This is a genomic window from Pseudomonas sp. FG36, assembly GCF_057809275.1.
The window spans coordinates 1-42,224 of the sequence record NZ_JBMDJQ010000043.1; the positions used below are offsets into that span (position 1 = coordinate 1).

At 64.6% G+C, this 42,224-nt stretch carries 37 protein-coding genes; 18 read left to right on the plus strand and 19 right to left on the minus strand.

Features of this window, described 5'->3' with window-relative positions; translation table 11 throughout:
• Window positions 1-273 precede the first annotated feature (273 nt).
• Window positions 274-1,149 carry a formate/nitrite transporter family protein gene (locus ACODS9_RS23650; RefSeq protein ID WP_489094896.1) on the plus strand — a complete coding sequence of 292 codons (876 nt, stop codon included), beginning with the start codon at window positions 274-276 and terminating at the stop codon, window positions 1,147-1,149.
• Here ACODS9_RS23650 and ACODS9_RS23655 read toward each other — a convergent pair.
• Window positions 1,146-2,240, minus strand: coding sequence for an MBL fold metallo-hydrolase (locus ACODS9_RS23655; protein WP_489094897.1), 1,095 nt, complete (start codon window positions 2,238-2,240; stop codon window positions 1,146-1,148). The genes ACODS9_RS23650 and ACODS9_RS23655 overlap by 4 nt on opposite strands.
• 125 nt (window positions 2,241-2,365) lie before the next feature.
• On the opposite strand from ACODS9_RS23655, the gene ACODS9_RS23660 reads away from it, so the two are divergent.
• A complete protein-coding gene (locus tag ACODS9_RS23660; RefSeq protein ID WP_489094898.1) occupies window positions 2,366-3,442 on the plus strand; it encodes a diguanylate cyclase in 1,077 nt (358 codons plus the stop codon).
• A 51-nt stretch (window positions 3,443-3,493) separates the two neighbouring features.
• Window positions 3,494-6,076: a bifunctional diguanylate cyclase/phosphodiesterase gene (locus ACODS9_RS23665; protein WP_489094899.1), complete on the plus strand. Its 2,583-nt coding sequence runs from the start codon at window positions 3,494-3,496 to the stop codon at window positions 6,074-6,076.
• 17 nt (window positions 6,077-6,093) lie between these two features.
• Here ACODS9_RS23665 and ACODS9_RS23670 read toward each other — a convergent pair whose 3' ends face one another.
• Window positions 6,094-6,414, minus strand: coding sequence for a DUF2025 family protein (locus tag ACODS9_RS23670; protein ID WP_102684698.1), 321 nt, complete (start codon window positions 6,412-6,414; stop codon window positions 6,094-6,096).
• A gap of 183 nt (window positions 6,415-6,597) precedes the next feature.
• On the opposite strand from ACODS9_RS23670, the gene ACODS9_RS23675 reads away from it, so the two are divergent.
• A complete protein-coding gene (locus ACODS9_RS23675; protein ID WP_401112286.1) occupies window positions 6,598-7,812 on the plus strand; it encodes a GAF domain-containing sensor histidine kinase in 1,215 nt (404 codons plus the stop codon).
• Here ACODS9_RS23675 and ACODS9_RS23680 read toward each other — a convergent pair.
• Window positions 7,751-8,668 carry a LysR family transcriptional regulator gene (locus tag ACODS9_RS23680; RefSeq protein WP_489094900.1) on the minus strand — a complete coding sequence of 306 codons (918 nt, stop codon included), beginning with the start codon at window positions 8,666-8,668 and terminating at the stop codon, window positions 7,751-7,753. The genes ACODS9_RS23675 and ACODS9_RS23680 overlap by 62 nt on opposite strands.
• 114 nt (window positions 8,669-8,782) lie before the next feature.
• Between ACODS9_RS23680 and ACODS9_RS23685 the strand changes: the two genes are divergently transcribed.
• Window positions 8,783-9,541, plus strand: coding sequence for an SDR family NAD(P)-dependent oxidoreductase (locus tag ACODS9_RS23685; protein WP_489094901.1), 759 nt, complete (start codon window positions 8,783-8,785; stop codon window positions 9,539-9,541).
• 21 nt (window positions 9,542-9,562) lie between these two features.
• Here the strand turns inward: ACODS9_RS23685 and ACODS9_RS23690 are convergent, their stop codons facing one another.
• Window positions 9,563-10,342: a LysR family transcriptional regulator gene (locus tag ACODS9_RS23690; RefSeq protein ID WP_401112293.1), complete on the minus strand. Its 780-nt coding sequence runs from the start codon at window positions 10,340-10,342 to the stop codon at window positions 9,563-9,565.
• A gap of 101 nt (window positions 10,343-10,443) precedes the next feature.
• Between ACODS9_RS23690 and ACODS9_RS23695 the strand changes: the two genes are divergently transcribed.
• On the plus strand, window positions 10,444-11,172 hold the full coding sequence (locus ACODS9_RS23695; RefSeq protein ID WP_401112295.1) for an SDR family oxidoreductase: 729 nt from the start codon (window positions 10,444-10,446) through the stop codon (window positions 11,170-11,172).
• Between the two features lie 124 nt (window positions 11,173-11,296).
• Here ACODS9_RS23695 and ACODS9_RS23700 read toward each other — a convergent pair whose 3' ends face one another.
• The 7 genes from ACODS9_RS23700 to ACODS9_RS23730 all read right to left on the minus strand — a co-directional run bounded on the left by ACODS9_RS23700 (window position 11,297) and on the right by ACODS9_RS23730 (window position 16,132).
• Window positions 11,297-12,157, minus strand: coding sequence for an efflux RND transporter periplasmic adaptor subunit (locus ACODS9_RS23700; protein WP_401112298.1), 861 nt, complete (start codon window positions 12,155-12,157; stop codon window positions 11,297-11,299).
• An 11-nt stretch (window positions 12,158-12,168) separates the two neighbouring features.
• Window positions 12,169-12,375, minus strand: coding sequence for a DUF1656 domain-containing protein (locus ACODS9_RS23705; RefSeq protein ID WP_046854496.1), 207 nt, complete (start codon window positions 12,373-12,375; stop codon window positions 12,169-12,171).
• Window positions 12,362-14,350 carry an FUSC family protein gene (locus ACODS9_RS23710; RefSeq protein WP_489094902.1) on the minus strand — a complete coding sequence of 663 codons (1,989 nt, stop codon included), beginning with the start codon at window positions 14,348-14,350 and terminating at the stop codon, window positions 12,362-12,364. The genes ACODS9_RS23705 and ACODS9_RS23710 overlap by 14 nt, the downstream gene beginning before the upstream one ends.
• 177 nt (window positions 14,351-14,527) lie before the next feature.
• Window positions 14,528-14,644 (minus strand): cytochrome c oxidase subunit CcoM, encoded by a 117-nt coding sequence (ccoM, locus tag ACODS9_RS23715; protein WP_023629476.1) that lies wholly within the window; start codon window positions 14,642-14,644, stop codon window positions 14,528-14,530.
• Between the two features lie 135 nt (window positions 14,645-14,779).
• On the minus strand, window positions 14,780-14,941 hold the full coding sequence (locus tag ACODS9_RS23720; protein ID WP_172670873.1) for a hypothetical protein: 162 nt from the start codon (window positions 14,939-14,941) through the stop codon (window positions 14,780-14,782).
• Window positions 14,942-15,000: 59 nt separating this feature from the next.
• On the minus strand, window positions 15,001-15,327 hold the full coding sequence (locus ACODS9_RS23725) for an aspartate-semialdehyde dehydrogenase (protein WP_476260460.1): 327 nt from the start codon (window positions 15,325-15,327) through the stop codon (window positions 15,001-15,003).
• Window positions 15,328-15,439: 112 nt separating this feature from the next.
• The gene (locus ACODS9_RS23730; RefSeq protein WP_489094903.1) at window positions 15,440-16,132 is read right to left on the minus strand and encodes a M949_RS01915 family surface polysaccharide biosynthesis protein; all 693 of its coding nucleotides are present in this window, start codon (window positions 16,130-16,132) and stop codon (window positions 15,440-15,442) included.
• Between the two features lie 124 nt (window positions 16,133-16,256).
• On the opposite strand from ACODS9_RS23730, the gene rapA reads away from it, so the two are divergent.
• Window positions 16,257-19,103, plus strand: a complete 2,847-nt coding sequence (gene rapA / locus ACODS9_RS23735) for an RNA polymerase-associated protein RapA (RefSeq protein WP_401112306.1) — start codon at window positions 16,257-16,259, stop codon at window positions 19,101-19,103.
• A gap of 257 nt (window positions 19,104-19,360) precedes the next feature.
• The gene (locus ACODS9_RS23740) at window positions 19,361-21,625 is read left to right on the plus strand and encodes a putative bifunctional diguanylate cyclase/phosphodiesterase (protein ID WP_489094904.1); all 2,265 of its coding nucleotides are present in this window, start codon (window positions 19,361-19,363) and stop codon (window positions 21,623-21,625) included.
• On the opposite strand, the gene ACODS9_RS23745 is transcribed toward ACODS9_RS23740, so the two are convergent.
• Window positions 21,525-22,412: an NAD(P)-dependent oxidoreductase gene (locus ACODS9_RS23745; protein ID WP_489094905.1), complete on the minus strand. Its 888-nt coding sequence runs from the start codon at window positions 22,410-22,412 to the stop codon at window positions 21,525-21,527. The genes ACODS9_RS23740 and ACODS9_RS23745 overlap by 101 nt on opposite strands.
• Window positions 22,413-22,707: 295 nt before the next feature.
• On the opposite strand from ACODS9_RS23745, the gene ACODS9_RS23750 reads away from it, so the two are divergent.
• On the plus strand, window positions 22,708-24,789 hold the full coding sequence (locus ACODS9_RS23750) for a hypothetical protein (protein ID WP_371918144.1): 2,082 nt from the start codon (window positions 22,708-22,710) through the stop codon (window positions 24,787-24,789).
• Between the two features lie 160 nt (window positions 24,790-24,949).
• On the opposite strand, the gene ACODS9_RS23755 is transcribed toward ACODS9_RS23750, so the two are convergent.
• Entirely contained in the window at window positions 24,950-25,255 is a 306-nt protein-coding gene (locus ACODS9_RS23755; RefSeq protein WP_046854488.1) for a DUF2288 domain-containing protein, read from the minus strand.
• A gap of 360 nt (window positions 25,256-25,615) precedes the next feature.
• Here ACODS9_RS23755 and ACODS9_RS23760 point away from each other — a divergent pair, with 360 nt between their 5' ends.
• The 7 genes from ACODS9_RS23760 (at window position 25,616) to ACODS9_RS23790 (ending at window position 33,127) form a co-directional block, all read left to right on the plus strand.
• Entirely contained in the window at window positions 25,616-26,731 is a 1,116-nt protein-coding gene (locus tag ACODS9_RS23760; protein ID WP_489094906.1) for a branched-chain amino acid ABC transporter substrate-binding protein, read from the plus strand.
• 237 nt (window positions 26,732-26,968) lie between these two features.
• The gene (gene livH, locus ACODS9_RS23765) at window positions 26,969-27,892 is read left to right on the plus strand and encodes a high-affinity branched-chain amino acid ABC transporter permease LivH (protein WP_046854487.1); all 924 of its coding nucleotides are present in this window, start codon (window positions 26,969-26,971) and stop codon (window positions 27,890-27,892) included.
• On the plus strand, window positions 27,889-29,145 hold the full coding sequence (locus ACODS9_RS23770) for a high-affinity branched-chain amino acid ABC transporter permease LivM (RefSeq protein WP_046854486.1): 1,257 nt from the start codon (window positions 27,889-27,891) through the stop codon (window positions 29,143-29,145). The genes livH and ACODS9_RS23770 overlap by 4 nt, the downstream gene beginning before the upstream one ends.
• Entirely contained in the window at window positions 29,142-29,909 is a 768-nt protein-coding gene (livG, locus tag ACODS9_RS23775; RefSeq protein WP_023631159.1) for a high-affinity branched-chain amino acid ABC transporter ATP-binding protein LivG, read from the plus strand. The genes ACODS9_RS23770 and livG overlap by 4 nt, the downstream gene beginning before the upstream one ends.
• Window positions 29,910-30,611, plus strand: a complete 702-nt coding sequence (locus ACODS9_RS23780) for an ABC transporter ATP-binding protein (protein ID WP_023631160.1) — start codon at window positions 29,910-29,912, stop codon at window positions 30,609-30,611.
• Window positions 30,612-30,732: 121 nt separating this feature from the next.
• The gene (locus tag ACODS9_RS23785; protein ID WP_094012561.1) at window positions 30,733-31,410 is read left to right on the plus strand and encodes a COG3650 family protein; all 678 of its coding nucleotides are present in this window, start codon (window positions 30,733-30,735) and stop codon (window positions 31,408-31,410) included.
• A gap of 103 nt (window positions 31,411-31,513) precedes the next feature.
• Window positions 31,514-33,127: an NAD(P)/FAD-dependent oxidoreductase gene (locus ACODS9_RS23790; RefSeq protein WP_046854483.1), complete on the plus strand. Its 1,614-nt coding sequence runs from the start codon at window positions 31,514-31,516 to the stop codon at window positions 33,125-33,127.
• 75 nt (window positions 33,128-33,202) lie between these two features.
• On the opposite strand, the gene ACODS9_RS23795 is transcribed toward ACODS9_RS23790, so the two are convergent.
• Window positions 33,203-33,667: an outer membrane lipoprotein gene (locus ACODS9_RS23795; RefSeq protein ID WP_023632818.1), complete on the minus strand. Its 465-nt coding sequence runs from the start codon at window positions 33,665-33,667 to the stop codon at window positions 33,203-33,205.
• Between the two features lie 147 nt (window positions 33,668-33,814).
• Here ACODS9_RS23795 and ACODS9_RS23800 point away from each other — a divergent pair, with 147 nt between their 5' ends.
• Entirely contained in the window at window positions 33,815-34,045 is a 231-nt protein-coding gene (locus ACODS9_RS23800; RefSeq protein WP_031316816.1) for a hypothetical protein, read from the plus strand.
• 30 nt (window positions 34,046-34,075) lie between these two features.
• On the opposite strand, the gene pdxH is transcribed toward ACODS9_RS23800, so the two are convergent.
• The 5 genes from pdxH to dinG form a co-directional block, all read right to left on the minus strand.
• Window positions 34,076-34,723 (minus strand): pyridoxamine 5'-phosphate oxidase, encoded by a 648-nt coding sequence (gene pdxH / locus ACODS9_RS23805; RefSeq protein ID WP_489094907.1) that lies wholly within the window; start codon window positions 34,721-34,723, stop codon window positions 34,076-34,078.
• 18 nt (window positions 34,724-34,741) lie between these two features.
• A complete protein-coding gene (locus ACODS9_RS23810; RefSeq protein ID WP_401110800.1) occupies window positions 34,742-35,719 on the minus strand; it encodes an OmpA family protein in 978 nt (325 codons plus the stop codon).
• Between the two features lie 99 nt (window positions 35,720-35,818).
• Window positions 35,819-36,964, minus strand: coding sequence for a serine hydrolase domain-containing protein (locus ACODS9_RS23815; protein ID WP_489094908.1), 1,146 nt, complete (start codon window positions 36,962-36,964; stop codon window positions 35,819-35,821).
• A 97-nt stretch (window positions 36,965-37,061) separates the two neighbouring features.
• Window positions 37,062-39,278, minus strand: a complete 2,217-nt coding sequence (locus tag ACODS9_RS23820) for a beta-galactosidase (RefSeq protein WP_489094909.1) — start codon at window positions 39,276-39,278, stop codon at window positions 37,062-37,064.
• 81 nt (window positions 39,279-39,359) lie between these two features.
• Window positions 39,360-41,504 (minus strand): ATP-dependent DNA helicase DinG, encoded by a 2,145-nt coding sequence (dinG, locus tag ACODS9_RS23825; protein ID WP_046854477.1) that lies wholly within the window; start codon window positions 41,502-41,504, stop codon window positions 39,360-39,362.
• Between the two features lie 98 nt (window positions 41,505-41,602).
• Here dinG and ACODS9_RS23830 point away from each other — a divergent pair, with 98 nt between their 5' ends.
• Entirely contained in the window at window positions 41,603-42,067 is a 465-nt protein-coding gene (locus tag ACODS9_RS23830) for a CopD family protein (RefSeq protein ID WP_139669320.1), read from the plus strand.
• Window positions 42,068-42,224 lie beyond the last annotated feature (157 nt).

The following is a 42,224-nucleotide window of genomic DNA, read 5'->3' on the forward strand; positions in this document are numbered from 1 at the left end:
CCGAGGCGCGCATTCTACGCTTTCCTCATTTGCTGTCAAGCGTTTATTTTGAAGTTTTCCAGAAGTCGCTTCTTGCAAAACACCTTCTACCTCAACAACTTACCGCTTGCCTCGTGGCGTTCAACGCTGCGAGGAGGCGAATAATACGCTGTTTGATTTCAGAGTCAACACCTTGATCTGAAAAAACTTTCGATCACCATCCGGCGGCACGTCGGCAACTATTCGCCACGGTTGCCGCTCTGTAGAGAAACACGCAAGCGGAGCGGCTTTGCCATGAGCGATGCACAGAATGAGAAGACCCCGGGGCTATCGGCGGACGAAGAGCAGGAAGTCAGCCACAACCAGCCGCCGCGGGCGGCTGTCTTGCACGAGATCATCCGTTCCCAGGGCGACCAGGAACTTGAGCGCACCCTCGTCGCCTTATGGTGGTCGGCGCTGGCGGCAGGTCTGACCATGGGCCTGTCGTTGATGGCCATGGGGCTGTTCTATGCCCGCCTGCCCGAAGGCGACAGCGCCCAGGTAGTCGCCAGCCTGGGCTACAGCGCAGGCTTCCTGGCGGTGATCCTCGCCCGCCAGCAACTGTTCACCGAGAACACCCTGACCGCCGTGCTCCCGGTGATGACCGCGCCCACCCTGAGCAATCTCGGTCGGCTGCTGCGCCTGTGGAGCGTCGTCCTGCTCGGCAACCTGGCCGGCACGCTGCTGGTGGCCTGGGTGATGCTCGAACTGCCGATATTCGACAGCAAGACCGACGTCGCCTTCCTTGAGGTGGGCCGCAAGGTGATGACCAACGACATCAGCCAGATGTTCGCCAAAGGCATCGTCTCCGGGTGGATGATCGCCACCATGGTCTGGATGATCCCGTCCATGGAGCACGCCAAGATCTGGATCATCCTGGTGATCACCTACCTGATGGCTCTGGGCGACTTCACCCACATTGTCGTGGGCTCGGTGGAAGTGTCGTACCTGGTCTGGGCCGGCGATGAAACCTGGCAAGCGTTCTGGCTCGACTTCGCATTGCCCACCCTGGCGGGCAACATCATCGGCGGCAGCTTCATCTTTGCCCTGATCAGCCACGCCCAGGTACGCAGCGACAGCGGCAAGCCTCCCTCGAAGCTATTGAAGGACGACAAACAGACCAAGGACTAGCGCGCAGCAACCGCCCGCTCGGCTCCCCTGCCTCGCTGCGGCAATGGCCGTGGCCGCCACCAGTTCTGCCCGGGATGCGGCGAGTCGAGGCTGACCCGCTCGCCCATCTGCGGCGTGCTTAGTTGCACCTGGGCGGCGTTGGCCAGGGCCAGGATACGCTCGAAGGGCTCCTGCCAACCGTGGATGGACAGGTCGAAGGTGCCGTTGTGAATCGGCAACAGCCAGCGGCCTCGCAAGTCCAGGTGTGCCTGCAGGGTCTGCTCCGGCTGCATGTGCACATTCGGCCAGGCAACGTTATAGGCGCCAGTCTCCATCAGGGTCAGGTCGAACGGCCCATACTGCTCGCCGATTTCACAGAAACCGTCGAAATAGCCGGTGTCACCGCTGAAGAACAGCCGCAGCCCTTCGTCGATCATCACCCAGGACGCCCAGAGCCTGCGGTTGCTGTCGAACAGCCCGCGCCCGGAAAAATGCTGGGCAGGCGTGGCAACGAAGCGCACGCCTTCGACTTCGGTTTCCTGCCACCAGTCCAGTTGCCGCACCTTGGCCGGCGGCACGCCCCACTCGACCAGCAGGTCCCCTACGCCCACCGGTGCGAGGAAATGCTCGGTGCGCGGTGCCAGTTGGCGGATGGCCTGCTCATCCAGATGGTCGTAATGGTCGTGGGAGAGAATCACCGCGGTCAGTGGCGGCAGGTCGCTCAGCGCCAGCGGCGGCGCATGGAAGCGCAACGGCCCGGCCCATTGCACCGGCGAGGCGCGCTCGGCGAACACCGGGTCGGTAATGAAGAAGCGCCCGCGCAACTTGAGCAGCACAGTGGAATGGCCTAGGCGCCACAGGCTGTGATCCGGTGCGTCAGCCACCTGCTGGCGGGTCATCGGCTGCAGGTTCAGCGTCGCATCCGGTCGGGTTTGCGGCGGCTTGCGCAGCAACAGGTACTTGACGCCGATGCGCAGCTTCTTGAGCACGCCATCCTTGGGCAGTTCGACCTGGTTGTGAAAGCGTCCGTCACGCTGCGGTGCCGGCTCGCCAGCGGGGATAGCCATGGGGACCATGAGCAGCAGCACTCCGCAAAAGAGGAAAGCCTTCATATTACTCCACAGGGTCGGATCAACCGTGAAATGGCTTGTAAGGTCATTTTTCGCCGATGAACGATTGTTCAACAATATTCACATTACTTATGCGATAAACGGCGCTCCACAGAAGAACGATAACCATGATCGACAACCGCAGCGGCAAGGGGCTCTCTTTCGTCAGGCGCATCTACCTGCCGCGCATCATCGGCCTGGGAATCGGCCTGTTCAGCGTGATGGCCTCCATCGCCCCGCTGAACCCACCGACCTGGGCCTGGGCCTTGCTGTTGCTCAATGGCCTGGTCTGGCCACACGTGGCCTACCAGTGGGCCCTGCGCTCGGCCACTCCCTACCAGGCCGAGCAGCGCAACATCCTGCTGGATTCGCTGATGGGCGGTTTCTGGACCGCGGCTATCCACTTCAACCCGCTACCCAGCGTCACCATCCTGTCGATGATGACCATGAACAACGTCGCCGCCGGTGGCAAACGCGTGCTGCTGCGCGGCCTGCTGGCCCAGCTGTGCGGCATGCTCCTGGCCACCACGCTGCTCGGCACCGGCCTGCAGACACAGGCCACGCAGTTGCAGGTCCTCGCCTGCCTGCCGATGCTGACCTTCTACCCCCTGGCCCTGGGCTGGGTGTGCTACCAGCTGGCGATCAAGCTGACCGAACACAAGCGCCGCCTCAGCGCCCTGAGCCGTACTGACAGCCTCACCGGCCTGCTCAACCATGGCTCGTGGAAAGACCTGCTGCTGCTCAAGTTCCAGATCTGCCAGCAGCAACGGCTGCCGGCGGTCATTGCGCTGATCGACATCGACCACTTCAAGACCATCAATGATACCTACGGCCATGTGGTCGGCGACTGCGTGTTGCGCCAGCTCAGCCAGGAGCTCAAGCGCACCCTGCGCGAGGACGACCTGGCCGGGCGCTATGGCGGCGACGAGTTCTGCGTGATCCTCCCCGGCACCCACGAAGCCCAGGCCTGCCAGGCCATGGAGCGCCTGCGCGAACGCGTGGCCGCCTACCGCAACCCGCATTTGCCGGGCTTGCGCATCAGCCTGAGCATCGGCCTGGCCGACTTTCGCCCCGACCTCGCCTCGCCCGAGCATTGGCTGGAACAGGCCGACAAGGCCCTTTATGCCGCCAAGCACCAGGGTCGCGACCAGGTCAATTTCGCTCGCGGCGAGGCCGCCACGCTCAGGCTGGCCTATCCTGACTGAACCTTCGCCCAGGCCTCGGGCGCAGACAGCAGTTGAAGGAGTCGCCCGTACATGGACAGGAACGTCGACCTTTCACCCTCCAGCCCCACCTCGCGCCTGCAGGTGCGCCGCCTGGTCGGCGGCTTCTGCGCGCTGTTCGGGCTCGCTTGCGTGTTCACCCTGGTGGCATTGTTCAACATCGCCGCCACGCTGGACCGCCAGGCGCTGGAGCAAAGCACCTTCCAGGCCTCCCAGGCGCTGGAACAACGGTTGGTGGCCTCGCGCCAGTTTCTCTCCAGCTACGCCGTCTGGGACGCCGCCTACGAACATCTGGTAGGCAAGGTCGACTGGCAGTGGGCGTATGACGAGAAGAACGTCGGTGAGTCGCTGTACAACGCCAGCGGCTACGAAGGTGTGTTCGTGGTCGAGGATGACCGCACCACCTACGCCCTGTTCAAGGGCAAACCCACCGACTCGCCGGCTAGCGCCCATATCGACACCCCCCTGGCGGCAATTATCGACGCGGCGCGCAAGGCGGCCCCGGCCCGCGAGCAGGTAACCCATTTCGTACGCTTCAACGGCTGGCCCGCCGTGCTCAGCGCCGCTGCGGTACGCCCGGACAAGGAAGTGACCGAGGCTGATGTAAAACAGGCGCCGGTGATGGTGTTCGTCGACCAGCTGACCGAAGCCAAGCTCGCAGTGCTGGGCAAAGGCGCGGGTTTGACCGGCATGCGCCTGGAGAAAAACGCAATTGCCCAAGCTGGACAACCGCATATCGCCCTCGGCGAAACCGGTTATCACCTGGTCTGGAACACACCGTTGCCGGGCCGCCAACTGCTTCACGCCTTCCTGCCACCGCTGCTGGCAGTGTTCCTGGTGCTTGGCCTGGTGCTGCTCTACCTGTTCCGCCACGCCCTGCGCAGTTCCCGGGCAATAGACGAAAGCCTGCTGCGATTGCAGCAGAGCAACCGCGCCCTGGAAGCCAGCGAGCAGCGCTTTCGCGCAGTGGCCGAAGCCGCCTCCGACTGGATCTGGGAAACCGACCGCCATCACCGCCTGACCTACCTGTCGCAGCGCTTCGTCAGCGTTACCGGCTACCGCATCGAGGACTGGCTCGGCCAGCCGCTCAACCAGTTGCTGGCCTGCGACACCACGCCCCTGCTGCCCTGGCTCGACAACGAGGCCGACAGCGACACGCAGCAACTGGCCAACCTGCGTTGCAACTACGATGACGCCACCGGGCAGAACCGTTACTGCCGCGTGTCGGCGCGCTCGATCATCTATGAAGGCAAGCTCGCCGGGTTTCGCGGCACCGCCAGCGACATCACCGACGAGGTTGCCGCCCATGCCCGCATCCAGCACCTGTCGATGCACGACGCCCTCACGGGCCTGGCAAATCGCAATAAACTGTCGCGCCACCTCGAACAAGCCCTGCTGCGCGGCAGCGACTCGCCGCCCCTCACGCTGTTGCTGCTCGACCTGGACAGCTTCAAGCCGATCAACGACTCCCTCGGCCACCCTGCCGGCGACGCGGTGTTGCAGGAAGTGGCCAGCCGCCTGCGCGATACCACCCGCGACGATGACCTGGTCGCCCGCCTGGGCGGCGACGAATTCGTTCTGGTCCTGCATGGCCTGGACAACCGCAGCGAGATCGACCGCTTCTGCGCGCGCCTGCTCGACCTGCTGCAACAACCCATCGGTTTCGAGGAACACCAGTTGCACATCGGTGCCAGCATCGGCATCGCCCAGACCCGGGCCCAGGGCTACGACGCCGGCGAACTGATCCGTTGCGCCGACATTGCCCTGTACCAGGCCAAGGCCGACGGCAAGAACACCTGGCGTTACTTCTCGCCGGAAATGAACCAGCAGATCCAGTACCGCCGCCAGCTGGAAAACGACCTGCGCCGGGCGATCAAGCAGCACGAGTTCGTGCTGCACTACCAGCCACGCTACCGCCTGGACGATCTGCGCATCGTTTCGGTGGAAGCCCTTTTGCGCTGGGAGCATCCCCAGGAAGGGCTGATCGGGCCAGACACTTTCATTCCCTTGGCCGAACAGAGCGACCTGATCGTCCCGCTGGGCCGCTGGGTGCTCGAAGAAGCCTGCCGCAATGCCCGTGACTGGCCCGAAGAGCTGCTGGTCTCGGTCAACCTGTCGCCCGCGCAGTTCTCCCGCAGCGATGTGGTCGCCGATGTGCGCCAGGTGTTGCTGGACACCGGCTTCCCGGCCCAGCGCCTGGAGCTGGAAATCACCGAGAACGTGATGCTCAACGACATCGAAGGCGCCCTTGGCACCATGCTCGCGCTCAAGGAACTGGGCGTGCGCCTGAACATGGACGACTTCGGCACCGGCTACTCGTCACTGGGCTACCTGCGCACCTACCCCTTCGACAGCATCAAGATCGACAAGCGCTTCATCGCCGGGTTGAGCAGCCAGAGCGGCAACGACCGGGCCGTGGTCCAGGCGATCATCAACCTGGGCAAGGCCATGGGGCTGACGGTGACCGCCGAGGGCGTGGAGACCGAGCAGCAATTGAAGGCGCTGGACAAGGAGCAGTGCCATGAGGTGCAGGGCTACTACCTGAGCAAGCCCGTGGACCGGGCAGGGTTCGAGGCGCTGCTGGCGAACCGCGAAGTTCGCCAGGATGCGACCTGAACGCGCTGCCACGGGACTCAGCGCAGGCTGCGCTCGGCGACGATCTCGGGCAGGTCGGTACGGTTGAGGTAGATGCGCAATGGCTCGCCGATGTTCAACCGATCGTCCACATGCTGCTCCAGCAGCAACGCCAGGCGCTCCCGGCACAGCGCCATGCGTGCATCGGCCTCGGGCCGCCAGACGAACTCGCTGCAGGGGGTGATGCTGTCGTCGGCCACGTCCATGCCGAACGCGTCCTCTGAAAACCGCACGATATGGGTGCCGCGTTTGCCGTGAAAGCCGACGAAGCCCTTGAGCTGGTCGGCGGCGATGCAGATGTCCTGGGATGTGATGGCCATGGCGTAACCTCGCAAAGAATTCGGAAGTGACGCACGCAGAGGGGGCGGTCGCCTCTGGCGGGCAACGCGCAAGTGCCAGCCTAACCCAAGTGCCAGACCGTTCGCCAAGGTTTTTCACCCCTCGCGCCAAGGCCCGCTAGACTGGATTTTCGAGCCCCTTCGTTGTTATCGGATCCGCCCCTCATGACCCAGGCCGTCACCGCCGACATCGCCATCATTGGTCGCATCAACGCCGTGCCGGCCATCCTCCAGGTCATCTGCGAGACCACCGGCCTGCGCTTTGCCGCCGTGGCCCGGGTGACCGAGAGCAGCTGGACGGCCTGCGCGGTGCTCGACACCCTGGGATTCGGCCTCGAGGTAGGCGGCGAACTCGAGGTCGCCACCACGCTGTGCCACGAAATCCGCAGCACACGCCAGACCATCGTGATCGACAAGGCCAGCGAGGACGAGCAGTACTGCCGTCATCGCGCTCCGCGCCAGTACCGCTTCGAAAGCTACATTTCGGTTCCGGTGCTACGTACCGACGGCAGCTTCTTCGGTACCATCTGTGCCCTGGACGCCGAGCCAACGCCACTCAAGGGCACGGCAATCCAGCCAATGATGGAATCGTTCGCCCGCCTGCTGGCCATCCAGATCGAAAGCGAGGAAAGCGCCCAGCGCACCGAGCGCGCCCTGCACAAAGAGCGGGCCATGGCCGAGGTGCGCGAGCAGTTCATCGCCGTGCTCGGCCACGACCTGCGCAACCCGCTGTTCGCCATCACCGCCGGTGCCGAACTGCTCAGCCAGCGCCTGACCGACGACAAGCAACGGGCCATTGCCCTGCATATTCTCACCTGCGGCCAGCGGGCCACCGAGCTGGTGCGCGACATGCTGGATTTCGCCCGTGGTCGCCTTGGTGCCGGGATCCCACTGAATTTGCAGCCCTGTCACGACCTGCCGGACGCCCTCGGCCATGTGGCCTCCGAGCTGCAGCGTGTCCACCCGCAGCGGCGCATCATCCTCGACATCGGCCAGGTCGGCGGCCTGCTATGTGACCGCGAGCGGATCACGCAACTGTTGTCCAACCTGATCGCCAATGCCCTCCTCCATGGCGACCCACAAGGCCCGGTGACCGTGCGCGCCAGCCTCAGCGAAAGTACCTTCGACCTGAGCGTGCACAACCAGGGCACGCCGATCGCCCCGCAAACCCTGCCCCTGCTGTTCGAGCCTTTCAGCCGGCCGATCTCCGGCGCGCCCCAGCCCGGCCTGGGCCTGGGGCTGTACATTGCCAAGCAGATCGCCCTGGCCCACGGCGGCCGCATGGAGGTGACCTCCAGCGCCGAGGCCGGCACGCTGTTCAGTTTTCGCCTGCCGAAGGGTCGACCTGAGACTCCAGCAGCACCGCCAGCCAGTTCATGAACGCCTGCACCCGGCGCGGCACATGGCGCTGCCGCGCATACAACAGTGATACCGGCATGGCCCGCGCCTGCCAGGGCTCGAGCAGCGATACCAGTTCACCCGCGCGCAGGTGTTCATCGACACCTACCGCCGGCACCTGGATCAGGCCGAGCCCAGCCAGGCAGGCGGCGGAATAGGCTTCGGCGTTGTTCACCGTGACCACGCCAGCCATGGCCTGGAAGCGCAGCTCGCCGCCCTGCTCGTATTCGAACCCGGCACTGCGCGCGCCGAGGTTGCGCACGTAGTGGACCAGCCGGTGGCTATCCAGGTCCTCCAGGCTGCGGGGTACGCCATGCCGCTCCAGATAGGCGGGGCTGGCGCAGTTGCGCATGCTCAGGCGCCCGACCGGGCGCGCCACCACGTCCAGGTCGCTGAGCGCGCCGATGCGCATCACGCAGTCGAAACCTTCGCGCAACAGGTCGACCTGGCGGTCGGTGCAGCTGATCTCCACGTCAAGGCGCGGGAAACGTTCGAGAAACTGCGGCAGCGCCGGCACGATGACCCGTCGCGCCATCATGGTCGGCAGGTCGATGCGCAGACGCCCGGCCAGCTCGGCGTCGTCGGCACTGAACAGGCTCTCGATCTCGTCCATGCCCGACAACAGGTCCTTGCTGCGCTCGTACAGCAAGGCGCCGTCCTGGGTCGTGTGCACCCGGCGCGTGGTGCGGTTGAGCAGGCGCGTGCCGAGCAGGTTTTCCAGCGCCCGCACCTGCTCGGAGACAGTCGAGCGCGGCAGCCCCAGGCTTTCGCCGGCCAGGGTGAAACTGCTCAGTTCGCTGACCCTGACAAAGGTACGCAGCAGATCCAGCTTGTTCATACCCATCCTCATTGTCCGATTGATACGAACAGTATTTCCGAAATCCGTGGATTTAACAGCCTATCCCCGATCAATAACCTGTCCGCAACAGCCACCCACAACGAGGTATCCGACATGACTCGCAAGATCGCACTGATCACCGGCGCCAGCCGCGGCCTGGGCAAGAACACCGCCGAGCACCTGGCCGCCCGTGGCATCGACATCATCGGCACCTACCACAGCAAGGCCGACGAAGCCCGCGTCGTGGCGGCCACGCTGGAGCAGGCCGGCGTGCGCGCCGCCATGTTGCAACTGGACGTCAGCGACAGCGCCAGCTTCGCAAGTTTCGCCGAGCGCCTGGGCGACATCCTGGAACAGCAGTTCGGCCGCCGTCAGCTGGACTTCCTGGTGAACAACGCCGGCATCGGCCTGAACGTGCCATTCAGCGAGACCAGCGAGGCGCAGTTCGACCAGTTGCTGAACATCCAGCTCAAAGGCCCGTTCTTCCTTACCCAGCGCCTGCTGCCGCTGCTGGCCGACGGCGGGCGCATCGTCAACATCTCCACCGGCCTGACCCGCTTCGCCCTGCCCGGCTATGCCGCCTACGCGGCCATGAAGGGCGCCATGGAAGTACTGACCCGCTACCAGGCCAAGGAACTGGGCGCGCGCGGCATCCGGGTGAACATTCTCGCGCCGGGCGCCATCGAGACCGATTTCGGCGGGGGCGTGGTGCGTGACAACCAGCAGGTCAATGACTACATCGCGGGCAACACCGCCCTGGGCCGGGTCGGCCTGCCCGACGATATCGGCGCGGCCATCGCCCTGTTGCTGGAGGATGGCAATGGCTGGATCAACGGGCAGCGGCTGGAGGTGTCGGGGGGCATGTTCCTCTGAGGCGCACGCTGCGCAATGCGCTCAAGCTCGGTTCAAGGCCTGGTGCAGCGCGGCGACGGCAGGAAGTGACAAAGCCTCATGGGTGATGCACAAGCCGACCCGGCGCCGCAGTGCCAGGCCGCTGCCGGGCCGCCAATAGACCCCGGGACAGCGCTCGGCCAGGGACTGCGGCAACCATGCCGCGCCCAGCCCAGCGGCGACCATGGCCAGTGCCAGTTGCAACGAACCGGCCTGGCCAACCTGCTCGCCTTCGCCGTACAACCCCATCAGGCGCTGGTGCGAAGGATGCTGCGGACAGGTGATCCAGCGCCCGTCCGGCTGGCTGCCGGTCGCCATTACCAGCACGAAGGCCTCCTCCCACAACGGCAGGAACAGTTCGTCCTCGCAGCGCTGGGCCTCGTCGGCCAGCCGCGCATCCCCGTCGCAGCCTTCGAGCAAGGTCAATTGCAGGCCCGCCACCGCCTGGCTGGCCAGGCGCACGCAAGCCTCGATCTGGGCCGGCGCGATGTCCGTCTCGATGCCCAGGGCCAAAGGCACCCGCTCCTGCCCCTGGCGAAAACGCAGGCGCAGCGCGTCGGCCTCGGCCACCATGCGGCAGGCCTGGGGATACAGCTCACGCGCCTGCTCACTGACTTCGACCCCACGGGCCTGACGCAGGAACAGCTCGGCGCCGAGGTCATCCTCCAGCTGGCGGATGGTCACCGACAAGGTCGGTTGCGCCACGCACAGGCGCTGGGCGGCTACAGTGATGTTGCGCGCTTCGAAGACCGCGATAAATGCCTTGAGATGACGGATATCCATAGATAGAACCGATGCCAGCCAGAGAAATAAGCCGTTTTTCATGGCCGAAAGGGCTATCTAGAATCCTGGCCATCGAAAGCGATTATGCCTGGGAGGCAACCATGAACAAACCCCTGATCATTATCACCGGCGCCAGCTCCGGCATCGGCGCCGCCACCGCCCAACGCTTTTCCGCCGCGGGCCATCCGCTGTTGCTGATCGCCCGCCGCCTGGATCGCCTGGAAGCGCTGGCGTTACCCGATTGCCTGTGCCGCGCCGTGGATATACGCGACCGCGCGGCGCTGGTGGCCGCCGTGGCCGAGGCCGAAGCCGTGTACGGGCCGGCCGATGCCCTGGTGAACAATGCCGGGGTGATGCTGCTGGGGCAGATGCACGAACAGGACCCGGAACAATGGGAGCGCATGTTCGACATCAACGTCAAAGGCCTGCTCAACGGCGTGCACGCGCTGGTCGGCGGGATGGTCGAGCGGCGCCATGGCACCCTGATCAATGTCAGCTCGGTGGCCGGACGCAAGACCTTCCCCAACCATGTGGCCTACGTAGGCAGCAAGTTCGCCGTGCACGGGTTGTCGGAAAACCTGCGCGAGGAGCTGGCGCCGCACAATGTGCGGGTGGTGACCATCGCGCCGGGTGCAGTGGAGACCGAGCTGCTCGGGCATACCACCGACGAGGGCATCAAGCGCGACTACGAGGCCTGGAAGGCCAATGACATGGGCGGCGTGGTGCTGTCGGCGGAAGATGTCGCCGGGGCAATCGTCTGGGCCTACCAGCAGCCGCAGCAGGTGTGCATTCGCGAGATCGTGCTGGCGGCGACTGCCCAGCAGCCTTGAGGCTGAGTACCGGGGGCGCGATGCGCCCCTTTCGCCGCGGTTCGTCGCCACGACGAGCCGGCTCCCACACCGACCGCGCCGGCCTCAGGCCATATGCAATCCCAGTGGGAGCGGGCCTGCTCCCTCAAGGCGCTTCATGCACCTGCACGCTCGCCGTCATGCCGGCGCTCAGGGTCACGCCCTCGGGCACCTGGTCCAGGCGGATGCGCACGGGAATGCGCTGCGCCAGCCGCACCCAGTTGAACGTTGGCTCCACCTCGGGCAGCAACTGCCCATCCGGCGTCGAGTTGCGGTCGGTGATCCCCCGGCTGATGCTTTCCACCTGCCCTTGCATCGCGTCGCCGGCGCCCATGAGCCAGACCTTGACCGGGTCGCCGACGCGAATCCGCGGCAGCTTGGTTTCTTCGAAATACGCCTGGATATAGAAAGTGCCATCGTCCACCAGCGCCATCACCGATTGCCCGGTGTTGACGAAATTGCCCTCGGCCAGGCGCAGATTGGTGATATGCCCGCCGCGCGGGGCGCGGACTTCGCTGCGGGCCAGGTTGATCTTCGCCACTTGCAACTGGGCCTCGGCCTCGTGCAGTTCGCCGCGAGCGACAGCGGCGTTGATCTGGGCGTTCTCGCGCAACTCGGCACTGATCGCCTCCGGCCCCAGGGCGGTGCGCCGGGCGGCCTCGCGCTCGCGCAGGCGCAACTGCTGGGTACGCGTCTCGACCACGGCGGTGGCCTGGTCGAAGGCAGCCTGGAAGCGTTCGCGGTCGATGCTCATCAGCAGGTCGCCGGCCTTCACCTGCTGGTTGTCGTGCACCTTCAAAGCGCTGACCCAGCCAGACACGTCGGGGGCGATCACCACCACGTCGGCACGCACCCGGGCATCCCGGGTCCAGGGCGTGAGCATGTAGTACTGCCACAGTTGATAACCGGCAAAAACAGCGAGGATCACCACACACAGGGTGACCAAGGTACGTACGACTGTACGCATGGACTTACTCCTTACAAAGGGCCTGACAGGCGCACCACCCCATACAGCACACAGACGAACAGCGCCGCGTCGAACAACGCCTCGTGCCAGATCCAGCGCCCCAGGGGGGTGGCCTGCACGACGAAGCGCAACAGCCCGGTGAGCACCAGCGCCAGCAACACATAGATCAGAAACGGGCTGAGCAGCACGCCGCCCAGTGCCCACTCACGCAGCCCCATGGGCTTCCTCCTGCCAGCGGCACCACTTGCCCCAGCTCTTGCGCAATTGCAGCACCGCGCCGATGGCCAGGCGCAGCGGGTCACTGGGCGGCTGACGGCGCAGGGCCTCGATGAACTCTTCACTGGCGGCGTCCAGGCGCTGGCCACGCCCCGGCGCCGGGCCGCTGGCGAGTACCGCCTGCAACTGCTGCAGATACTGGCGCTCGGCATTGCCCAGCGGTGCTTTGGCCACGGCCAGGCACATGCGCAGGTGCACCAGTTCGTCACCGATATCCAGGCCGTGCAGGCCATCGTCCCAGCGCTTGCGCTCGGCTTCGGGCAGCTCGCTGGCATGTCGCGCCAGCTGCATCAGGCGGTCGGCCATGCGCCCACCGAACCAGCTGTCGGCGCCGCGCAGGTCGCGCCGGGTCAGGCGCACCAGGTCGCCTTGCGTGGCCGCGCGTAGGCGCCGGCCAAGCCATGCCGGGTGACGCAGCACCAGCAAGCGGAACGCCATTACCGCGGCGCCCACGCCCAGCAGCATGGCCTGGGCGCTGTTGAGCATGGTCGCCACATCGAAATGCATGGCATTGAGCGGCGCCACCAAAACGATGAAGTGCAGGCAATAGGAAGTGGCGGTCGCCCCGGTACGCGGGTGGGCCATGCCCAGGGCGCCGAAGAACAGCGGCACGCCCATGCCCAGGCAGAGCATGGCGAAGCTGCTCCATTGCGGCAGCAGGATCTGCCCCACCAGGAACGCCACCGGGATGGCCAGGAGGATACCGCGCAGGAAACTCAGGCCGATCTGCGCGCCATTCTCGCGGCTGGCGAACAGGCTGCAGACCACACAGGTGAGCACCAGGCCGCCTGGCGCCGATGGCCAGGCCGTGGCCAGCCAGAAACTGCTCATGGCCAGGAAGGCCAGGGCGCTGCGCGAACCGAACAGCAGGGCAAGGGACAGGTCGCGATGGGTTGCCAGGCTCTGCGTCGCCTGCCTGGGCGCCCGCCCCTGCTCGACATCGTCGAGGGCCTGGGCGCAAGCCATCGTGTAGTCCAACAGCAAGCTCAGGCGCGCCAGGCAATAATGCTCGGCTGGGCTGATCCGCTCGTCGTGGGCGGCGTCCCAGACACGCTGGCGCAACAGCAGCAAGCTGGGCTGGTCGGGGCTGGCCAGGTGAGCGCGCACCTCGTCCAGCCATGGCGCCAGATGCCTGGCTTCGCCCTCTTCAAGCTGGCGCCACTGCCTGCGCACCGAGCGCGAGATACGCAAAAGCACCATCAGTGACTGGCTCAGGCCGCTGATTGCCCGGGCGCGTTGGCGGCCGCGGCTGCCTTCGAACCAGGCATGTTCGCGCTGGGCATCGATGGCGACGATGCGCCCGAGGCTGTCGAGCAGGCCGCTGCGTGCCTCGTCTTCGCCCCCAAGCATGGCGCTGGCCGCCTGCAGACCGTTGTGCCAGGCCTGGCGAGCCTGGCCAGCCAGTTGCTGCTCCACGCGCATGGGCCAGAGCAGCGCGCTGGTGAGGGTGGCACAGACGATGCCCAGGCAAATCTCGGTGCAGCGCGCCACGGCCTGGTCGAATACCTGCAGCGGGTGATCGATCGCCGGCAGGGCGATGATCGCCACGGTGTAGCCGGCCAGCACGAACGCGTAGGCCCAGGCGCTGCGCAGTTGGGTCGAGGCAGCGGTGCACAGGGCCAGCCACAAGGCCAGGGTCAGCAGGAACAGCCACGGGGTCTGGGCGAACAGGCCGATGAACACCACCGACATGCAGGTACCGACCAGGGTGCCAGCCAACCGCGCCAGGCCCTTCTGCACGACCATCCCCGAAAGCGGCTGGGCGACGATGAAGGCGGTCATCAGCGCCCACGCCGGTTGCTCCAGGCCCCAGCGCATCGCCAACCACAACGCCAGGCCGCCACCAAGCAAGGTCTTGATGGCGAACTTGAGGGCGAGGCTGCTGGGGGCAAACAGGGCCTGGAAGGTGATGGGCACGAAACGGACCTTGGGCGCGCAGGGGGTAATAGGAAGAAAGATAGACAACGGGAGGAAGGATAAAGCGCAAACGATTAATTAGCTAGCTAATCATCTAAACAGTCAGTTTTTCGCAGGCAAAAAAATGGGCGACCGAAGTCGCCCTAAATGCCTTGCGTGCTCGTGTATCGGGAAGGATCAGCGCTGGTTGCGCTTTTTCGAATCCTTCCAGATGAAAATGCCCAGACCGGCGAAGAAGGCCAACATCAACCCGACTGTTACCACCCCGGCGATAACCACGTTGTCGAAGAACATGTCGGCTCCTCCCTTGATGTGCCGTCATCCGATGGGTGCAAGGTAACCAATGCGAGGAGGAGGAAAATTGACCGGAGTCAATGGCGCCCGGAGCCGGGCGCGGAAGGCGGGTGCAGGGTTGACCTGCATCAAGTTTCAGCGTTTCTTCGGTTTGCCCTTGGGCTTTTTCTTCTTGGCCTGGGTCAGCGGCATGGCCTGCTCGAAGGCCTGGCGCATGTCGTCCAGGCGCTTGTCATTGAGGTCGTGAATGCGTTTGGCGCGTTCGGCGCCGAAGTCGATCAGGTTGTCTTGGCTCATGGTGGGCTCGACGGACAGCAGAGGCCTCAATAATGAAGGCTTGCCAGGGCGCTGACTAGTCAGACTTCGATATCCACCAGCAACCCCTGGCGCGTGCGCTCGCCCATCGGCACCACCGGCACGGTGTTGTCGGCATTGAGTTCCTCACCCGGGACGGCCTCGTACCGATCACCTTCAGCCTGCTTGCGCCTTTTTTGCTGGCGGCGTTGCTCGTCACGCAGCAGCAAGGCCTGCTCTTCGGGATCACGATGATTCTTCAGGTCGATAGTGCCATCGCTGGAGGTCGGCTGCGTGGGCACCACCGGCGCAATGGTCGGCGGTGGCTTGACCGGGTCGTGTTGCGAGGTCACGGGGGCGGCACTGAGCGGGATGATCGGCGGCAGCATGGGAGGTCTCCTGTAGCCTTGTTGTCGGCTGGTGGTGCGCCGCCTTGAATGACTGCGGTCGAAGGTGTGCGGCGTGTCACAACGCTGCATTGCGCTGGAGTATAGCGCGGGCCTACTCGGCGTCTTCGTCCGGGTCGTCGGGTGGAGGGCTCGACTCGCTCCATGGCCGCTTGTAGACCTGCTGCCAGACCGCATCCATATGTTCGCGCACACCTGGCGGGGCGTTCTTCAACGAGGCGCTGTCTTCGCGCTCGCCGCCAAACGGGTCTTCACCGGGCGGGCTGATCAGCGACTGGCCGGTAATGGTGTAGATCGCCTGGCCTTCACGCATCTCGATGGCGATGTCGTGGGGGTCGATACCGCCACCGCAGAAGGCATGGCTGGCCACTGTCACTTCAGCGACACCGTCCTTGTTCAGGTCGCCGACATCACTGACATCGGTATAAAAGTCGACGTCGAGGTCGAGGCCGGCGCAGGTGGTCTCCTGCTCGATCTGCCAGCGCGGCTTGAAGACATCGGCACTGGCGGCGCGGCCATACAGGGTGGCCTTGAGCACCACCTTGTCGACTTCCTCCTCGGTATCGGGGTCGGTGGCCTGGCCGTCGACCCGGCTCAGCACCAGCAGGCCCTCGCCCTCGCGGTCATGGAAATGCACGCTCTTGATCGGTGTCTGCACGCCGAGCACTTCCAGTTGCTCGACCGGGATCGGCGGCAGGATCTCGAAGCTTTTCTGTTCACAGGCGGCCAGCAGCGCCAGGCTGCCCAGGCCCAAGGTGACGTTCAACCAGCGGTGCTTGGCAAACATGTTGGCGCATGGCCCTCGTGACGGGTGTTCGTCGATGAACACGCTAGACTCACTGAGATTCTTTGGTCTGGCGCAGCCGATCCGGTAACATGGCCAGCTTTTTCATCGCGGGAGTTTTGGCAGTATGGCGCAGCAGTATCAACCGGGGCAACGCTGGATCAGCGACAGCGAGGCCGAGCTCGGTCTTGGGACCATCCTGGCGCAGGATGGCCGCCTGTTGACCGTGCTCTACCCGGCCACGGGCGACACCCGCCAGTACTCGCTACGCAATGCGCCGCTGACCCGCGTGCGTTTCTCGCCAGGCGACCTGATCACCCATTTCGAAGGCTGGAAGCTGACCGTGCAGGAGGTCGAGGACATCGACGGCCTGATGGTCTACCACGGCATCGACCCGCAGAACCAACCGCGCACACTGCCCGAGACGCAGCTGTCCAACTTCATTCAGTTCCGTCTGGCCAGCGACCGCCTGTTCGCCGGGCAGATCGACCCGCTGTCGTGGTTTTCGCTGCGCTACAACACCCTGCAGCACACCAGCAAGCAGATGCTCTCCACGCTATGGGGCCTGGGTGGCGTGCGCGCCCAACCTATCGCCCACCAGTTGCACATCGCCCGTGAAGTGGCCGACCGCATCGCTCCCCGCGTACTGCTGGCCGACGAAGTGGGCCTGGGCAAGACCATCGAGGCCGGCCTGGTAATCCACCGCCAGCTGCTGTCCGGTCGCGCCAGCCGCGTACTGATTCTGGTGCCGGAAAACCTCCAGCACCAGTGGCTGGTGGAAATGCGCCGGCGCTTCAACCTGCAGGTTGCACTGTTCGACGCCGAGCGCTTCATCGAAAGCGACGCCAGCAACCCGTTCGAAGATGCCCAGCTGGCGCTGGTCGCGCTGGAGTGGCTGGTCGAGGACGAAAAGGCCCAGGACGCGCTGTTCGCCGCTGGCTGGGACCTGATGGTGGTCGACGAGGCCCACCACCTGGTCTGGCACGAAGAGCAGGCCAGCCCCGAATACTCGCTGGTCGAGCAGCTGGCCCAGGTGATTCCCGGCGTGCTGCTGCTCACCGCCACACCTGAACAGCTCGGCCAGGACAGCCACTTCGCCCGCCTGCGCCTGCTCGACCCCAACCGCTTCCACGACCTGGCCGCCTTCCGCGCCGAAAGCGAGCACTATCGCCCGGTGGCCGAAGCGGTACAGGAGCTGCTCGACGAAGGCCGCCTGTCGCCGAAAGCCCACGCCACCATCCAGGGCTTCCTCGGCGCCGAAGGCGAAGCACTGCTGGCCGCGGTCAGCGATGGCGACAGCCAGGCCAGCGCGCGCCTGATCCGCGAACTGCTCGACCGCCACGGTACCGGCCGCGTGCTGTTCCGCAACACCCGTGCGGCGATCCAGGGCTTCCCCGAGCGCCAACTGCACCCCTACCCGCTGGCCAACCCCGAGGCCTATGCCGACCTGCCTTCGGGCGAGCGCGCCGAGCTGTACCCGGAAGTGGCCTTCCAGGCCCAGGGCGAAGCCGGCGACGACGAGCGCTGGTGGCGTTTCGACCCTCGGGTCGACTGGCTGATCGACACCCTGAAGATGCTCAAGCGCACCAAGGTCCTGGTGATCTGCGCCCACGCCGAGACCGCCATGGACCTGGAAGACGCCCTGCGCGTGCGCTCCGGCATCCCGGCCTCGGTGTTCCATGAAGGCATGAGCATCCTCGAGCGTGACCGCGCCGCCGCCTACTTCGCCGACGAAGAGTTCGGCGCCCAGGTGCTGGTGTGTTCCGAGATCGGCAGCGAGGGCCGCAACTTCCAGTTCGCCCATCACCTGGTGATGTTCGACCTGCCGGCCCACCCGGACCTGCTCGAGCAACGCATCGGCCGCCTTGACCGGATCGGCCAGAAGCACACGATCCAACTGCACATCCCGTACCTGCAGGACAGCCCGCAGGAGCGCCTGTTCCAGTGGTACCACGAAGGCCTCAACGCCTTCCTCAACACCTGCCCGACCGGCAACGCCCTGCAACACCAGTTCGGCCCGCGCCTGCTGCAACAGCTGGCCGGTGGCGACGACAAAGGCTGGACCCAGCTGGTCGGCGAGGCCCGTGCCGAACGCGAGCGCCTGGAGGCCGAGCTGCACACCGGTCGCGACCGCCTGCTGGAGCTCAACTCCGGTGGCGCCGGCGAAGGCCAGGCGCTGGTCGAGGCAATCCTCGAGCAGGACGACCAGTTCGCCCTGCCGATCTACATGGAAACCCTGTTCGACGCCTTCGGTATCGACAGCGAGGACCACTCGGAAAACGCCCTGATCCTCAAGCCAAGCGAGAAGATGCTCGACGCCAGCTTCCCGCTGGGTGACGACGAAGGCGTGACCATCACCTACGACCGTGGCCAGGCGCTGTCGCGCGAGGACATGCAGTTCCTCACCTGGGAGCACCCGATGGTCCAGGGTGGCATGGACCTGGTGCTGTCCGGCTCGATGGGCAACACCGCCGTGGCGCTGATCAAGAACAAGGCGCTCAAGCCCGGCACCGTGCTGCTCGAACTGCTCTATGTCAGCGAAGTGGTGGCACCGCGCAGCCTGCAGCTGGGGCGCTACCTGCCGCCGGCCGCGCTGCGCTGCCTGCTCGACACCAACGGCAACGACCTGGGCCCGCGGGTGGCCTTCGAAACCCTCAACGACCAGCTCGAAAGCGTGCCCAAGGCCAGCGCCAACAAGTTCATCCAGGCCCAGCGCGACGTGCTGGCCAAGCGCATCGCCGCGGGCGAGGCCAAGGTCCTGCCAACCCACGACGAGCGCGTGGCCCAGGCCCGGCAACGCCTGACCGCCGAAGCCGACGAGGAGCTGGCGCGCCTGACTGCGTTGAAGGCCGTCAACCCGAGCGTGCGCGACAGCGAGATCGACGCCCTGCGCAAGCAGCGCGAAGAGGGCCTGGCGGCGCTGGAAAAAGCGGCACTGCGCCTCGAGGCGATCCGGGTGCTCGTCGCCGGTTGATCGCCATGGCGGTCATCGCGGGGCAAGCCCGCTCCCACAATTCCGGCTCGGGATTGCAGGGAGCGGGCTTGCCCCGCGCTCGTTACGGCCGACAAACAATCCATTTAGACCATCTGGCTATTGCCTACATATCCAAATGGTAGAAATCAAATTGCCATTAATCAGGAAGGCTTAGGTACCCGTTCCTATACTCCAGCAGGAACAGTCTCCATCCGTGCTTTTTGGGGACGAGTGAAGACTCGACGAAGAGGCCTGCAATGGAGTGGCTGGGACTGCAATTGTTCGCCGAGCTGCCGGCGACCGGACAGATCATCCTCGACTGCCGACACAACCCCTTCCTGGTGCTGCTTGCCTTCATCGTGGCGAGCGCCGCCTGTTTCGCCACCCTGGACATGAGCGAACGCCAGAGCCAATGCGAAGACCGCTTCGCCCGTCGGCAATGGCGCGTGCTCGGTGCGTGCTGCCTGGCCGGGGGCATCTGGGCCATGCATTTCATCAGCATGCTGGCCTTCCAGGCGCCCCTGGAAATCCACTTCGACGCCCCGCTGACCGGCCTGTCACTGCTGGTGGCGCTGCTGGCTGCCTGGCTGGCGATGAACAGCCTCAACCGCAGTCAGATGCGCCTGCGCCACTACCTGCAGACCGCGCTGTTCATCGGCCTGGGCATCAGTGTCATGCACTACACCGGCATGGCCGCCATGCAGACCAGCGCCCTGCAGTACTACCAGACCGGCCTGCTGCTCGCCTCTGTCGGCATCGCCGTACTCACCAGCCTGGTGGCGCTGCTGATGGCGCGCTATTTCAACAAGGGCAGCGGCACCTTGCACCTGCTGCTCAAGTACGGTGCCAGCCTGTTGATGGCCGCAGGTATCGTCCTGACCCATTTCACCGGCATGGCGGCGATGACCCTGGTGATCCCCAGCGAGACCGCGCTGCGTCTGCCTTCGGCCGACAACAGCCTGCAACTGGCGCTGACCATTGCCGTCATCACCCTGCTGATCAGCGCTGGCAGCATCAGCGCGGCGCTGGCCGACAAGAAGCTGCAGAGCAAGGAGCACGACCTGCGCCGGGTCAACGTACTGCTCAGCCAGCTCGACCAGGCCCGCGCCTCGCTGCAGCAGGCCGCCCACTACGACGCCCTGACCAACCTGGTCAACCGCCGCGGCTTCAACCAGGTCTTCGCCGAGCGCCTGGCCGAGCAGGCCGCCCATGACGGCATGCTGGCGGTGATGTTCCTCGATATCGATCACTTCAAGCGGATCAACGACAGCCTCGGGCATGCCGCCGGCGACGAACTGCTCAAGGTGATCGCCGACCACATCAAGGCCGCTACCCGTGGCCAGGACCTGGTGGCCCGCTTCGGTGGCGACGAGTTCTGCATTGTCACCAGCCTCAACAGCCGCGACGAGGCGCGCCACCTGGCCCAGCGCATCATGCAGCGCATGAAGGAGCCGATCGACCTGGCGGGCCGGCGCATGGTGATGACCACCAGCATCGGCATCAGCATCTTCCCCGACGACGGCCAGAGCACCGAAGAACTGCTGAAGAACGCCGATCTGGCGCTCTACCAGTCCAAAGGCTGCGGGCGCAACAGCCTGAACTTCTTCAACAACGGCCTGAAGACCCGCGCCACCCTCGAGCTGCAACTGGAAGAAGAATTGCGCGTGGCGTTGTTCGAAGAGCGTGGCCTGTGCGTGCACTACCAGCCGATCTTCGACCTGCGCAGCGGCCAGGTGGCCAAGCTCGAGGCCCTGGTGCGCTGGCAACATCCACAGCATGGCCTGCTCAGCCCCGACCGTTTCATCTGTATTGCCGAAGCCAACGGCCTGATCGCCGAGCTGGACCTGTGGGTGCTGCGCCGGGCCTGTGAGGACCTGGCCCAGCTCAATCGTCACGGCTATGGCGATCTCAAGGTCACGGTGAACTGCTCGGCCCTCACCCTGGGCCGCGAGGAGTTGGCCACCGAGGTGGAAATGGCCTTGTTCCAGGCCGGCCTGGCGCCGCGCCAGCTGGAGCTGGAGGTCACCGAAAATGCCCTGATGGGCGACATCCACCACACCATCACCCTGCTCAAGCGCATCCGTGCCCAGGGCGTGGCGCTGTCGATCGATGATTTCGGCACCGGCTATTCATCGCTGGCCTACCTCAAGCGCCTGCCGCTGGACGTGCTGAAGATCGACCGCTCGTTCATCCAGGACGTGCCCGGCAGCCAGAAAGACCGCGAGATCGTCCAGGCGATCATCATCATGGCCCATACCCTGCACCTGAAAGTGGTCACCGAAGGCGTCGAGACTGTCGAGCAGCACGAATTCCTCGCCAGCCACGGCTGCGACTACCTGCAGGGTTACCTGCTCAGCCAGCCAGTGCCGCTGGCCGAGTTGCGGCCGATCCTCGAACGGCTCGACCGCCAGCCCGGCGAGCTCAGTCCTTGTTGCGATACAGCGTTACCAGGGTCGCCGGATCTTTTTGCAGATAACCCTGGCTACCGTGCAGGCGCATCAGTTGCGCGGCGAGGCCACTGAGCGGCGTCGCCGAACCCTGTTCGCGGGAAAATTTCACCGCGCTGTCGAGGTCCTTGAGCAAGGTGCGCACGTGCCACTTGACCGGCTCGAAGCGGCTTTCGGCCATTTGCGGGGCGAGGATCTGCAAGGGTTTCGAGTCGGCAAACCCGCCAGCCAGGGCCTCGGCGATCAGCCGCGCATCGACCCCTGACTGCTCGGCCAGCGCCACCACCTCGGCGATCACCAGCGCGTTGCAGGCCACGATCATCTGGTTGCACGCCTTGGTCACCTGGCCGGCCCCCACCGCGCCCATGTGTGTCACCCGCTGGCCCAGGGTCAACAGCACCGGCCGCGCCCGCTGCAGATCGCTCGCCTCGCCCCCGACCATGATCGCCAGGGTGCCGGCCTCGGCCCCTGGCGTGCCGCCGGACACCGGGGCATCGAGCCAGGCCATGCCGCACAGGGCCGCCAGCTCCGCCGCCATCTCGCGAGTGGCGGTCGGCTCGAGGCTGGAGAAGTCCACCAGCAGCTGACCGCTGCGCCCGCCACGGGCGATGCCCTGCTCACCGAACACCACTTCGCGCACCACCGCCGTGTCGGCCAGGCACAGCAGCACCATGTCCGCCACCTGGCACAGCTCGGCAGGGCTACCGGCCAGCTGGGCGCCGGCGGCAACCAGCTCGGCGCATTTGTCCGGGCTGCGGTTCCACACGGTCAGCGGATACCCCGCGGCCAGCAGCCGACGGCACATCGGCAGGCCCATCAGGCCGATCCCGGCAAACCCCAACGAAGGCAATGCAGTACTCATGAGCAACTCCAGATTAAAGAAGCGTGACAAACGGACGATGCAATGCGGGTACGAAGGGAAAAACCTTAGTCCGCCTAAGGAAACCCCCTATCGCACAAGAAAAAGACGCACTGATAAAGTCGCGAAATTTCTCCGTGATGGCTAGATGACATGCATCACCGGGAAGCCAACCACACCAGGCAAATGGCGCACTATGACCTCTACGAACACTTCTGCCAATGCGGCTCCCGAGCCGTCCCTCAGCACCACTTCGCTGACCGCCGGCAGTGCTCGAGACTTCCCCGCGACCCGCAGCATGCCGGCGCAACAGTACCTGTACTTCACCGAGCAGGACATCCAGCGCATCCTCGACAACCTCGACGGCCTGCGCGACCTGGTGTTCCCGCCCAACCTGCATGTCGAGGACGAGGACCAGCTGCGCCTGGAGCAGCAGTTCCCGTCGGTGTGCCTGATCGGCCTGGGTCGTTGCGGCTCGAACATCGCCCTGGATGTGGCGGAGCTGGTGTACAACGCCCGCACATTCTTCCTCAACGAGTACAACAACGAGGACCGCTTCAAGGGCGAAGCGGGCTACAGCCCGGCGCGCTGGATCCGCCAGAACCTGCGCCTGGTACAGAACAAGGCGGCCAAGCCGGTGTTTCTGGTCGAGCCGCTGGTGATGCTTGGCGACCTGGACAAGGACATCGCCGGGCGCATCCGCTTCTCGCGCAAGGGCGAGCGCGGCGGCTTCCTGCGCGACTACAGCAAGATGAAGATCATGGACCTGTCCGAGGTGCATGCCGGCGGCGCCGGCAACGCGCCGATACTCGGCCAGTACCTGGCCAAGATCATTCTCAACAAGGACACCCAGCGCTTCTCCAGCGCCGACTGGAAGCTGATCCACTCGTACCTGATCGATTCCTGCGGCATCAAGGCCAACCAGTCGCGCCTGTACTTCTACATCTTCAGCGCCGGCGGCGGCACCGGCTCGGGCATGGCCTCGGAATTCGGCCTGGCCCAGCAGTACTCGTACATGAACAAGACCTTCGATACCAAGCCGGCCGACGAGAACGACGGCAAGAGCGGGCATTCGTTCGTGTTCGAGCCGATCTTCACCAGCGGCATCTGCGTGCTGCCCAATGCCTCCGATCACCGCAGCGAAATGTCCGAAGCCCTGCATATCAACGCCGGGCGCCTGCTGTGCAAGTATCTGTCGGAGGAATGGGACTTCTCGTACAACTTCGACAATGAAGACAGCAGCGAAGCCAGCGTCATGGGGCGCATCCGCCCGTGGAACGCGATGATGCTGATCTCCAACGACATCATGCGCTACGCCGAGGAGAGCGACGACGGCACGATCCAGAACATCGACGTCAACGCCATGGAGAAGCACGCCAACCAGTACATCTCCCAGCAGATCTTCAACATCCTCACGGCGCAGGCGGTGACCACCGACTACGACCAGAACTACTTCCGCCGCGCCGGCATCGACATCGGCGAGACCATCCGCCTGGACGCCAACGACCTGTTCATGAGCCTGGCCGGCCCCGTGGCCATCGCCTATGCCGAGTCGGTGGTGCCGGAAGTGCCGCCGGCAGGGTCGGACAAGTTCAAGGTGTTCGAGCGTGAACAGCCGCGCCTGGACATCGACGACCTGTTCTTCCGCTCCATCGACCTGCCGCACTTCAACAAGCAGACCCAGGCCATCGAAGGCATCAGCCTGCTGCCGATCGAGTCGCGCCGCTACCGCGCCGCGCTGGAGCAGTACCAGGCCTCGGGCTACGACGCCGCGGCGCTGCACGACCTGCATTTCTTCAAGAACTGTTCGTCGGTGGTGTCGATCGTCTCACTGCCCAAGGACTACAAGCTGTCGTACATGGACCTGAACCGGCTCAAGACCCACCTCAACAGCCTGTTCCCCAACACCACGCTCAAGCGCTATGCGCTGGTGATCGGCGCCTCGGCCAACCTGTCGCTGACCACCCTGATCGCCAAGAGCCCGTGCCTGTCGGACGATTTCCTCACGCTGATCGTGGCGTTCATCAAGCGTTGCTTCGCGCGCAACCCGTACCGCTTCGACGACACCATGGACAATGCGATCCTCGAGTTCATCACCAGCGAGCACTTCGATGAAGACAGCATCGACGACCTGCTCAACGAGTTCGAGAACCCGGCGAAGATCCTCGACACCAACTGGTACGCGATCAAGCCGATGTACGAGAAGAAGTACCGCGAACTGATCAACGACAAGAGCCGCTTCGTCTCGATCAACGACATCCGCCTGTCGCGCGAGTGCGTGAAAAAGGCGGTGAAGTACCTGCGCGAGATCTTCCGCCACCGCATCGGCAAGACCCGGGTGATTTCGCTGAACAGCCATACCGGGCGTGTGGACTACTGATTCAGCTGGGGCCGCAAAGCGGCCCCATTTACGCATTCCGTAAACTGTTACCGCCCCGCCGAATCACCCCGCCACTGTTACCAACTTCCACCTTACGTGAGCGTCAATGCGCACCATTGCGGAGCGTTTGCGCGTTTTCACGCACTAAAAAAGCCCGCGCTTATTCCGCTTTCTTCGCCTGGATCACGATGAACGGCGAAACCACCACCGCCCAGATCTCTGGATCGCGGGTTTGCAGGTCGAGTGCCTGCTCGGCGGAGACCGGCCCGACAGTGCCATCATTGCGCCACTTGGCGAAGATCTCGCCGCGATTCTCGGCCATCGCCTCGGCAACGGCGATCAGGTCGAGGCTGGGGTCGACCCAAATCAGGTCACCCTTGGCCCAGAAACGCTCCAGGGCTTTCCACTCGATGACGGCAGTCTCGCCGAGCAGTTTGGCATAGAGGGTGCTTACTTGATCAGTCATGGGTTTTACCTGCGCAAAGATCGGCCAACAAAAAGGCCGGCATTTTTGCAGAAAAACCCGGTTTCAAATACGTAATTTGGTCGATCAGGCCCGAACTTGTGGGGGCGGGCTGGGAATACAGGCAAAGTGATGGCGCTTTTCTGTATCTTTATGTCGATCAAGCGACACCCCTTGAGACAGACGCTTTTCGCCCGCTTTTCAAGCGCTCGGACAGCGCTCTACACTGTACCGGTACAGTTCCGGGACATGTTCCGGGGGAAGGTGGGCTTACGGCATTGGCGTAGCCAGGCCGCGAATCCCGCCCGGTCTGTAGCCCTGGCCTCAGGACTATAAGAATTACAACAGAATGAGTGGAGCACTATGATCAAGATTTCCAAGCTGTTTGCCGCGATGGTTCTGGCCGGAGTCGCCAGCCATTCGTTTGCCGCCGACACCATCAAGATCGGCATCGCCGGTCCCAAGACCGGGCCGGTGACCCAGTACGGCGACATGCAGTTCGTTGGCGCCAAACAGGCCATCAAGGACATCAACGCCAAGGGCGGCGTCGATGGCAAGATGCTCGAAGCCAAGGAATACGACGACGCGTGCGACCCTAAACAGGCCGTGGCCGTCGCCAACAAAGTGGTCAACGATGGCGTCAAGTACGTGATCGGCCACCTGTGCTCCAGCTCCACCCAGCCTGCGTCCGACATCTACGAAGACGAAGGCGTGATCATGATCACCCCAGCCGCCACCTCCCCGGAAATCACCGCCCGTGGCTACAAGCTGATCTTCCGCACCATCGGCCTGGACAGCGCCCAGGGCCCGGCCGCCGGCAACTACATCGCCGACCACGTCAAGCCGAAGGTCGTTGCGGTGCTGCACGACAAGCAGCAGTACGGCGAAGGCATCGCCACCGCGGTCAAGACCACCCTGGAAGGCAAAGGCACCAAGGTCGCCGTCTTCGAAGGCCTGAACGCCGGTGACAAGGACTTCTCCTCGATCATCCAGAAACTCAAGCAGAACAACGTCGACTTCGTCTACTACGGCGGCTACCACCCGGAGCTGGGCCTGATCCTGCGCCAGGCACAAGAGAAAGGCCTGAAAGCCAAGTTCATGGGCCCGGAAGGCGTGGGTAACGACTCCATCTCGCAGATCGCCCAGGGCGCCTCCGAAGGCCTGCTGGTGACCCTGCCCAAGTCGTTCGACGCAGCACCTGAGAACAAGGCCATCGTCGACGCCATCAAGGCCGACGGCAAGGACCCAAGCGGTCCGTTCGTCTTCCCGGCCTACTCGGCTGTCGAACTGATCGCCCAAGGCATCAAGGCTGCCAAGTCCGAAGACACCGACAAGGTGGCTGCCGCCATCCACGCCGGTACCTTCAAGACCCCGACCGGCGACCTGTCCTACGATGAGAAAGGCGACCTGAAGGACTTCAAATTCGTGGTCTACGAATGGCACTTCGGCAAGCCGAAGACCGAAGTCTCCCCTCAGTAACTGCGTGACTAATAGCTGACCGAGAAGCCCACTGTGCGAGCAGTGGGCTTTGTTTTACGAGGTTCATGAACCTGATTCCCGTGATCCGGGAGCCGGTTCACCTGAAAATCTTAAAACCGTCACCCGCGGTTTCCTGGCCGTGCCCGCAAAAAGATCACGTGGCGAAGACCACGAGAACAAGGGGCCGGGGTCATCCCCCGCCAGAGAAATGCAAATCAGGTTTTTAGGAGCGCTGTAATGCCTGAGATCTACCATTTCCTACAACAACTGGTTAACGGATTGACCATCGGCAGTACCTACGCGCTGATCGCCATCGGTTACACGATGGTGTACGGCATCATCGGCATGATCAACTTCGCCCACGGCGAGGTGTACATGATCGGTTCCTACGTGGCCTTCATCGCCCTCGCCGGGCTGGCCATGATGGGCATCCACTCGTTGCCGATCCTGATGACCGTGGCCTTCGTCGCCACGATCTGCGTCACCAGTGCCTACGGCTACAGCATCGAACGGGTCGCCTACCGGCCGCTGCGCAACAGCAACCGGCTGATCCCGCTGATCTCCGCCATCGGCATGTCGATCTTCCTGCAGAACACCGTCCTGCTGTCACAGGACTCGAAAGACAAGTCCATCCCCAACCTGATCCCCGGCAGCTTCTCGTTCGGCCCGGGGGGCGCTGAGGAAGTGCTGGTCTCGTACATGCAGATCCTGGTGTTCGTGGTGACCCTCGTCGCCATGACCTGCCTGACCCTGTTCATCTCCCGTTCCCGCCTGGGGCGCGCCTGCCGCGCCTGCGCCGAGGACATCAAGATGGCCAACCTGCTGGGCATCAACACCAACAACATCATCGCCCTGACCTTCGTCATCGGTGCCGCGCTGGCGGCGGTGGCGGCCGTGCTGCTGAGCATGCAGTACGGAGTGATCAACCCCAACGCCGGTTTCCTGGTGGGCCTGAAGGCCTTCACCGCGGCGGTACTGGGCGGCATCGGCAGCATCCCGGGCGCCATGCTCGGCGGGCTGGTGCTGGGCGTGGCCGAAGCGTTCGGCGCCGACATCTTCGGCGACCAGTACAAGGACGTGGTGGCATTCGGTCTTTTGGTTCTTGTCCTGCTGTTCCGGCCGACCGGCATCCTGGGCCGCCCGGAGGTTGAAAAAGTATGAACAGAAATCTCAAACAGGCGTTCTTCAGCGCCTTGCTGGTCTGGGCCGTGGCCTTCCCGGTGCTGGGCCTGAAACTCAGCATCGATGGCATCAGCCTGGTGGTACATAGCCAGGGCTCGTTCACCATCGGCATCATCGCCGCGTGCTCGGTGCTGATGTTCCTGCGGGTCTTGTTCGACAAGCAGTGGAGCGCGGTGATGGGCCGCCGCTCGGACCGCAAGCTGGTACCGCCTTCGGTGAGCAACTTCCTGACCCTGCCGAAAACCCAGCGCTGGGTGATCATGGGCCTGATCGTCGCCGCCCTGATCTGGCCGTTCTTCGGCTCCCGCGGCGCAGTCGACATCGCCACGCTGATCCTGATCTACGTGTTGCTGGGCCTGGGCCTGAACATCGTGGTGGGCCTTGCGGGCCTGCTCGACCTGGGTTACGTAGGTTTCTACGCCGTCGGCGCCTACAGCTACGCGATGCTCTCGCACTATCTGGGCTGGAGCTTCTGGGTGTGCCTGCCGATCGCCGGCCTGATGGCCGCGACCTTCGGCTTCCTGCTCGGCTTCCCGGTGCTGCGCCTGCGCGGTGACTACCTGGCGATCGTGACCCTGGGCTTCGGCGAGATCATCCGCCTGTTCCTGCGTAACCTCACCGACTGGACCGGCGGCCCCAACGGCATCAGCAACATCCCCAAGCCGGAGTTCTTCGGCCTGACCTTCGAGCGCCGCGCTGCCGAGGGGATGCAGACCTTCCACGAGTTCTTCGGGCTGGAATACAACTCGATCAACAAGGTCATCTTCCTCTACCTGGTCGCCCTGCTGCTGGCCCTGCTGGCGCTGTTCGTGATCAACCGCCTGCTGCGCATGCCGATTGGCCGTGCCTGGGAAGCGCTGCGTGAAGACGAGATCGCCTGCCGCGCGCTGGGCCTGAACCCTACCGTGATCAAGCTCTCGGCGTTCACCCTGGGTGCCTGCTTCGCCGGTTTCGCCGGCAGCTTCTTCGCCGCCCGCCAGGGCCTGGTGACACCGGAGTCGTTCACCTTCATCGAGTCGGCGATCATCCTCGCCATCGTCGTGTTGGGGGGCATGGGTTCGCAGTTGGGCGTGATTCTCGCGGCCATCGTGATGATCCTGCTGCCGGAGATGATGCGTGAGTTCAGCGAATACCGGATGCTGATGTTCGGTGCGCTGATGGTGTTGATGATGATCTGGCGTCCGCAGGGCCTGCTGCCCATGCAACGTCCGCACATGGAGCTGCCTCGATGAGCCGCGAAATTCTGCAAGTCAGCGGCCTGAGCATGCGCTTTGGCGGCTTGTTGGCGGTCAACGGCGTGGCCCTGACCGTCAAGGAAAAACAGGTGGTGGCACTGATCGGCCCGAACGGCGCCGGCAAGACCACCGTGTTCAACTGCCTGACCGGCTTCTACAAGCCCAGCGGCGGCACCATCCTGCTCGACGGCCAGCCGATCCAGGGCCTGGCCGGCCATCAGATCGCCCGCAAGGGCGTGGTGCGAACCTTCCAGAACGTGCGCCTGTTCAAGGAAATGACCGCGCTGGAAAACCTGCTGATCGCCCAGCACCGCCACCTCAACACCAACTTCTTCGCCGGCCTGTTCAAGACCCCGAGCTTCCGCCGCAGCGAGAAGGAGGCCATGGAGCGCGCCCAGTACTGGCTGGAGAAGGTCAACCTGACCGAGTTCGCCAACCGTACCGCCGGCACCCTGGCCTACGGCCAGCAACGGCGCCTGGAAATCGCCCGCTGCATGATGACCCAACCGCGGATCATCATGCTCGACGAACCGGCCGCCGGTCTGAACCCCAAGGAGACCGAGGACCTCAAGGCCCTCATCGCCTACCTGCGCGAATCGCACAACGTGACCGTGCTGCTGATCGAGCACGACATGAAGCTGGTGATGAGCATTTCCGACCACATCGTGGTGATCAACCAGGGCACGCCCCTGGCCGACGGCACGCCGGAAGAGATTCGCGGCAACCCTGATGTGATCAAGGCCTACCTGGGGGAGGCGTAAATGCTGAAGTTCGAGAACGTTTCCACCTTCTACGGCAAGATCCAGGCGCTGCACAGCGTCAACGTCGAGATCAACCAGGGCGAGATCGTCACCCTGATCGGCGCCAACGGCGCCGGCAAGTCGACACTGCTGATGACCTTGTGCGGCTCGCCCCAGGCGAGCAGCGGCAGCATCAAGTACCTGGGCGAGGAACTGGTCGGCCAGCCGTCGTCGCACATCATGCGCAAGAGCATCGCGGTAGTGCCGGAAGGCCGCCGCGTGTTCGCCCGCCTGACCGTCGAGGAAAACCTGGCCATGGGCGGCTTCTTCACCAACAAGGGCGACTACCAAGAGCAGTTGGACAAGGTCCTGCAACTGTTCCCGCGCCTGAAGGAGCGTTACATCCAGCGTGGTGGCACCATGTCCGGTGGCGAGCAGCAGATGCTGGCCATCGGCCGGGCACTGATGAGCAAGCCCAAGCTGCTGTTGCTCGACGAACCTTCGCTGGGCCTGGCGCCGATCATCATCCAGCAGATCTTCGACATCATCGAACAGCTGCGCCGCGATGGCGTGACCGTGTTCCTGGTGGAGCAGAACGCCAACCAGGCACTGAAGATCGCCGACCGCGCCTATGTGCTGGAGAACGGCAAGGTGGTGATGCAGGGTACCGGTGAAGCGTTGCTGACCGACCCGAAGGTACGCGATGCGTACCTCGGGGGTTGAATGATCAAAGGGCCTTCGGGCCCTTTTTTCTTGCGCCGCGATGAGGCCGTGCCTCTTGTAGAGGCCCGGCAGGCTCGGTAACGTGACCGGCACTTTTTGCCCGAACACCGGAGCCCGCCTGATGCGCCTCACCCCTTCCCTGCTGCTCACCGCCCTGCTGCCGCTGTTCGCAGGCTGCCAGATGCTGGCCGAAAAACCGGTCGACCCGAACCTGGGCACTACCCGCCTGCAAGGCGAACTGAGCGCGGCCGGCGGCCATCTGCTGTTCAAACCCTGCAACGAAAGCCGCCGCTTCATCGTCAACGACGCAGCCAGCACCGGCATCCTGCAAGAGGCCGCCACCCTGGCCGACGACGCCGGTGACAAGCTGTTCGCCGATGTCCGCGCGCGCATGGCCGGCAGCAAACAGGCAGGCAGCGACGGCCAGCTCGACGTGACCCGCCTGTACCGCCTCGACACCTCCGAATACCGTGGCTGCGAAGACCCCAACTTCAAGCAGTTGACCCTGCGCGCCGGCGGTCACGAGCCAGACTGGGACATCAAGGCCAGCGGCAAGGGCATGGTGCTCAACCGCATCGGCCAGGAGCCGTTGCCATTGCCTTACCTGGAAGAAGCGCTGCCCGGCGGCGGCCTGAGCCTGTCCAGCGAGGCCAACGGCCAGCGTGTCGAACTGTGGGTCGCGCCACAGCGCTGCGTCGACGGCGCCACCGGCGCCATCCGCCACCTCAAGGCCGAGCTGCGCATCGACGGCAAGACCCTGCAGGGCTGCGCCTACTACGGCGGCGCCCGCGACCTCTGATCACCGGGTGCTTTTATCCTGCCAGTCGGGGCGGCTAACAGCTTATACTTGGCGGTTTGTGTAAAGCCGCCGGCCGCCCATGGCCGGGATACTGGACCCTGCCATGCTACGAATCACCGAACTGAAGCTGCCCCTGGACCACTCCGACGACGAGCTGCGCGCCGCCATCGTCCAGCGCCTGGGCATCAGCGATGAGCAACTGCTCGGCTTCACCCTGTTCAAGCGCAGCTACGATGCGCGCAAGAAGAACAGCGAGCTGCTGTTCATCTACACCATCGACCTTGAAACCAGCAACGAAGACGAGCTGCTGCGCCGCTTCGAAGGCGACGCCAAGATCGGCGTGGCCCCGGACGTCAGCTACAAGTTCGTCGGCCAGGCCCCGGCCGAGCTGCCTGCGCGCCCGATCGTGGTCGGCTTCGGCCCTTGCGGCATCTTCGCCGGGCTGCTGCTGGCGCAGATGGGTTTCAAGCCGATCGTGCTCGAGCGCGGTAAAGAGGTGCGCCAGCGTACCAAGGACACCTGGGGCCTGTGGCGCAAGAGCGTGCTCAACCCCGAATCCAACGTACAGTTCGGCGAAGGCGGCGCCGGGACCTTCTCCGACGGCAAGCTGTACAGCCAGATCAAGGACCCTAACCACCACGGTCGCAAGGTGCTGGAAGAGTTCGTCAAGGCCGGTGCGCCCGACGAGATTCTCTACATCAACAAACCGCACATCGGTACCTTCCGCCTGACCAGCATGGTCGAGAAGATGCGCGAGGAAATCATCACCCTGGGCGGCGAGGTGCGCTTCGAGCAGAAGGTCACCGACCTGCTGGTGGACGGCGAGCAGCTCACCGGCGTGGTGCTGCAGAGCGGTGAACAGCTGCACTCGCGCCATGTGGTGCTGGCCCTGGGGCACAGCGCCCGAGACACCTTCCGCATGCTCCACGCCAAGGGTGTGTTCATGGAGGCCAAGCCGTTCTCGGTCGGTTTCCGTATCGAGCACCCGCAGTCGCTGATCGACAAGGCGCGCCTGGGCAAGTACGCCGGCCACCCGAAACTCGGCGCCGCCGACTACAAGCTGGTGCACCACGCCAAGAACGGTCGTTCGGTCTACAGCTTCTGCATGTGCCCGGGCGGCACCGTGGTCGCCGCCACCAGCGAGCCTGGCCGCGTGGTCACCAATGGCATGAGCCAGTACTCGCGCAATGAGCGCAACGCCAACTCTGGCATCGTTGTCGGTATCGACCCCGAGCGCGACTACCCGGGTGGCCCGCTGGCCGGTATCGAGCTGCAGGAGCGCCTGGAAGCCCATGCCTACGTGATGGGCGGCAGCAACTACCAGGCACCGGCGCAATTGGTCGGTGACTTCGTCGCCGGGCGCCCGTCCACCGCGCTGGGCAGCGTCGAGCCGTCGTACAAACCGGGCGTGACCCTGGGCGACCTGGCACCAAGCCTGCCGGACTTCGCCATCGAGGCGATCCGTGAAGCACTGCCGGCCTTCGACCGCCAGATCAAGGGCTACAACCTGCACGACGCGGTGCTGACCGGCATCGAAACCCGCACCTCGTCGCCACTGCGCATCACCCGTGACGCCAGCTTCCAGAGCCTCAACCTCAAGGGTCTGTTCCCGGCAGGTGAAGGCGCAGGCTACGCCGGTGGCATCCTGTCTGCCGGTGTCGACGGAATTCGCATCGCCGAAGCGGTGGCACGGGATATCCTCGGGCTGAACGACTAACCCGATCGTCTTTCGCAGGCAAAAAGAAACCCCGACACGGCCAAGCCGGTCGGGGTTTTCTTTTCAAGCGTGCTGTTAGTGCGTGACGCGGCTGGTGCCGTCGACAGTCATGATGCGAACACGCTCACCCACACGGAAGATCTCGTTCTGCTGCACTTGCTGCACGTAGGCGCGCATGCTGCCGTCGTCTTCACGCACGGTGATCTCGACACCCTGGGTACGGGTCAGGCCTTCTTCGGCGGCGGAGCCTGCCAAGCCACCGGCCACGGCACCGATCACCGCCGCGACGATGCTGCCACGGCCTCCACCGACGGCACTGCCGGCGACACCACCGACAATGGCGCCAGCGCCGCCACCGATTGGCGTCTTGGTGCCTTCGATCTTCACCGGACGCAGGGATTCGATGGTGCCCATGCGCACGGTCTGCACGCGGCGGGCCTCATCACGGGAGTAGCTGTCGCCGGTCAGCGACGATTGGCAGCCGCCCAGCAGCAGCGACACGGTGGTGAAGCTGGCCAGCAGCAAAGCGGATTTACGCATGGGGACAATCTCCATAAGACAGGTGTCCATTAGACTCCGCGCCTTGACAAGTGTCACGGCGCAAACGTTATAAAATTGTTTTCATTCAGCTCAGGTACAGCCGTTGCTGGCTGATTTGCGGGCCTACAGGTGAGACCAAGGATAGCCATGGATTACTTCATCGTCGTCGTCGTGACGGTCGCCGGGCTGTATTTTCACGGGTGGCTGTATGTGCGCATGCGTCGCTGGATGGACCGGGACCTGGCGCTGTCGCTGGCCGGGGAGGATCCGGCGAAGCAGGACTTCATGCTCAAGTTGCTGGAGCGGGCGCGGGTGGAGAAGGTGCGGCGCAAGGAGTTGGCGGCGTGGCTGGAGCGGGAAGCGGCGGGGTATCGTTGATGATGGGGCCGCGTCGCGGCCCCATACTTGTCAGGGCGCCAGTCGCTCGCGCGCCCACTGGCCATCGACCAGGCGGTAGTTCAGGCGGTCATGCAAGCGGCTCGCCCGCCCCTGCCAGAACTCGATGCGCTCGGGCAGCAAGCGGTAACCGCCCCAATGCTCCGGGCAATGCGGCTGGCTGTCGGAAAAACGCGCCTCGGTGGCCTTGACCAGGCCTTCCAGCTCCTCGCGATCGGCAATCACCCGGCTCTGCGGCGACGCCCAGGCCCCCAGCCGGCTGCCCAGCGGACGCACCTGGTAATAGTCGTCCGACTCCTTGGCCGTGACCTTCTCCACCCGCCCCTCGATCCGCACCTGGCGCTCCAGCGCCGGCCAGAAGAAGGTCATCGCCGCATGAGGGTTGGCCGCAATGTGCTGGCCCTTGGCACTTTCATAGTTGGTGAAAAAGGTAAAACCGCGTGCGTCCAGCGCCTTGAGCAGCAACACCCGGCAATGCGGACGCCCCTCGGCATCAACGGTGGCCAGGGTCATGGCGTTGGCTTCCACCGGTAGCTGCTCGGTCTTCACCGCATCGGCGAACCAGTGGTGGAACAGCGCGAACGGCTCCCCGGGAGCCTGGGCTTCGGCCAGGCCATCACGGGTGTAGTCGCGGCGCATATCGGCCAGGGATTGGGTCATGCTGCGTTTCCTTGACGATCAGTTGGTCTTCGCAGGGCTGTTGGCGGCGACTTTCTTGTCGGTGGCAGCCTTCTTCGCGGCTGGCTTGGCCGCAGCGGCTTTCTTCTTGGCGGTGGTGCTGGCCTTGGCCGGCGCCTTGGCTTTGGCGGCAGGTTTCTTCGCAGCCGGCTTGGCGGCGGCCTTGGCGACAGGCTTGGCGGCCGGGGCCTTGGCGTCCTGGGTGGCAACCATCGCCGCCGGAGCCGGCGCCGGGGCGGCCTGCTGGTACTTGGCGAGCAATGCGACCATGGTGTTCTGCGGGGTCAGCAGCAGCTCGACACGGCGGTTCAAGGCACGGCCTTCGGCGCTGTCGTTGGCGGCACGCGGCATCACCGCGCCCATGCCCTTGAGCATCAGGCGGTCGCGCTGCAGGCCGCTGAGACGGAAGATCGCCGACACCGAAGCGGCGCGCTCGAGGCTGAGCTTCTGGTTGGCAGTCGTGGCGCCACTGGTGTCGGCGTGGCCGAGGATCAGCACAGCGGTCTTGGTATCGGTCTCGATGACCTTGGCGACCTGAGTGATCGGGCCAAGGGTTGCGGGCAGCAGCATGTTCGGGCGATCAGGGTTGTAGGAGCTGTCGACCGGGATGGTCACCGCCAGCAAATCCTCGCGGCGCTCCAGCTCGAACTTGCTGCCCTTGATCGCTTCGCGGACCTTCGGCTCGTACTGGTCGAGCCAGGCCTGCGTGGCCTTGTGGTCGATCTTCGGCACCGCCGCGACCGTGTCCTTTTTCTCATCGCTGCCGAACGGCCACCACCAGCGGCTGCCGCTTTCGGACTTGGCGTCGGCCTTGGCCACGTTCTCGACGACGGCCTCCTTCACTTCCTTGTCAGCGACCTTGTCCGAACCAAATGGCCACCAGTTCAGGCCACCGTCCTTTGCGGCGTCCGGGGAGTGGCTGGCGCAACCGGTCATGGCCAGGCACAGGGCGAGTGCTAAGGTTTTATGTGAAGACATCAGCGATACACCATGAAATAGAAAGAAATTTTGCCCATACGCTTCAGGCGTTGGCATTGAGGATAGTCAAAGGGACCTGGCAATACCCGCGTTACCCGATCAAAGGCAACTGCCAAGTACCCGCACCAGTTTCTGCGCGCGGGGATCCATCAGCACGTAGGGGCCGAGGGTATTGGTGACGAAGCCGAAGGCCACGTCATGTTCGGGGTCGGCGAAACCGACCGAGCCACCGGCGCCGGGGTGACCGAAGGCACGTGCGCCAAGGCCGAAGGTGGCGTTGGCAACCTCCGGCTGGTCGAGCATGCAACCCAGGCCGAAACGGGTCTGGGTGAGCAGGGTGCGGTCCTGGCCGAGGCTGTGCTCGCGGGTCAGCTCGTCAAGCAGTTCGGATTCGAGCAGGCTGCCGTCGAGCAGGCCGGCATAGAAGCCCGCCAGGCTGCGGGCATTGCCATGGCCATTGGCCGCCGGCTGCTGCATGCGCCGCCATTCGGGCTTGTTGGTGCTGGTGAGAATCGCCGGCGGGTTGGTGAAAGCCCGGGTGGACAAGGCCTCGGGCTCGCGCATCGTCACCTGCAGCAGGCGCTGGGCGGCGGCATCGCCAGGGTTGCCCTTGCCGCGGGCGATATGCGCCACGCGGTGGAATTCTTCATCTGCCAGGCCGACGTGGAAGTCCAGGCCCAGCGGCTTGGCGGTGCGGGCGACGATGGAGTCGCCCGGACCACGGCCATCGGCACGGCGGATCAATTCGCCAATCAGCCAGCCGTAGGTGATCGCCGCGTACCCGTGTTCGCTGCCGGGCGTCCACCAGGGCGTTTCAGCGGCGAGGGCATCGACCATGGCCTGCCAGTCATACAGGGCTTCGGCCGGCAGCAGCTCACGGATGGCCGGCAGGCCGGCGCGGTGGCTGAGCAGTTGGCGCAGGGTGACCTGGTCCTTGCCGGCCTGGGCGAACTCCGGCCAGTAGCGCGCCACCGGCGCATCGAGGGCGAGCTTGCCCTCGCCCACCAGTTGCAGGGCGGTGACGGCGGTAAAGGTCTTGGTGCAGGAGAACAGGTTGGCGATGGTGTCGCTGTGCCAGGCCTCGCGACCATCCTTGTCGGCACTGCCGGCCCACAGGTCGACCACGGTTTCTCCGCCGACCTGGATGCACAACGCGGCACCACGTTCCTGGGGATCCTCGAACAACGCGGCGAAAGCATCGCGCACCGCCTCGAACTTCAGCTCATAGTGACCCTGGATCTGCACCCGACTACCTCTCTTTACTGCCTGGCTTGCAAAGGGGTGCATTGTTTCAGTAGTTGGGCGATTTGCCTACTGAAGATGGCTGGGTGGTTATCCGGAACTACGGCTTGTCCAACGCAGCGCGCAAATGCCCAAGGGCTTGAAGGTTGCTGCGGCGTACCGCCTCGATGAACCCCGCATAGGGCACATCGGTGACAGCGACCAGGCCAAGATGACCGTTCTCGCCATCGAGCAGGCGCCCGCTGGCGGGTTGATCGAGGTACTGGAACCAGTGCGCTCCGACGATCATCGGCTGGGCCATGGCCGCCTTGAGGAAGTTGGCATAGGCCGGGCCACGGTCTTCCTCGCGGGCCACTTCCAGCGGGCCGGGCCAGAAAGGGCCGCGGTCACGTGAACCGAACTGGAATTCCGAGACCAACACGGGCTTGTCGAGCTCGGCCAGGCGGGTGAAGTCGTAGCCGTCGTCGGGCTTCAAGGTATAGAAGTTGAAGCTCAGCACATCACAGAACTCGGCGCAGGCCTTCACCGCCTCGGGGGTGCTGACCGCGTAGCGGCCACCGAGCAGCAGATGGTTGGGCGCATGCCATTTCAGCGCATCGGAAATGGTCTTGAAATAGGTTTCGGCAAACACCTGCTGGAAGTACTGGTAGTCGCGCTCGATTTCCGGATGCTCCGGGTTGGGCAATGGCGCCTCGAACCCCGGGTCTTCCATCAGTTCCCAAGCGGTCAGCTCAATACCCCAGGCCTTCGACAGCCCCTGCTGGTTGCGGTACTTGTCGCGCAGTTGCTTGAGGAAAGCACGCTTGGCCGGCACATCGGTGGTCAGGCGCAAGGTGCCGTAGGCCAGGCCATAGCGCGCCTTGGGGTCGTCCCCCGGCGCGGCCCAGGCCAGTTCGTTGTCGGCGAAGTAACCGATCAGCCAAGGGTCGTCGCGGTGATCGCGGGCAGCAATGGCCACGGCACGCTCGGTGGCCATGGCGAAACGCGGGTCGAACGGATCGGGCATGCGCCCCCACCAGTCCATGCCGGTGCTGATGCTGGCGTAGTCACCGACGATCGACAGCGGCAAGGTGTACGGCAAGCGCTTGGCTTGCCCGAGCGAAGCATCGCTCCAGTTGCCAAGGGTGTTGAAGCCCCAGGCCTGCAGGCGATCCAGGGTATGACCCTGCCAACGCTGGGCGTCCAGCACCGCCACCGGGCACGCCACCTCTCCCTGCGGGCAAGGCTTGCCATAGGTGCGCTGAAGATTGGCCGCGTAGAAGTCGAACCAGCGCCCCTGCTTGAAGCCACGGCCTTGGGACGACGCATTGCCGTCATCGTTGTTGCCTTCGCCATAGAAGGCACTCAGGGTGTCGCCTTCTCCCGGCAAGGCTTTGAACATGCCCTCACGGCCGGCGACATAGGTGCGCCCGCCATCGGCGGCGACGGCATTGACGCCGAGCGAATAGAACGGATGCCCTTCCGGCGTCACCAGGTACCAGCGTCCGTCGCGTTTCTCGGTACGGAAGAAACCCTTGGCTTCGAACGCAGGCCCCTCCAGCAGGCCGCCATAGGTGTCCAGTTTTAGCTTGTCGCGCTCGGCCAGCCAGCCCTTGAGCTGTGCCTGTTCACGGCTGTCGGCAGCCTTGAGTTGCTCGTCGTTGACGATTTTCTCCGGCCAGCGGCCACGGGTCGATTGCCCATAGCCATCGATCAGCTCGGCGTAGGCGACCTTGAACGCCTGATCGTCATCCTGCAGGCCGACCTTCTCGATCAACAGGCTCTGCGCCACCTTGGGGCCGGGGATGCTCAAGCTGACCGAGGTGATTTGGGCCAGGTCGGCTGCTCCTTCGCTGCTGGTCAGCAACAGGCGCTGGCCTTCGTAGGTCCAGGGCATCGGCGGCCCGGCGCGCATGCCCTGGCTCAGTGGTGAACGGGCCTTGAGCGGAATCATCACGGTCTGCGCAGGCCCGGCCGGCAGGTCGATGCGGCTGGTGAGCGTGCGTCCGTCGCTGCTTTGCACCACCACATCAACGGTCAGCGCCCAATCCATGCCGCTCTGCAGGCGCAGGGTCAGCGCCTGGCCGGCAGACCAGTCCCACGCCCCGCTCTGCGGCGCGAGGCGCAGTGTCGGCTGCGCCACCGGGTTGAACACCACGCGCCGCAACACCTCGCCTTCGGCTGTCTGTTCCGCGTTGTACTGCGGCAGGCTGGTGTCCTGGGTGATGACATTCACCACCGAGGCCGGGCGCACGAAGCTGAACAGAGTCTGCTGCCCGGCCAGCAAAGGCGCACTGAACAACACGGAGAACACGACAGGCAAGGCGCGGCGGATCATGGGGCGGTGGCTCTCCTTCGGAGCCCGTCATGGGCTCGCAATCGAGTAATGGACAACGGGTTGTGCGTGTTGCTCCGGCAGTCAGCCGATTTCCCGTCGGAAAGGTGGCAGCGCGTTGAGAATAGCCTTGCCATAGCGTTGCGTGACCAGACGGCGGTCAAGCAAGGTAATCACACCACGGTCCTGCTCGGTACGCAGCAGCCGGCCGCAGGCCTGGATGAGGCGCAGCGAGGCGTCGGGCACGGCGATTTCCATGAACGGATTGCCGCCACGGGCTTCGATCCATTCGGCCAGCGCGGCCTCGACCGGATCGTCCGGCACCGCGAAGGGGATCTTGGCGATCACCACATGCTCGCAATAGGCGCCCGGCAGGTCGACACCCTCGGCGAAGCTGGCCAGGCCGAACAGCACGCTGTGCTGGCCGTCGTCGACCCGCGCCTTGTGCTTGTTCAGGGTTTCCTGCTTGGACAGGTTGCCCTGGATCAGCACCAGCTTGCGCCAGTCGCGGTCCAGGCCGTCGAACACGTCCTGCATCTGTTTGCGCGAGGAGAACAGCACCAGCGCGCCGCGGGCGTCCTCGACGATGGCTGGCAGCTCGCGAATGATCGCCGCGGTGTGCGCCGTGGCGTCGCGCGGATCGGCACCCAGGTCGGGCACCCGCAGCAGCCCGGCGTCACCATGCACGAACGGGCTGGGCACCACGCACTGCACCGCGTCGCGTGGCAGGCCCGAACGCATGCGGAAGCGGTCGAACTTGCCCAGCGCAGTGAGCGTCGCCGAGGTCACCAGGGCGCCATAGGCGACGTTCCACAGGCTCTTGCGCAGCATCTCGGCAGCCAGGATGGGGCTGGCGTTGACCTCGATATCGAACAGCGCGCCGCTTTCGGCCAGGGTCAGCCAACGGGCCATGGGCGGGTTGTCTTCGGGGTCTTCCGCAGTAAAGGCGGTCCACAGCTCCCAGTTGCCCTGGGCACGGGTCACCAGGCTGCCGAACAGCGGGTACCACTCCTCGGCCTGGTGGCTGGCGATACCGATGTTGTTCTCGCCGTCCATGCCTTCCTTGAGCAGGTCGGCCAGGCGGGTGAACAGGTCGTTGAGGCGGGCGAAGCCTTTCTTGAGCTCGATGCCCACTTCACGGATCTGCTCCGGTACCACGCCGCCCTCGAAGCGATAGCGCGGGCGGTCGCGGCCTTCCATGTCCTCGCCGGCGCGGAAGTCCGCCACCTGCTCGCACAGGGTGAACATGAACTGCTGCTGGGTACGCACCTCGCGGGCCAGCTCCGGCACCTGCTCGATGTACTTGCCGAGGTCGCCCGGCAGTGGATGCTGGGCCAGCAGTTTGGTCAGGTTCTTGGCGGTCTGCTCCAGCCAGTCGGCGGTGGAGCGCAGCCGCGAATAATGGGCGAAATGGCCGATGGCCTTGTCCGGCAGGTGGTGGCCTTCGTCGAACACGTACATGGTGTCGCGCGGGTCGGGCAGCACGGCGCCACCGCCAAGTGCCAGGTCGGCCAGGACCATGTCGTGGTTGGTGACGATCACGTCGACCTTGCCCATGCCTTCACGGGCCTTGTAGAACACGCACTGCTGGAAGTTCGGGCAATGGCGGCCGGTGCACTGGCTGTGGTCGGTGGTCAGGCGCGCCCAGTCCTGGTCCTCGATGGCCTCCGACCAGCTGTCTCGATCGCCGTCCCAGCGGTTGCCGGCGAGCTTCTCGATCATGCTGTTGAACAGCTTCTGGCTGCGCTCGTCGACCTCGATGCGAAAGCCCTCCTCCTCGAACAGCTGGGCGGTGGCCGACTGGGCGTGGCCTTCCTGCAGCAGGACGTCGAGCTTGGACAGGCACAGGTAACGGCCACGGCCCTTGGCCAGGGCGAAGCTGAAGTTCAGCCCGCTGTTGCGCATCAGGTCGGGCAGGTCCTTGAAGACGATCTGCTCCTGCAGCGCCACGGTCGCGGTGGCGATCACCAGGCGCTTGCCGGCGGCCTTGGCGGCGGGGATCGCGGCCAGGCTGTAGGCGACGGTCTTGCCGGTACCGGTACCGGCCTCGACGGCAACCACCGCGGGCTCGCCGGCACGGCGGCCTTCATCGTCGCTGGCGATGTCGCCGAGCACCTTGGCCACTTCGGCGATCATCAGGCGCTGGCCGTAACGCGGCTTGAGGCTTTTGGCTTCGAGGAAACGCGAGTAGGCGCCCTGGATGGTGGCTTTGAGTTCGTTGCTGATCATGGTCTGCAGGCGCCCGGAGGGCTGGATATATTTTCAGTGTTTCGCATGGGCCGGCTATCATACCCCGCTATTGCCCTTTGTGCCGCATGGAGATCCGGATGCTTGCCTTTGCCCTGCCCTACACCTTGCATGTCCTGGCCGCCCTCGTCTGGGTCGGCGGGATGTTCTTCGCCTGGCTGGTGCTGCGGCCGGCCACGGTTGCAGCGCTGGAAGGGCCTGCGCGGCTGCGATTGTGGGTGGAGGTTTTCCAGCGGTTCTTCAGATGGGTCTGGCTGGCGGTGGCGGTGCTAGCTGTCAGCGGGGTCGGCATGATCCACCTGCGGTTTGCCGGGTTCGAGACCGCGCCTCGTTATGTGCAGGTGATGATTGGCGGGGGGATTGTCATGTTTGCGTTGTTCATGCGGGTTCAGGGGTTGTTGTTGCCTGAGCTGCGTGCGGCGGTGGAGGCTGGGGATTGGGCTTCGGGGGCTGGGGTGCTGGGGCGGATTCGGCGGTTGGTTGGGGTTAATTTGTTGATTGGGGTTGTGGTGGTGGGGGTGGCTAGTTCGCGGGTTTTGGTTTGAGGGGTTTGGTTTGGGTTTGGGTTTGGGTTTGGCTTGAGAGATTGTTTTGGTAGTTGTAAGCACATTCGTAGACGATATCGACATTTAGTCACCATTTCGCCTTTACGTGAACTGACCCCCGAAAGTTGGACACCTGATCCCCAACCGGAGGGTGTTC

What these genes read in the sequence shown, in the direction of transcription:
- ACODS9_RS23730 (WP_489094903.1), bottom strand. Translation starts at nt 16,132, where the DNA reads ATGTTTGCCAAGCACCGCTGGTTGAACGTCACCTTGGGCCTGGGCAGC.
- ACODS9_RS23755 (WP_046854488.1), bottom strand. Translation starts at nt 25,255, where the DNA reads ATGACTGATCAAGTAAGCACCCTCTATGCCAAACTGCTCGGCGAGACT.
- dinG (WP_046854477.1), bottom strand. Translation starts at nt 41,504, where the DNA reads ATGATCAGCAACGAACTCAAAGCCACCATCCAGGGCGCCTACTCGCGT.
- livG (WP_023631159.1), top strand. Translation starts at nt 29,142, where the DNA reads ATGAGCCGCGAAATTCTGCAAGTCAGCGGCCTGAGCATGCGCTTTGGC.
- ACODS9_RS23745 (WP_489094905.1), bottom strand. Translation starts at nt 22,412, where the DNA reads ATGAGTACTGCATTGCCTTCGTTGGGGTTTGCCGGGATCGGCCTGATG.
- ACODS9_RS23830 (WP_139669320.1), top strand. Translation starts at nt 41,603, where the DNA reads ATGCTTGCCTTTGCCCTGCCCTACACCTTGCATGTCCTGGCCGCCCTC.
- ACODS9_RS23780 (WP_023631160.1), top strand. Translation starts at nt 29,910, where the DNA reads ATGCTGAAGTTCGAGAACGTTTCCACCTTCTACGGCAAGATCCAGGCG.
- ACODS9_RS23665 (WP_489094899.1), top strand. Translation starts at nt 3,494, where the DNA reads ATGGACAGGAACGTCGACCTTTCACCCTCCAGCCCCACCTCGCGCCTG.
- ACODS9_RS23725 (WP_476260460.1), bottom strand. Translation starts at nt 15,327, where the DNA reads ATGCTGCCGCCGATCATCCCGCTCAGTGCCGCCCCCGTGACCTCGCAA.
- ACODS9_RS23660 (WP_489094898.1), top strand. Translation starts at nt 2,366, where the DNA reads ATGATCGACAACCGCAGCGGCAAGGGGCTCTCTTTCGTCAGGCGCATC.
- ACODS9_RS23720 (WP_172670873.1), bottom strand. Translation starts at nt 14,941, where the DNA reads ATGAGCCAAGACAACCTGATCGACTTCGGCGCCGAACGCGCCAAACGC.
- ACODS9_RS23820 (WP_489094909.1), bottom strand. Translation starts at nt 39,278, where the DNA reads ATGATCCGCCGCGCCTTGCCTGTCGTGTTCTCCGTGTTGTTCAGTGCG.
- pdxH (WP_489094907.1), bottom strand. Translation starts at nt 34,723, where the DNA reads ATGACCCAATCCCTGGCCGATATGCGCCGCGACTACACCCGTGATGGC.
- ACODS9_RS23750 (WP_371918144.1), top strand. Translation starts at nt 22,708, where the DNA reads ATGCCGGCGCAACAGTACCTGTACTTCACCGAGCAGGACATCCAGCGC.
- ACODS9_RS23700 (WP_401112298.1), bottom strand. Translation starts at nt 12,157, where the DNA reads ATGCGTACAGTCGTACGTACCTTGGTCACCCTGTGTGTGGTGATCCTC.
- ccoM (WP_023629476.1), bottom strand. Translation starts at nt 14,644, where the DNA reads ATGTTCTTCGACAACGTGGTTATCGCCGGGGTGGTAACAGTCGGGTTG.
- ACODS9_RS23655 (WP_489094897.1), bottom strand. Translation starts at nt 2,240, where the DNA reads ATGAAGGCTTTCCTCTTTTGCGGAGTGCTGCTGCTCATGGTCCCCATG.
- ACODS9_RS23785 (WP_094012561.1), top strand. Translation starts at nt 30,733, where the DNA reads ATGCGCCTCACCCCTTCCCTGCTGCTCACCGCCCTGCTGCCGCTGTTC.
- ACODS9_RS23800 (WP_031316816.1), top strand. Translation starts at nt 33,815, where the DNA reads ATGGATTACTTCATCGTCGTCGTCGTGACGGTCGCCGGGCTGTATTTT.
- ACODS9_RS23790 (WP_046854483.1), top strand. Translation starts at nt 31,514, where the DNA reads ATGCTACGAATCACCGAACTGAAGCTGCCCCTGGACCACTCCGACGAC.
- ACODS9_RS23810 (WP_401110800.1), bottom strand. Translation starts at nt 35,719, where the DNA reads ATGTCTTCACATAAAACCTTAGCACTCGCCCTGTGCCTGGCCATGACC.
- ACODS9_RS23650 (WP_489094896.1), top strand. Translation starts at nt 274, where the DNA reads ATGAGCGATGCACAGAATGAGAAGACCCCGGGGCTATCGGCGGACGAA.
- ACODS9_RS23675 (WP_401112286.1), top strand. Translation starts at nt 6,598, where the DNA reads ATGACCCAGGCCGTCACCGCCGACATCGCCATCATTGGTCGCATCAAC.
- livH (WP_046854487.1), top strand. Translation starts at nt 26,969, where the DNA reads ATGCCTGAGATCTACCATTTCCTACAACAACTGGTTAACGGATTGACC.
- ACODS9_RS23670 (WP_102684698.1), bottom strand. Translation starts at nt 6,414, where the DNA reads ATGGCCATCACATCCCAGGACATCTGCATCGCCGCCGACCAGCTCAAG.
- ACODS9_RS23795 (WP_023632818.1), bottom strand. Translation starts at nt 33,667, where the DNA reads ATGCGTAAATCCGCTTTGCTGCTGGCCAGCTTCACCACCGTGTCGCTG.
- ACODS9_RS23705 (WP_046854496.1), bottom strand. Translation starts at nt 12,375, where the DNA reads ATGGGGCTGCGTGAGTGGGCACTGGGCGGCGTGCTGCTCAGCCCGTTT.
- ACODS9_RS23770 (WP_046854486.1), top strand. Translation starts at nt 27,889, where the DNA reads ATGAACAGAAATCTCAAACAGGCGTTCTTCAGCGCCTTGCTGGTCTGG.
- ACODS9_RS23695 (WP_401112295.1), top strand. Translation starts at nt 10,444, where the DNA reads ATGAACAAACCCCTGATCATTATCACCGGCGCCAGCTCCGGCATCGGC.
- ACODS9_RS23680 (WP_489094900.1), bottom strand. Translation starts at nt 8,668, where the DNA reads ATGAACAAGCTGGATCTGCTGCGTACCTTTGTCAGGGTCAGCGAACTG.
- ACODS9_RS23760 (WP_489094906.1), top strand. Translation starts at nt 25,616, where the DNA reads ATGATCAAGATTTCCAAGCTGTTTGCCGCGATGGTTCTGGCCGGAGTC.
- ACODS9_RS23685 (WP_489094901.1), top strand. Translation starts at nt 8,783, where the DNA reads ATGACTCGCAAGATCGCACTGATCACCGGCGCCAGCCGCGGCCTGGGC.
- ACODS9_RS23740 (WP_489094904.1), top strand. Translation starts at nt 19,361, where the DNA reads ATGGAGTGGCTGGGACTGCAATTGTTCGCCGAGCTGCCGGCGACCGGA.
- rapA (WP_401112306.1), top strand. Translation starts at nt 16,257, where the DNA reads ATGGCGCAGCAGTATCAACCGGGGCAACGCTGGATCAGCGACAGCGAG.
- ACODS9_RS23690 (WP_401112293.1), bottom strand. Translation starts at nt 10,342, where the DNA reads ATGGATATCCGTCATCTCAAGGCATTTATCGCGGTCTTCGAAGCGCGC.